Annotated in this window: 57 protein-coding genes and 1 pseudogene (2 of these 58 cut by a window edge); 30 read left to right on the top strand and 28 right to left on the bottom strand. The window is 49.1% G+C overall.

What is annotated here, in order from left to right:
* On the top strand, window positions 1-1699 hold the 3' portion of the coding sequence (gene nrdD, locus GJV52_RS00615) for an anaerobic ribonucleoside-triphosphate reductase (protein ID WP_100562997.1). The gene continues 83 nt to the left of window position 1, outside the view; 1699 of the gene's 1782 nt are visible here — the last part of the coding sequence; the start codon falls outside the window, past its left edge; its stop codon occupies window positions 1697-1699.
* Window positions 1700-1787: 88 nt separating this feature from the next.
* Here nrdD and fumC read toward each other — a convergent pair whose 3' ends face one another.
* The gene (gene fumC, locus GJV52_RS00610; RefSeq protein WP_100562999.1) at window positions 1788-3176 is read right to left on the bottom strand and encodes a class II fumarate hydratase; all 1389 of its coding nucleotides are present in this window, start codon (window positions 3174-3176) and stop codon (window positions 1788-1790) included.
* A gap of 337 nt (window positions 3177-3513) precedes the next feature.
* Between fumC and GJV52_RS00605 the strand changes: the two genes are divergently transcribed.
* The 8 genes and pseudogenes from GJV52_RS00605 (at window position 3514) to GJV52_RS00565 (ending at window position 10326) form a co-directional block, all read left to right on the top strand.
* A complete protein-coding gene (locus GJV52_RS00605; protein ID WP_154143185.1) occupies window positions 3514-4140 on the top strand; it encodes a hypothetical protein in 627 nt (208 codons plus the stop codon).
* A gap of 412 nt (window positions 4141-4552) precedes the next feature.
* Window positions 4553-5926, top strand: a complete 1374-nt coding sequence (locus tag GJV52_RS00595; protein WP_095501802.1) for a diaminobutyrate--2-oxoglutarate transaminase — start codon at window positions 4553-4555, stop codon at window positions 5924-5926.
* Entirely contained in the window at window positions 5926-7458 is a 1533-nt protein-coding gene (locus tag GJV52_RS00590) for a pyridoxal phosphate-dependent decarboxylase family protein (RefSeq protein ID WP_095501801.1), read from the top strand. The genes GJV52_RS00595 and GJV52_RS00590 overlap by 1 nt, the downstream gene beginning before the upstream one ends.
* A gap of 255 nt (window positions 7459-7713) precedes the next feature.
* Entirely contained in the window at window positions 7714-8340 is a 627-nt protein-coding gene (locus GJV52_RS00585; protein WP_095501800.1) for a glutathione S-transferase family protein, read from the top strand.
* Between the two features lie 303 nt (window positions 8341-8643).
* Window positions 8644-8934 carry a ferritin-like domain-containing protein gene (locus tag GJV52_RS13150; RefSeq protein ID WP_095501799.1) on the top strand — a complete coding sequence of 97 codons (291 nt, stop codon included), beginning with the start codon at window positions 8644-8646 and terminating at the stop codon, window positions 8932-8934.
* Window positions 8925-8999 (top strand): annotated as a pseudogene (locus tag GJV52_RS13480) (hypothetical protein); the annotation flags it as partial. The gene GJV52_RS13150 and the pseudogene GJV52_RS13480, both read left to right, overlap by 10 nt.
* 154 nt (window positions 9000-9153) lie before the next feature.
* Window positions 9154-9585, top strand: coding sequence for an organic hydroperoxide resistance protein (locus tag GJV52_RS00570; protein WP_095501797.1), 432 nt, complete (start codon window positions 9154-9156; stop codon window positions 9583-9585).
* Between the two features lie 72 nt (window positions 9586-9657).
* A complete protein-coding gene (locus GJV52_RS00565; RefSeq protein WP_095501796.1) occupies window positions 9658-10326 on the top strand; it encodes a nitroreductase family protein in 669 nt (222 codons plus the stop codon).
* 105 nt (window positions 10327-10431) lie between these two features.
* Here GJV52_RS00565 and phoR read toward each other — a convergent pair whose 3' ends face one another.
* The 6 genes from phoR to pstS all read right to left on the bottom strand — a co-directional run bounded on the left by phoR (window position 10432) and on the right by pstS (window position 16451).
* Window positions 10432-11748, bottom strand: a complete 1317-nt coding sequence (phoR, locus tag GJV52_RS00560) for a phosphate regulon sensor histidine kinase PhoR (RefSeq protein ID WP_095502633.1) — start codon at window positions 11746-11748, stop codon at window positions 10432-10434.
* A complete protein-coding gene (gene phoB, locus GJV52_RS00555) occupies window positions 11741-12436 on the bottom strand; it encodes a phosphate regulon transcriptional regulator PhoB (protein ID WP_095502632.1) in 696 nt (231 codons plus the stop codon). The genes phoR and phoB overlap by 8 nt, the downstream gene beginning before the upstream one ends.
* Before the next feature lie 151 nt (window positions 12437-12587).
* Complete coding sequence (pstB, locus tag GJV52_RS00550; RefSeq protein WP_095502631.1) at window positions 12588-13343, bottom strand: phosphate ABC transporter ATP-binding protein PstB; 756 nt, start codon at window positions 13341-13343, stop codon at window positions 12588-12590.
* Window positions 13344-13398: 55 nt separating this feature from the next.
* Complete coding sequence (pstA, locus tag GJV52_RS00545; RefSeq protein ID WP_100563001.1) at window positions 13399-14241, bottom strand: phosphate ABC transporter permease PstA; 843 nt, start codon at window positions 14239-14241, stop codon at window positions 13399-13401.
* On the bottom strand, window positions 14238-15197 hold the full coding sequence (gene pstC, locus GJV52_RS00540; RefSeq protein WP_100563003.1) for a phosphate ABC transporter permease subunit PstC: 960 nt from the start codon (window positions 15195-15197) through the stop codon (window positions 14238-14240). The genes pstA and pstC overlap by 4 nt, the downstream gene beginning before the upstream one ends.
* Before the next feature lie 120 nt (window positions 15198-15317).
* Window positions 15318-16451, bottom strand: a complete 1134-nt coding sequence (pstS, locus tag GJV52_RS00535) for a phosphate ABC transporter substrate-binding protein PstS (RefSeq protein ID WP_100563005.1) — start codon at window positions 16449-16451, stop codon at window positions 15318-15320.
* Window positions 16452-16711: 260 nt separating this feature from the next.
* Here pstS and rpsF point away from each other — a divergent pair, with 260 nt between their 5' ends.
* The 7 genes from rpsF to GJV52_RS00500 all read left to right on the top strand — a co-directional run bounded on the left by rpsF (window position 16712) and on the right by GJV52_RS00500 (window position 22064).
* Entirely contained in the window at window positions 16712-17083 is a 372-nt protein-coding gene (gene rpsF / locus GJV52_RS00530) for a 30S ribosomal protein S6 (RefSeq protein WP_095502627.1), read from the top strand.
* Window positions 17080-17382 (top strand): primosomal replication protein N, encoded by a 303-nt coding sequence (priB, locus tag GJV52_RS00525; RefSeq protein WP_195690074.1) that lies wholly within the window; start codon window positions 17080-17082, stop codon window positions 17380-17382. Before rpsF ends, priB begins: the two co-directional genes overlap by 4 nt.
* A gap of 6 nt (window positions 17383-17388) precedes the next feature.
* Window positions 17389-17619 (top strand): 30S ribosomal protein S18, encoded by a 231-nt coding sequence (rpsR, locus tag GJV52_RS00520; protein ID WP_054599043.1) that lies wholly within the window; start codon window positions 17389-17391, stop codon window positions 17617-17619.
* A 14-nt stretch (window positions 17620-17633) separates the two neighbouring features.
* Window positions 17634-18086, top strand: a complete 453-nt coding sequence (rplI, locus tag GJV52_RS00515) for a 50S ribosomal protein L9 (RefSeq protein ID WP_095502625.1) — start codon at window positions 17634-17636, stop codon at window positions 18084-18086.
* Between the two features lie 190 nt (window positions 18087-18276).
* Window positions 18277-19362 (top strand): lytic murein transglycosylase B, encoded by a 1086-nt coding sequence (gene mltB / locus GJV52_RS00510; RefSeq protein WP_100563007.1) that lies wholly within the window; start codon window positions 18277-18279, stop codon window positions 19360-19362.
* A 175-nt stretch (window positions 19363-19537) separates the two neighbouring features.
* The gene (gene dnaX, locus GJV52_RS00505) at window positions 19538-21562 is read left to right on the top strand and encodes a DNA polymerase III subunit gamma/tau (protein WP_100563009.1); all 2025 of its coding nucleotides are present in this window, start codon (window positions 19538-19540) and stop codon (window positions 21560-21562) included.
* 166 nt (window positions 21563-21728) lie between these two features.
* A complete protein-coding gene (locus GJV52_RS00500) occupies window positions 21729-22064 on the top strand; it encodes a YbaB/EbfC family nucleoid-associated protein (protein ID WP_095502622.1) in 336 nt (111 codons plus the stop codon).
* 152 nt (window positions 22065-22216) lie between these two features.
* On the opposite strand, the gene GJV52_RS00495 is transcribed toward GJV52_RS00500, so the two are convergent.
* Window positions 22217-23698 (bottom strand): aldehyde dehydrogenase family protein, encoded by a 1482-nt coding sequence (locus GJV52_RS00495; protein WP_095502621.1) that lies wholly within the window; start codon window positions 23696-23698, stop codon window positions 22217-22219.
* Between the two features lie 451 nt (window positions 23699-24149).
* On the opposite strand from GJV52_RS00495, the gene adhP reads away from it, so the two are divergent.
* Window positions 24150-25190: an alcohol dehydrogenase AdhP gene (gene adhP / locus GJV52_RS00490; RefSeq protein WP_195690050.1), complete on the top strand. Its 1041-nt coding sequence runs from the start codon at window positions 24150-24152 to the stop codon at window positions 25188-25190.
* A gap of 317 nt (window positions 25191-25507) precedes the next feature.
* Here adhP and GJV52_RS00485 read toward each other — a convergent pair whose 3' ends face one another.
* The gene (locus GJV52_RS00485) at window positions 25508-26248 is read right to left on the bottom strand and encodes a pseudouridine synthase (protein WP_095502620.1); all 741 of its coding nucleotides are present in this window, start codon (window positions 26246-26248) and stop codon (window positions 25508-25510) included.
* 278 nt (window positions 26249-26526) lie between these two features.
* Between GJV52_RS00485 and GJV52_RS00480 the strand changes: the two genes are divergently transcribed.
* The 3 genes from GJV52_RS00480 (at window position 26527) to GJV52_RS00470 (ending at window position 31687) form a co-directional block, all read left to right on the top strand.
* Window positions 26527-28104, top strand: a complete 1578-nt coding sequence (locus GJV52_RS00480) for an ABC transporter ATP-binding protein/permease (RefSeq protein WP_229436878.1) — start codon at window positions 26527-26529, stop codon at window positions 28102-28104.
* A gap of 396 nt (window positions 28105-28500) precedes the next feature.
* The gene (locus GJV52_RS00475) at window positions 28501-28803 is read left to right on the top strand and encodes a hypothetical protein (protein ID WP_100563011.1); all 303 of its coding nucleotides are present in this window, start codon (window positions 28501-28503) and stop codon (window positions 28801-28803) included.
* Window positions 28804-28921: 118 nt separating this feature from the next.
* Window positions 28922-31687, top strand: coding sequence for a M16 family metallopeptidase (locus tag GJV52_RS00470; protein WP_100563013.1), 2766 nt, complete (start codon window positions 28922-28924; stop codon window positions 31685-31687).
* Window positions 31688-31775: 88 nt separating this feature from the next.
* Here the strand turns inward: GJV52_RS00470 and guaA are convergent, their stop codons facing one another.
* From guaA to GJV52_RS00440, 7 genes are all read right to left on the bottom strand, one after another.
* Complete coding sequence (gene guaA, locus GJV52_RS00465) at window positions 31776-33341, bottom strand: glutamine-hydrolyzing GMP synthase (protein WP_100563015.1); 1566 nt, start codon at window positions 33339-33341, stop codon at window positions 31776-31778.
* A gap of 206 nt (window positions 33342-33547) precedes the next feature.
* Window positions 33548-34417, bottom strand: a complete 870-nt coding sequence (locus tag GJV52_RS00460) for a nucleotide sugar dehydrogenase (RefSeq protein ID WP_255408758.1) — start codon at window positions 34415-34417, stop codon at window positions 33548-33550.
* Window positions 34411-34713 (bottom strand): 3-hydroxyacyl-CoA dehydrogenase NAD-binding domain-containing protein, encoded by a 303-nt coding sequence (locus GJV52_RS13475; RefSeq protein ID WP_255408759.1) that lies wholly within the window; start codon window positions 34711-34713, stop codon window positions 34411-34413. The genes GJV52_RS00460 and GJV52_RS13475 overlap by 7 nt, the downstream gene beginning before the upstream one ends.
* 11 nt (window positions 34714-34724) lie before the next feature.
* Entirely contained in the window at window positions 34725-35168 is a 444-nt protein-coding gene (locus GJV52_RS00455) for a hypothetical protein (protein ID WP_100563017.1), read from the bottom strand.
* A gap of 34 nt (window positions 35169-35202) precedes the next feature.
* A complete protein-coding gene (locus GJV52_RS00450) occupies window positions 35203-36942 on the bottom strand; it encodes a phosphotransferase (protein ID WP_100563019.1) in 1740 nt (579 codons plus the stop codon).
* Window positions 36943-36967: 25 nt separating this feature from the next.
* Window positions 36968-37720: an integrase core domain-containing protein gene (locus tag GJV52_RS00445; RefSeq protein ID WP_229439530.1), complete on the bottom strand. Its 753-nt coding sequence runs from the start codon at window positions 37718-37720 to the stop codon at window positions 36968-36970.
* Window positions 37635-38759, bottom strand: a complete 1125-nt coding sequence (locus tag GJV52_RS00440; RefSeq protein ID WP_229439456.1) for a glycosyltransferase family protein — start codon at window positions 38757-38759, stop codon at window positions 37635-37637. Before GJV52_RS00440 ends, GJV52_RS00445 begins: the two co-directional genes overlap by 86 nt.
* Before the next feature lie 466 nt (window positions 38760-39225).
* Between GJV52_RS00440 and GJV52_RS00435 the strand changes: the two genes are divergently transcribed.
* Window positions 39226-40353 carry a porin gene (locus GJV52_RS00435; RefSeq protein ID WP_095502612.1) on the top strand — a complete coding sequence of 376 codons (1128 nt, stop codon included), beginning with the start codon at window positions 39226-39228 and terminating at the stop codon, window positions 40351-40353.
* Window positions 40354-40586: 233 nt separating this feature from the next.
* On the opposite strand, the gene arsB is transcribed toward GJV52_RS00435, so the two are convergent.
* The 6 genes from arsB to GJV52_RS00405 all read right to left on the bottom strand — a co-directional run bounded on the left by arsB (window position 40587) and on the right by GJV52_RS00405 (window position 43437).
* Window positions 40587-41600, bottom strand: coding sequence for an ACR3 family arsenite efflux transporter (gene arsB, locus GJV52_RS00430; RefSeq protein ID WP_100564309.1), 1014 nt, complete (start codon window positions 41598-41600; stop codon window positions 40587-40589).
* A gap of 63 nt (window positions 41601-41663) precedes the next feature.
* Entirely contained in the window at window positions 41664-42011 is a 348-nt protein-coding gene (locus tag GJV52_RS00425) for a hypothetical protein (protein ID WP_154143183.1), read from the bottom strand.
* 191 nt (window positions 42012-42202) lie between these two features.
* On the bottom strand, window positions 42203-42649 hold the full coding sequence (gene smpB / locus GJV52_RS00420) for an SsrA-binding protein SmpB (RefSeq protein ID WP_100564311.1): 447 nt from the start codon (window positions 42647-42649) through the stop codon (window positions 42203-42205).
* 96 nt (window positions 42650-42745) lie between these two features.
* Window positions 42746-42967, bottom strand: a complete 222-nt coding sequence (locus tag GJV52_RS00415; RefSeq protein ID WP_095502609.1) for a DUF1653 domain-containing protein — start codon at window positions 42965-42967, stop codon at window positions 42746-42748.
* A complete protein-coding gene (locus GJV52_RS00410) occupies window positions 42964-43230 on the bottom strand; it encodes a branched-chain amino acid ABC transporter (protein WP_229439454.1) in 267 nt (88 codons plus the stop codon). Before GJV52_RS00410 ends, GJV52_RS00415 begins: the two co-directional genes overlap by 4 nt.
* Before the next feature lie 3 nt (window positions 43231-43233).
* Complete coding sequence (locus GJV52_RS00405) at window positions 43234-43437, bottom strand: cold-shock protein (RefSeq protein WP_016687461.1); 204 nt, start codon at window positions 43435-43437, stop codon at window positions 43234-43236.
* A 305-nt stretch (window positions 43438-43742) separates the two neighbouring features.
* Here GJV52_RS00405 and clpS point away from each other — a divergent pair, with 305 nt between their 5' ends.
* The 4 genes from clpS to GJV52_RS00385 all read left to right on the top strand — a co-directional run bounded on the left by clpS (window position 43743) and on the right by GJV52_RS00385 (window position 47689).
* Window positions 43743-44054 carry an ATP-dependent Clp protease adapter ClpS gene (gene clpS, locus GJV52_RS00400; protein ID WP_095502607.1) on the top strand — a complete coding sequence of 104 codons (312 nt, stop codon included), beginning with the start codon at window positions 43743-43745 and terminating at the stop codon, window positions 44052-44054.
* Between the two features lie 3 nt (window positions 44055-44057).
* Complete coding sequence (gene clpA, locus GJV52_RS00395) at window positions 44058-46343, top strand: ATP-dependent Clp protease ATP-binding subunit ClpA (RefSeq protein ID WP_095502606.1); 2286 nt, start codon at window positions 44058-44060, stop codon at window positions 46341-46343.
* 385 nt (window positions 46344-46728) lie between these two features.
* A complete protein-coding gene (locus GJV52_RS00390) occupies window positions 46729-47103 on the top strand; it encodes a DUF4189 domain-containing protein (protein ID WP_229439452.1) in 375 nt (124 codons plus the stop codon).
* 100 nt (window positions 47104-47203) lie between these two features.
* Window positions 47204-47689 (top strand): DUF4189 domain-containing protein, encoded by a 486-nt coding sequence (locus GJV52_RS00385; protein ID WP_095502605.1) that lies wholly within the window; start codon window positions 47204-47206, stop codon window positions 47687-47689.
* A gap of 107 nt (window positions 47690-47796) precedes the next feature.
* Here GJV52_RS00385 and GJV52_RS00380 read toward each other — a convergent pair whose 3' ends face one another.
* Entirely contained in the window at window positions 47797-48234 is a 438-nt protein-coding gene (locus tag GJV52_RS00380) for a YiiD C-terminal domain-containing protein (RefSeq protein ID WP_095502604.1), read from the bottom strand.
* Between the two features lie 146 nt (window positions 48235-48380).
* Between GJV52_RS00380 and GJV52_RS00375 the strand changes: the two genes are divergently transcribed.
* Window positions 48381-48770, top strand: coding sequence for a hypothetical protein (locus GJV52_RS00375; RefSeq protein WP_095502603.1), 390 nt, complete (start codon window positions 48381-48383; stop codon window positions 48768-48770).
* A gap of 41 nt (window positions 48771-48811) precedes the next feature.
* On the opposite strand, the gene GJV52_RS00370 is transcribed toward GJV52_RS00375, so the two are convergent.
* The 3 genes from GJV52_RS00370 to GJV52_RS00360 form a co-directional block, all read right to left on the bottom strand.
* Complete coding sequence (locus tag GJV52_RS00370) at window positions 48812-49675, bottom strand: pirin family protein (RefSeq protein ID WP_100564313.1); 864 nt, start codon at window positions 49673-49675, stop codon at window positions 48812-48814.
* 151 nt (window positions 49676-49826) lie between these two features.
* Complete coding sequence (locus GJV52_RS00365) at window positions 49827-50489, bottom strand: NAD(P)H-dependent oxidoreductase (RefSeq protein ID WP_100564315.1); 663 nt, start codon at window positions 50487-50489, stop codon at window positions 49827-49829.
* Window positions 50490-50591: 102 nt separating this feature from the next.
* Window positions 50592-51461 carry a LysR family transcriptional regulator gene (locus tag GJV52_RS00360; RefSeq protein WP_095502600.1) on the bottom strand — a complete coding sequence of 290 codons (870 nt, stop codon included), beginning with the start codon at window positions 51459-51461 and terminating at the stop codon, window positions 50592-50594.
* Window positions 51462-51565: 104 nt separating this feature from the next.
* Between GJV52_RS00360 and GJV52_RS00355 the strand changes: the two genes are divergently transcribed.
* The 3 genes from GJV52_RS00355 to GJV52_RS00345 all read left to right on the top strand — a co-directional run bounded on the left by GJV52_RS00355 (window position 51566) and on the right by GJV52_RS00345 (window position 54033).
* Entirely contained in the window at window positions 51566-52240 is a 675-nt protein-coding gene (locus tag GJV52_RS00355) for a nitroreductase (RefSeq protein WP_095502599.1), read from the top strand.
* A 129-nt stretch (window positions 52241-52369) separates the two neighbouring features.
* Window positions 52370-52783: a MarR family winged helix-turn-helix transcriptional regulator gene (locus GJV52_RS00350; protein WP_095502598.1), complete on the top strand. Its 414-nt coding sequence runs from the start codon at window positions 52370-52372 to the stop codon at window positions 52781-52783.
* A gap of 122 nt (window positions 52784-52905) precedes the next feature.
* Window positions 52906-54033, top strand: coding sequence for an NADH-dependent flavin oxidoreductase (locus GJV52_RS00345; RefSeq protein ID WP_095502597.1), 1128 nt, complete (start codon window positions 52906-52908; stop codon window positions 54031-54033).
* 62 nt (window positions 54034-54095) lie between these two features.
* Here the strand turns inward: GJV52_RS00345 and GJV52_RS00340 are convergent, their stop codons facing one another.
* Both GJV52_RS00340 and GJV52_RS00335 read right to left on the bottom strand, forming a co-directional pair.
* Window positions 54096-55055 (bottom strand): IS30 family transposase, encoded by a 960-nt coding sequence (locus GJV52_RS00340; RefSeq protein WP_154212828.1) that lies wholly within the window; start codon window positions 55053-55055, stop codon window positions 54096-54098.
* A gap of 280 nt (window positions 55056-55335) precedes the next feature.
* The gene (locus tag GJV52_RS00335) at window positions 55336-56223 is read right to left on the bottom strand and encodes a LysR family transcriptional regulator (RefSeq protein ID WP_095503212.1); all 888 of its coding nucleotides are present in this window, start codon (window positions 56221-56223) and stop codon (window positions 55336-55338) included.
* Between the two features lie 248 nt (window positions 56224-56471).
* On the opposite strand from GJV52_RS00335, the gene GJV52_RS00330 reads away from it, so the two are divergent.
* Window positions 56472-57275: the 5' portion of a DUF3360 family protein gene (locus tag GJV52_RS00330; RefSeq protein ID WP_095503202.1), read on the top strand. Its footprint extends 660 nt past the window's final position; 804 of the gene's 1464 nt are visible here — the first part of the coding sequence; it begins with the start codon at window positions 56472-56474; its stop codon lies beyond the right edge, outside the window.

The following is a 57275-nucleotide window of genomic DNA, read 5'->3' as shown; positions in this document are numbered from 1 at the left end:
CTCGAAGATGGACGCGAATGCCAATGTCACGCAGAAAAACATCGCCACGATGGAAGCGGAATTGATGAAAGATTTCTTCGTGCAGATTAACCGCAGTCAGGTGTCACGAAAGATTGCCGAATTGTTCGGGCAGGGCGCAGCCGATGAATACATCCGCCAAATCGAGGCGCACGAAATTTATGTGCATGACGAAACCAGCTTGAAACCATATTGCGTATCGGTGACGCTGTATCCGTTTTTGCTTGATGGTCTGACCAAGCTAGGCGGCGAATCGAAAGCACCCAAGCATTTGGCTTCGTTTTGCGGGTCTTTCGTGAATCTGGTGTTTGCCATCAGTGCACAATTTGCCGGTGCGGTGGCGACGGTGGAGTTTCTGACTTATTTCGATCACTTTGCCCGCCGTGATTTTGGTGACAATTATTTGCAAACCCATGCTGATGAAGTGGCCAATCATCTGCAGCAGGTGGTGTACAGCATCAACCAGCCTGCTGCCGCACGCGGTTATCAAAGTGTGTTTTGGAATATTTCGGTGTATGACCAATATTATTTTGAAGCGATGTTCGGCGATTTTGTGTTCCCCGATTTCAGCAAACCCGATTGGCACAGTGTGGCCAAGCTGCAAAACTTTTTCCTGAAATGGTTTAATCAAGAGCGTACCAAAGCCGTGTTGACGTTCCCTGTCGTTACCGCTGCCATGCTCACCGATGAAGGCAAGTGCAAAGACACGCAGTTTGCCGATGAAATGGCGCAGGAATTGGCAGAAGGCAATTCGTTTTTCGTGTATTTATCGGATAACCCTGATTCGCTGGCTTCGTGCTGCCGCTTACGCAACGCCATCGAAGACCGCACCTTTTCCTACACCTTAGGCGCGGGTGGCGTGGCGACCGGTTCGATTAACGTCATCACCATCAATATGAACCGCTTGGAGCAAGACGGGCGAGATTTGGCGGCGGAAGTGGCGAAAATCCATCAATACCAATATGCCTACCGCAAGTTGATGGAAGAATACCAAGCCGCGGGCATGTTGCCGGTGTATGACGCAGGCTTTATCACGCTGGATAAACAGTTTCTCACCATCGGCATCAACGGCATGGCCGAAGCGGCAGAGTTTCACGGCATCAAGGTCGGTTACAACGAAGACTATGTCGCGTTTGTGCAAGGCCGTCTGAAAACCATTTTTGAAGCCAATCAAGCCGCCAGCAAACATTACGGCGTGAAGTTCAATACCGAATTCGTGCCGGCGGAAAATCTCGGCGTAAAAAACGCCAAATGGGACAAAGCCGACGGCTATCAAGTCAGCCGCGATTGCTACAACTCTTATTTCTATGTGGTGGAAGACGAAGAAATCAACGCCTTGGATAAATTCCTGCTGCACGGCAAAGAAATGGTCGATTGGCTCGACGGTGGCTCCGCCCTGCATTTGAACTTAGACGAAGCCCTGCCGAAAAGCGGCTACCGATCGCTGCTTGATATTGCCGCACAAACCGGCTGCAACTATTTCTGCGTCAACGTGCGCATCACCATCTGCAACGAATGCGGCCACATTGACAAACGCACCTTACACGCCTGCAGCAACTGCGGTTCGCACAACATCGACTACGGCACACGCGTCATCGGCTATCTCAAACGCGTATCGGCCTTCAGCAGCGGTCGCCGGAAAGAGCATGCTTTAAGGCATTATCACCGCCAAGCGGCGTAATGTTGACTAAAACAAAGGTCTCAGGCCGTCTGAAAGTAAATATTTCAGACGGCCTGAGACCTTTGTTTTAAAAATGATTCAAAGTTTCTTAACGCGGATGCACCATATCGGCAGGCACGACCAATTCGTCAAATTCTTCGCCGCTCAATAAGCCCAGTTCAATGGCGGTTTCGCGCAGTGAGCTGTCATTTTTATACGCGGTTTTGGCGACTTTGGCGGCGTTTTCATAGCCGATTTTGCGGTTTAAGGCGGTAACCAGCATCAATGAGTGGTGCAGGAAATAGTCGATTTTTTCCGGTACCGGCTCGATGCCGACGGCACAATGCTCGTTGAAGCTGTTGCAGGCATCGCCCAGTAGGCGGATGGATTGCAGCAGGTTGTAGCCGATGACGGGCATGTACACGTTCAATTCAAAATTGCCCGATGCGCCTGCCATGCCGATGGTGACATCGTTGCCGAATACTTGGCAGCACACCATGGTCAGCGCTTCGCATTGGGTCGGGTTGACTTTGCCCGGCATGATGGACGAACCCGGCTCGTTTTCCGGAATTTTGATTTCGCCCAAGCCACAGCGCGGGCCGGAAGCCAGCCAGCGGATATCGTTGGCGATTTTGTTTAAGCTCGCGGCCAAGGTTTTCAGTGCGCCCGAAGCGTACACGGCGGCATCGCGTCCGGCCAAGGCTTCAAATTTGTTCGGCGCGGTAACAAACGGCAAGCCGGATAATTCGGCCAGTTTGGCGGCTGATTTTTCGGCATATTCAGGGTGACTGTTTAAGCCGGTGCCAACCGCAGTGCCGCCCAACGGCAATTCATAAAGCCCTTGCAAGGCATCGTTCAGACGGCCTAAACCGTGGTCGAGTTGGGAAACGTAGCCGGAGAATTCCTGACCCAAAGTCAGCGGCGTGGCATCCTGCAAGTGGGTACGGCCGATTTTGACAATCGGTTCAAACGCTTTGGCTTTGGCATCGAGTGTGTCGCGTAGGGCTTTGACTGCCGGAATCAGCAGACGGTTGATTTCGATAGCGGCGGCAACGTGAATCGCGGTTGGGAAGCTGTCGTTGGTCGATTGCGCGTGGTTGACGTGGTCGTTGGGGTGAACAGGCTGATAGGCCGCCAAGCCGCTGCCCGCGATTTCATTGGCGCGGTTGGCGATGACTTCATTCATGTTCATGTTAGATTGCGTACCCGAGCCGGTCTGCCACACCACCAGCGGGAATTGGTCGTCGAGTTTGCCGTTCAATACATCATCCGCTGCCTGTGTAATTAAATTGCCTTGCTCGGCTTTGATGCGACCCAAAGACACATTGGTCGCGGCGGCGGCTTTTTTAACCAATGCCATGGCATAGATTAACGGCTGAGGCAGGGTTTCGCCGCCGATTTTGAAATTGTCGCGGCTGCGCTGGGTTTGCGCACCCCAGTAGGCTTCAGACGGCACTTCAACATCGCCCATGGTGTCGTGTTCGGTACGGGTAGTCATGATTTCTCCTGTCTTAATTTAAAATGCGAACCATTCGCATAAAGTCATTATAGCCAGTCATGCTTGTTGTGAAAAGGCCGTCTGAAAACAATTTATTTTTAGAATGATTGAACTATTTTTTTTGAACTTGGTCTCTAGTTGATACAGCCAAACCGCCGGCAAATATTTGTCGGCGGTTTGTTGTATATCAATAAAGTTGATAGACCATGATATGCCTTTCTATAGCAGGCATTATTGGTGGTGAAAAAACAATAAAAAAGCGGATTAACCGGTAATCATCCCACTGTTATATGGTTGTCGGTGAGTTTGGAAACTTGGAACTTATATAATGACAACAATGACAACCATTAGCCGGGAGCGGGAAAGCAGATTGCTTGACCGTGTGTTATGGACGCTTTGCAGCAGCAATATTTTGGTGTGTATATTGAGCTTCTGTTTGCAACTGATTGCGCCTGAAGACGGAGGACAGGATTTAGAAAGCAAGCTACTGTTTAGATTGCATCGTTTTTTCGGTGTCAATGTTGAATCAAGCTTTGCTACTTGGTACAACGGCAGTTTGTGGTTTTGTGTTGCGGTGGCTTCAGTATTGATTGCGTTTCTGGGTAAGGATGATCGGTTTTTACGCCGCGGCGGTGTGTTTTTAGCATTGGTTGCAGCCGCAGCTTCTTTAGATGAAATTGCCCAAATGCATGAAAGCACAGCGATATTGGGCCAATTGGTAATGGGTTCTGCACAGGAAAATATGCCTATTTACGCGCATTTTTTATGGGTGGTACCGGGTTTGATTGTGAGTGCGCTGATTGGTTTATCATTGCTCAAGTTTATCCGTCGTCTGCCTGTAAGAGCCACACGCGGCATTATCGCAGGCGGTGTGATTTTTTTGCGGGAGCGCTGGGCATGGAAACACTTTCCGGATTGTGGAGCTTTCGCTACGGCGAAGAGGCTTATTATCAACTTTTGGTAACATTTGAAGAAGGCATGGAAATGACGGGTATTTCTGTTGCGCTGGTGTCTTTGCTTTCCGTGATTCATTTTCAGCCACAGCAAAAAGGCGTTAGCATGACACTTCAACAAAAGTTGGAGTAAATACTAAAAAAATACTTTCCTTTTTTTGTAAAAGGTGTATCATTGCGCCCACTTGCCAGTACGCTACGGGTCGGTTTTGCCGATTCCGGGCGTTTTTTCTTTTTAGTACCTACCGATTCAACCCATGGTCATAATCGGCGGCATACTATTCGAGACCGCGTACTGCATGGGGTGCGCAGCTTTTGGCTGTTAGCACCCATTGTGGGGGTTTTATCAAACGGTAAAACCTGTTCTTTAGGGCATTTTTATCTTTCCTGCCCGATAACCCTTATCCGAGATGGTAATCAGATATGAGCGTTACGCCTGTAAATCCTATTTCCAATGCCAGTAATGAGCATTACTTAACCCGTCAAAACGAGATGGAATCCAATGTCCGCAGCTATCCGCGCAAATTGCCGTTGGCAATTGCCAAAGCACAAGGCTGTTGGGTGACTGATGTTGAAGGCAATGATTATTTAGACTGCTTGGCCGGAGCCGGCACCTTGGCCTTGGGGCACAATCATCCTGCCGTGATTCAAAGCATTCAAGACACATTGGCCAGCGGTTTGCCCTTGCATACCTTAGACATCACCACGCCGTTGAAAGACGCGTTTTCCGAAGCTTTGTTGGCACATTTCCCCGGCGGCAAAGAAAATTATCGCCTGCAATTTTGCGGCCCGACCGGTGCCGATGCCACCGAAGCAGCGGTAAAACTGGCCAAAACCTTTACCGGACGCGGCAATGTCATCAGCTTTTCCGGCGGCTACCACGGTATGACCCAAGGCTCGTTGGCCTTAACCGGCAATTTGAGCGCGAAAAATGCGGTGCAAAACCTGATGCCGGGCGTGCAGTTTTTGCCGTATCCGCATGAATACCGTTGCCCGCTGGGTATTGGCGGTGAAGCCGGTGTCGATGCGCTGACTTATTATTTTGAAAACTTCATCGAAGACGTGGAAAGCGGCGCGGTGAAACCGGCTGCGGTGATTCTGGAAGCGATTCAGGGTGAAGGCGGTGTGGTGGTTGCGCCAACCAAATGGCTGAAAAAAATCCGCGAAGTGACCGCCAAACACGGCATTTTGATGATTGTGGACGAAGTGCAGGCCGGTTTCTGCCGTTCGGGCAAAATGTTTGCCTTCCAACATGCCGAGATTGAACCGGATGTGGTGGTGATGTCGAAAGCGGTTGGTGGCAGCTTGCCGTTGGCTGTGTTGGCGATTAAAAAAGAATTTGATGCTTGGCAGCCGGCCGGTCACACCGGTACTTTCCGCGGCAACCAATTGGCAATGGCCACCGGCTATGCTTCGCTGGAAGTGATGAAAACGCAAAACTTGGCGCAAAACGCGCAAACGCAGGGTGATTTCATTCAAGCCGAGTTGAACAAAATGGCACAAGAATTTCCATGTATCGGCAACGTGCGCGGTCGCGGTTTGATGATCGGCATTGAAATTGTCGATGAGCGTCTGCCTGCCGACCACATAGGTTCGCTGCCGGCCGATGCCGAGTTGGCAGCAGAAATTCAAAAAGCCTGCTTTGCCAATAAATTATTGCTGGAACGCGGCGGCCGCAACGGCACAGTCGTGCGCATCTTGGCTCCGCTGATTATCAGTCGCGAAGAGAGCGAAGAATTTTTGCGCCGCTTCCGCCAATCATTGGCTGACGCGCTGAAGAAAGTGCGGGGCGCATAATGGCAGATTTTGCACAACACCAACGCGCATTGCTGTGTAATCATCCGCAATCAGTTGCCGATTATCAGGCGGCAATGAATGATGCGGTGCAAGCGGTGGCAGCGTGGTTAAACGAAGACAAAATGTACACCGGCGGCAGCATTCGCCAATTGCGTGAAAAAGTATCGTTTAGGCCGTCTGAAAACGGTTTGGGCTTGAATGATGCCTTGCAACGCGCGGTAGAACTATTTTTAAACAACAGCTTAAAGGTACATCATCCGCATTCTTTGGCGCATTTGCATTGCCCGACCTTAGTCGCGAGCCAAGTGGCGGAAGTGTTGATTAACGCCACCAACCAATCAATGGATTCATGGGATCAAAGCCCGGCGGCTTCATTGATGGAAGTGCAGATGATCGACTGGCTGCGCCAAAAGCTCGGCTACGGCAAAGGCACGGCGGGTGTGTTTACCTCCGGCGGTACGCAATCCAATCTGATGGGCGTATTGCTGGCACGCGATGCCTGCATTGCCAAACACTGGCAAACTTCAGACGGCCTCGAATGGAGCGTGCAACGCGATGGCTTGCCGCCCGATGCGCTACAAAAAGTGAAAGTGGTTTGCTCGGAAAACGCGCATTTTTCGGTACAGAAAAACATGGCGATGATGGGCATGGGCTTCCAGTCGGTGGTCACTGTGCCGACCAACCGCTATGGCCAAATCGATACCGCTGCATTGGCGCAAACGCTCGACCGTTTGACAGACGAGGGCAAAATCATTGCCTGCGTGGTCGCCACTGCGGGCACCACCGATGCCGGTGCGATTGACGATTTGAAAGCCGTACGCGCCGAAGCCGACCGCCACGGCGCGTGGGTGCACATCGATGCGGCATGGGGTGGTGCTTTGCTGCTGTCGAATGAGTTCCGCCATATGATTGACGGCATTGAGTTGGCTGATTCGGTGACGCTTGATTTTCACAAACACTTTTTCCAAAGCATTTCCTGCGGTGCGTTTTTGCTGAAAAACGAAGCAGATTTCCGCTTTATTCATTACGAAGCCGAATATCTGAATTCTGCTTACGATGCCGAACACGGTGTGCCGAATTTGGTGTCGAAATCGCTGCAAACCACACGCCGCTTCGATGCCTTGAAATTGTGGCTCACCATCGAAGCTTTGGGCGAAACGCTGTACGGTTCGATTATCGACAACGGCATTAAGCTGGCAAAAGAAGTCGAGCAGCACATCAACGCCACCGACGAATTGGAAATGACACTTGCGCCGCAGTTTGCCTCAATTTTGTTCCGCGTTAATCCGCAAGGCTATCCGGCTGAACACATCGACAGCCTGAATCAAAACGTGGCCGACGAATTGTTCGCACGTGGGGAAGCCAATATCGGTGTCACCAAAGTCGGCGGTGTGCAATCATTGAAAATGACCCTGCTCAGCCCGATTGCCACGCTGGAGAACGTGAAAAAGCTGTTGGCACAAGTGCAGCAAGAAGCTGAACGCATTAAAGATGCGATTGAGGCGGGCAGCTACACGCCGCCGATTGATTAATGCTTTGATATAAGTAATCAAGCCCAAAGGCCGTCTGAAACAAATCCTGTTTCAGACGGCTTTTTTTTGTGAAGTGAGTTATTTCGGGTGCCGCGTTAAATTTGACCTATGTTAAACGACTATTGTATTTTTTAAAATTATATTGTTCAAAATATAAAATGCGCGTATGATGGTTTTCATCGTATTAAAAGCTGGTTGAGCTTGAAGAAATATTGTTTCCCTGTAAATCATTGATGACAATTTGGAGTAATTACCATGATTAAACTGCATTACTTAAACAACTCTTGTTCGCACCGTATTGCGTGGTTGTTGGAAGAATTGGGTGTGGATTACGATGTGGCGGTGTATTACCGCTTGCCGGAGACCAATCTTGCACCGGATGAATTGAAAGCGCTGCATCCTTTGGGCAAGGCGCCGGTGTTGCAAGATGGTGCGCTGACCTTGGCTGAGGGTAATGCGATGATTTTGCATTTGCTTGACCGCTATGATGACGAGCGCCGCTTTATGCCGGCTGCAAAAAGCGATGAGTATTCGCAATTTGCTTATTGGTTAAGCGTGGCGGCTTCGATGTTTTCTGCCAATTTATTGGGCATGATGTCGAAGAAATTTGATTTCGGTGCCTACAATGATTACGCGGCAGGGCAGGTGGCTTTGTATTTTAATCATGTTGAGCAAACACTTAACGGCAAAACATGGATTACCGGCGAGCAGCTGACCGGCGCAGATTTTGCCTTGAGTTTTCCGCTGCAATGGGGTTTGGGGCAGGCGAATCCGACCGATTACCCGAATATTGTGCGCTATGTGCAGCAAATCGAATCGCGTCCGGCTTATCAGCGCGTGGCAGAAAAAACCGGCTGTGAATTGTGCTTAAACCAATTCTGATTTAAATTTTCAGACGGCCTGAAATAAATAGGAAGCTGTAGTAACCTATTGACTTTATTTGAATTCGACAGTGGTGTATTGCTTTAGAATGACTTTGTTGTTGCGTAAATAATCAGGCCGTCTGATTTTTCTGTTGGGCAGTGAGCCCGATTAAATTTAGGTTGGGTGGTGCAGGTTTGGTTTAATCACAGCATGGATATTCGATGAGTAATTACCTACTGAATTAAAAATTTTACAAAATTACATTGTACACAATTTAATTGTTAGATATAATGTTTCAATGTCTAAGTTTGGAGCAAGCAAATGAATAAAATCCACGATTTATTAAATGAGATGTTGGCGGTTTATTGGTCAGCAAGTATTCAGCACCGTAGTCATGTGGCGGTGATTGATGCGGAAGGGGCAAGCTTGATGGCGACTGAGATGGAAAGCAAAATTGCTGATGAGCCGGAAACGATTATCAAGCTGCAAAATCGCCTGCTTGATTTGGGTGGCCAAATTCGTTTTACCATCAAGCAACCCAATATTGGCAGTAATTTACGCGAAGCTTTGGAAAATGATTATGAGCTGCAAAAAATGCGCGTATTGGTTTAAATCAATGGGCAGAAACAGCAAGCAACGAACACGATGCCACCACGCGCATCTTAATTGAAGAAATTTTGGCAGACGAAGAAGAGCATTTGTCTTGGTTGGAGCAAGAATTGAATTTGCTGGAAAAACTGGGCGAGCCGCTTTATTTGTCGAAAAGAATGTAATTTAAGTTTTGATTTTATTTTTGATTTTCCCAACTTATTAAATTGAAAGGAACGTAACATGAAAATTTTCTACCACACTTCAGCCACAGCTACCGGCGGCCGCGATGGTCACACTCAAGTTGATGACGGTTCAATCGGTTTCGATTTGGTCAGCTTTCAAAACGAAAGCGGCAAAACCGGCACCAATCCTGAGCAGCTTTTCGCCATGGGCTATGCGGCTTGTTTCGACAGCGCGATGAACCACGTTGCGCCGACTTTGGGTCTCAAACCAACTAAATCCAGTACTACCGTGGGTGTGGGCATCGGTCAAAAAGCCGGTGGCGCATTCTCTTTGGATTTGGATATCACCATCACCGTAGAAGGTTTGAGCGTAGAAGAAGCAAAAACACTGATCCAAAAAGCACACGAAGTCTGCCCATACTCAAATGCGACCCGCGGCAATGTGGACGTACGCTTGCATGTGAATGTGGTACAAACATTTGATTTGTAAAATCAAGCAAGAGGCCGTCTGAAATTTCAGACGGCCTTTTATCTTGATAATCAATCGGAAAAGGATATGAAAATGTTAGATTTTTCAACAACAGCCCAAACACGCAAATCCATTCGTGAATATCTGCCTGAACCATTGAGCCAAGCAGAGCTGGACGCGGTATTAAAAGATGCGCTGCGTGCCCCGTCTGCCGTGAACGCACAACCTTGGTTGGTGCATATTGTTTCGGGTGAGGAGCTGAAACGTTTGTCCGACAAGCTGGTTGAAGGATTCCGAACCGGTAATCTTGCGCCTGATTTTGTTTATGATCAGCACGCTTTTACTGGGGTGTATGAAGACCGCATGCGCGATTCTTACCAACGTCTGTATGACGCATACGGCATTTTGCGTGAAGACAAAGCAGGGCGTAAAAGTTTTGCCGAAGAAAATGCCCGCTTTTATGGCGCACCGCATGCCGCTTTCTTCTTTATGCCCGATATTACCGACAACGTGTTTACCGCATTGGATGTGGGCATGCTGGCGCAAAATTTTATGTTGTCGCTGACTGCACGCGGTTTCGGTAGTGTGCCGCAAATCGCGTTGATCTACAGCCCTGATGTGGTTCGCCAAGAATTGAATGTGCCTGATAACTACAAACTGGTGTTGGGCATGTCGTTTGGCAGACCCAAACCGGATTCTACTGCCAAGAGCTATATCCAACCGCGTGCCCCGCAAAGTGAAACAGTGGTATTTCATTCATAAGTTTTTGCAAATGTTTTGGATTTATGAGCGGTGATATAACTGGTTCACATTTATTTAAAATCAAAGGCCGTCTGAAATTTCAGACGGCCTTTGCTTTATGCAAACCTACAATTTAATGTCAATCGGCATTTCAGCTGCCAATTCAAACAATACGGAAAACGTGCTGCCTTCGCCCAATGCACTTTCCACTTCGATTTTGGTGTCGTGCGCGGCCAAGGCATGTTTGGCGATGGCGAGCCCTAAGCCGGTGCCGCCGCTTTGGCGCGAGCGGCTGGTGTCAACACGGTAGAAGCGTTCGGTCAGACGCGGAATGTGTTCGGGGGCGATGCCGGGGCCGGTGTCACTGACGCTGAAGCGGACATGGTGTTCGCCTTCGGGTTTCAGGCTGATGTGTACTTTGCCGCCTTCGGGTGTGTAGCGCACGGCGTTGAACGCGAGATTGCTTAAGGCGCTGTACAACACAGGCTGAATGCCGCGAATGCTTAATTCCGGTTCGATGTCTTCGGTGATGTGGTGGCGGCCGTCTGAAAAGGTTTTGGTGCTTTCAAACAATTGTCGGCTCAGCAGGCTTAGGCTGATCAGCTCTTTGTTTTGCTCTTGGTGGTGCTGGCTTTCAAGCTTGGATAGGGTGAGCAAATCGTTGAGCAAATCGAGCATGCGGCTACCTTCTTTTTGCATCAGGCTGATGAATTGCTGGCGCTGCTCATCGGGAATATCGGGCATATCGCGCATGGTTTCCAAAAAGCCGTTGATGACGGTTAGCGGCGTGCGCAATTCGTGTGATACGTTAGCCACAAAGCTGGTGTGGCTGGCTTGCACCTGCTCGACGGTGCTGACGTCTTGGCTGATGAGCATTTGGGTGTTTTTTTCAAATGGGCAGCGGGTAATTAGCAGCGTGCGCGGAATCGGGTGATTTTGCGGCACGGCCAAGCGGATTTGTACCTGCTCGGTTTGTTCCATAAAGGCATGAAACTCGGGCAGGCGGATGAGGTTGAGCAAAATGCCGTTGCGGTCACGCTCGCGGTTGAGGTTGAAATGGGTGGCGGAAAGGCGGTTTTGCCATTCGATGCGCATGTCTTTATCCAAAATCATCACGCCGGTGGGCAGGGCTTCGGCAGCGCGGTTGAAACGCATCAAGGCATTTTTCAGTTTGCGCTTTTGCTTGCGGCGGTTGCGGCTTTGCTTGAGCAGGGTGGAAAACACTTCGTCCCAAATGCCGCTGGCAAAGGGAATGGATTCCGGCTCGGGATTTTTCAGCCAGTCGAGCAGTTTGTACATCTGGCGGATGTGCAGCAAACTGATGAAGCTGAGCGTGGCAAAGGCGACAATAAACGCGCCGGACACGCCCCAAAAGGCCAGTCCGGCGGCTGCGGCAAACAAAATGCCGAGTATGGAAGGAATCAGGTAAACGAGATTATTCATTGTTGTTGCCGAAACGGTAGCCGCCGCCGCGGACGGTTTGCACTAAATGTGACAGTTGGGCTTTTTCCAAGCCTTGACGCAAACGGCGGATGTGCACGTCAACGGTGCGCTCTTCAATAAAAACGTGATCGCCCCAAATCATGTCGAGCAATTGGCTGCGGCTGTAGAGGCGGTTGGGGTGTGCCATGAAAAAGTGTAAGATTTTGAATTCGCTTGGGTTGAGTTGCAATTCAATGCCTTCGGTGGTGCTAACTTTGCGGTTTTCTGCATCCAAGCGGATGCCGAAAATTTCTAAAACCTGTTTGCTTTTTTGCGGTGCCATGCGGCGTAGCAGGGCGTTGATGCGGGCGATGAGTTCGCGCGGTGAGAAAGGTTTTGTGATGTAGTCGTCGGCGCCGATGTTCAGGCCCAGCTCTTTGTCGCTTTCCTCGCTGCGGGCAGTGAGCATGATGATGGGCAGGTTTTGCGTGCGGGTCTGGCCGCGCAATTGTTGAATGTATTCGACGCCGGACACGTCGGGCAGCATATAGTCCATCAAGATAAGATCGGGCAATTCGTTTTTCAAAAGCTTCTCGGCATCGCTGACGCGCTCGGCGGTGGCCACGCGGTAACCGGCGGCTTCGAGATTGAAACGAATCAAGGTGGCAATCGCAGGCTCGTCTTCTACAATCAGGATATAGGCGGACATGTTTTTCTCTCTTTGTTGGGTTGCGTTTGACTTTCAGACGGCCTTGCAATCGGTTTGAAACACCATACGCAACATGGTTTTCATCAGGCCGTCTGAAAGGTATGGCTTCGGTTTCAGACGGCCTATTATTAAAGCGTTAAGCCATTCAAGTTTAACCGAATTTACCGGTAATATAGTCTTCGGTTTCTTTTTTGCTCGGCTTGGTGAAGATGGTTTTGGTGTCGCCCACTTCGACCAATTCGCCCAAATACATATACGCCGTGATGTCGGACACACGCGCGGCCTGCTGCATATTGTGGGTCACGATGGCGATGGTGTAATCGTGTTTGAGTTCGGTCACCAATTCTTCAATATAGGCGGTCGAAATCGGGTCGAGCGCGGAAGTGGGTTCATCCAGCAGCAAAACTTCGGGCTTGGTGGCAATCGCGCGGGCAATGCACAAACGCTGCTGCTGGCCGCCGGATAATGAATTGCCGCTTTGCTTGAGCTTGTCTTTCACTTCGCCCCACAGAGCCGATTTGTTTAATGCCCATTCTACACGGTCGTCCAATTCGCTGCGACTGAGTTTTTCATACAGTTTTACGCCGAAAGCGATGTTGTCGTAAATCGACATCGGAAACGGCGTTGGCTTTTGGAAAACCATGCCGACTTTGGCACGCAGCAGGTTCAAATCGACGTTTTTATCGAAAATGTTGCGGCCGTCGAGCAAAACTTCACCTTCGCCGCGGTTGCCCGGATACAGGTCGTGCATGCGGTTGAGTGCGCGCAGCAGGGTGGATTTGCCGCAGCCCGATGGGCCGATGAAGGCGGTGACTTGTTTTTCCGGAATTTCTAAATTGATGTTTTTCAACGCATGGAACGAGCCATAGTAGAAGTTGAAATCTTTTGTCACGATTTTGGCGGTCATTTTGTTTCCTTAATAGGATGAATGGTGTGGAGGGCGTATCGCCGGTCGGCTGACCTTATGATTTTTTCGCCGCCCCTAAATAGCGTGCCAGAATGTTGGCGACTAATACCGTTACGGCAATCAGCAAGGCCGCAGCCCAAGCCAGTTGGTGCCAGTCTTTATACGGGCTCATGGCAAATTGGTAGATGACGTTGGGCAAGTTGGCAATCGGCTGATTCATGTTGGTGCTGAAAAACTGGTTGTTCATTGCGGTAAACAGCAGCGGGGCGGTTTCGCCGGTGATGCGGGCAAAAGCCAAGATAATGCCGGTCAATACGCCTGCTTTGGCGGATTTTAAGGTCACCATCGTTACCAGCTTCCATTTCGGCGCACCGAGTGCAAAGGCCGCTTCGCGCAGGCTGTTTGGCACCAGCTTCAGCATGTTTTCGGTGGTGCGAACCACGACCGGAATCACCAATAACGACAGCGCCAACGAGCCAGCCCAGCCGGAAAAGTGGCCTTGTTTCACAACAACCAATTCATAGATAAACAAACCGATCACAATCGATGGTGCCGACAGCAAAATATCGTTCATAAAACGCGTGGCTTGTGCCAGCTTGCTGTTTTGGCCAAATTCCGCCAAATAAATGCCGCACATCAGGCCGATGGGTGTGCCGACCAACAGGCCAAACAAGGTGATCATAAAGCTGCCCAAAATGGCGTTGCGCAAACCGCCTTCCATGCCCGGCGGCGGGGTGTCGAGCGTAAACAGCGTGCCCGACAAACCGCTGAAGCCGTTGCTCAATAAGGTGTAGAAAATCCACGCCAGCCAAAATAAGCCGAATGCCATGGTGACGTAGGCCACGCCCAGATAAAAGCGGTTTTGCCACAAGCGGCGTTGGTAAATGCTGTTGCTCATGATTTTTTCCCTTCAGATTGCTGCATTCTGAGCAATAAGATTTTGGCGAAACACAGCACCACAAAAGTGATGAAAAACAGAATCAAGCCCAAGTAGAGCAGTGAGGATAAGTGCAGCGGGTCAACCGCTTCGGCAAATTCGTTTGCCAGTGCGGAAGTAATCGATACGCCGGAATTGAACAGGCTCGGGCTGATGTTGAAAGTATTGCCAATCACGAAGGTCACCGCCATGGTTTCGCCCAAAGCGCGACCCAAGCCCAAAATAATGCCGCCGATAACACCGGCTTTGGTGTAAGGCAAGACCACGTTGCGGATGACTTCCCATTGTGTGCTGCCCAAGCCGTAAGCCGCTTCTTTCAAAGGCTGCGGCGTGATTTCAAACACATCGCGCATCACGGAAGCAATAAATGGAATAATCATAATCGCCAAAATCAGCGAAGCGGTGAAAATGCCGATACCCATCGGCGCGCCTTGAAACAGCGAACCAATCACCGGAATCGCACCGAAATATTCAATGAAAAACGGCTGAAAGTGCTCAGCAAAGAAGGGCGCAAACACAAACAAACCCCACATACCGTAAATAATCGAAGGAATACCGGCCAATAATTCCACGCAAATGCCCAAAGGCTTACGCAGCCAAACCGGACAGAGTTCGGTCAAAAACACCGCAATACCGAAGCTCACCGGTACGGCAATCAGCAAGGCTAAGCCGGATGTCACAATCGTGCCGTAAATCGGTGCCAGTGCGCCATATTCGCTGGCCACGGCATCCCAGTTGGAAGAAGTAAAAAAGCCGAAACCGAATTTTTCAATACTCGGCATCGCGCCCAAAATCAGCGAGAGCAGAATCCCGCCCAAACTGGCCAAAACCAGTATGGCAAAAAAACGCGTCGAGCCGACAAACAGCGCATCAAGCTGCTGCTGGCGTTTGAGTTTCTGTGCGGAAGAGGTTTGCATGAGTGTGCCTTTTATAGATTTAATGAGGCCGGATACGCAGGGTGTGATGTAAAGAGGCCGTCTGAAAAAATGTATTGGCTAAAGAATACATTTTTGCTTTCAGACGGCCTGATTCATACATTATTTAGTGAAAACCGCCTGACCGTTTTCATCTTGGATGTTGGCCCATTCTTGACGTACCAAGTCTTTCACTTCGGCAGGCAACGGCACATAATCCAGTTTTTGAGCCGCTTCGTCACCGCTGGTGTAGGCCCAATCAAAGAATGCCAAAGCTGCTTTTGCTTTCGTCGCATCCGCATTTTTCTTGTGCATCAAAATGAATGTTGCCGCCGCCAAAGGCCACGCGTTGGCATCAGGCTGGTTGGTCAACACCAAGCTGAAGCCTTTTACGCTCTTCCAATCCACTTTAGAAGCCGCAGCGAAAGTTTCTTGCGAAGGCTGCACGAAATTACCGGCCGCGTTTTTCAATTGGATGTGCGACATATTGTTTTGTTTGGCATAGGCATACTCAACATAACCAATAGAGTTGGCCACGCGTGATACATAGTTCGCCACACCTTCGTTGCCTTTACCGGCTACGCCGCTGGCAGCCGTCGGCCATTTCACGGTATTGGCCGCGCCGACTTGGTCTTTCCAGCCGCTAGATACTTGGCTCAAGTAAGTGGTGAAAATGAAGCTGGTGCCCGAGCCGTCTGAACGGAATACGGTGGTAATATTCGCGTCAGGCAGTTTCACATCAGCGTTTAATTCTTGGATTTTCGGGTCGTTCCATTTGGTGATGGTGCCCAAGTAGATTTCGGCCAACAATTCACCGGTTAATTTCAATTGACCGGCTGCTACGCCTTCAACATTTACCACAGGCACCACGCCGCCAATTACGGTAGGGAATTGAACCAAACCTTCTTGTTCCAATTTTTCCGCATCCAAAGGTGAGTCGCTGGCGCCGAAATCAACGGTTTTCGCGGTAATTTGTTTCACACCGCCGGAAGAACCGATTGATTGGTAGTTGATGCGGTTGCCGCTTGCTTGTTGGAAAGCATTTGCCCATTGCACATAAACAGGTTGTGGGAATGATGCGCCGGCACCGGTCACATCCAAGCCCACCGGCTGCTGCTGGCCGTCAGCCGCTTTAGGCGCTTCATTTGTTGTTGCCGCCGCACCGGCTTTAGGTGCTTCAGGTGCTTTGGATTCGCCGCCACAAGCAGCCAATGCCAAAACAGTTGCGATACTTACCACGAAAGCAGATTTTTTCATTTTAGGTGTCCTTGTTAGGAGGGTTGTTTGGATAACGCGGCAAGTTTATCCAGCAAGTATTACAACTTCATGACAAATTCAAGGAAATGTTACAAACTGTTACATCATTCTGAAATGATACAAATCCGCCACGACGCAGCATTTAAAATCATCAATAGCTTGTGTACTCAATCCATAAACGTTATAATCGAACGTTTTCCAACCTTGCCTTTTACTTTTCGCATGGTAGAAGGCTGTTTATGAATCCATAAGGAGATAACATGCGTCATTACGAGATCGTGTTTATCGTTCATCCTGATCAAAGCGAGCAAGTGCCTGCGATGGTTGAACGTTACAAAGCCATGATTACCGAAGCCAACGGTACCATTCACCGTTTGGAAGATTGGGGTCGTCGTCAATTGGCTTACCCAATCAACAAAATTCACAAAGCACACTATGTTTTGATGAACGTAGAAACCACACCTGAAGTTGTGGCTGAGCTGGAAACTGCTTTCCGCTTCAATGATGCTGTATTGCGTCATCTGACCATCAAAACCAAAAACGCTGTTACCGAGCCATCTGTCATGATGGGCGGCGAGAAAACCAAAAACTTGCTGAACGGTGCGGCTGAAGAAGTTGCAGCAGCCGAATAAGATTGAATAATCTTATCCGCCTTACCGCCCGGCTCGCCGAAATCGGCACGCTGAGGTACACGCCGGCAGGCATTCCTGTATTGGATATTGTGCTCAAGCATGAATCATGGCAGGAAGAAAACGGACAACAATGTCTGGTCAAATTCGACATGCCCGCGCGGATTTTAGGTAAGCAAGCTGAAGAATGGCAGTATCGGCAAGGCATGATGGTTGAAGCAGAAGGCTTTTTAGCGCAACGCAGTCAACGCTTCCCGCGACCGATACTCCGCATACAGAACATTAAAGAATATAAAGGTTAAACGACAATGGCTCGTCAATCATTCAAACGTAGAAAATTCTGCCGTTTCACGGCTGAAAAAATCCAAGAAGTTGATTACAAACAAGTTGACTTGTTGAAAGACTTCATTTCTGAAAACGGCAAAATCATCCCTGCCCGCATCACCGGTACTAAAGCACACTACCAACGTCAATTGGCGGTTGCTGTGAAACGCGCACGTTTCCTGGCTCTGTTGCCTTACACCGATCAACACAAATAATTGGAGCTTAGAACATGCAAATTATTCTGTTAGAAAAAATCGGCGGCTTGGGTAATCTGGGCGACATCGTGACCGTGAAAAACGGCTATGCCCGTAACTTCCTGATTCCAACCGGTAAAGCCAAACGCGCTACCGAAGCCAACATGAAAGAATTCGAAGCACGTCGTGCCGAATTGGAAGCCAAACAAGCCGAAATCTTGGCTGATGCTAAAGCGCGTCAAGAAAAATTGGACGGTCAAACTGTTACCATCGCTCAAAAAGCCGGTGTTGACGGTCGTCTGTTCGGTTCTGTAACCAATGCCGACATCGCTGAAGCCATCGTTGCTTCAGGCGTTGAAGCTGCTAAAGCCAACGTACGTTTGCCAGAAGGCCCATTGAAAGCCGTTGGCGAATACGAAGTTGAAGTGGCTCTGCACACTGACGCTGTTGCGAAAATCAATGTTGTGGTGGTTCCTGCTGCCGAATAATCATTGATGAATCGTGATTGATTAAAAAGGCCGTCTGAAATTCAGACGGCCTTTTTTTATGGGTTTTATAAAGGCATTATTTTCAGATGGCCTGAGATAAATCCAAATATTCCACGTTTAATCTCAAAGGGTTTATCTAAGCGCTTAATTTTGTTACACTCAAGCCCTTTCTCACATTTACGGATATCCCATGAAAAAGTCTCTTGTATTCCTTTCCGTTGCCGTTATCGCGGCATTGGCTGCGTGCAGCACATCGAACAAGCCGAGCATCACCCGCGATGCGCAAGCAGTGAAACCGGTGAAGCAAGCCGAGAAGCGTCCGACTTTCGATGCTGCTGCCGAATCAGTGGCGAGCAGCGGTTTCAATGCCAATCCGAATGTGCAGAATTTTATCCGTTACGAAGCCGCTAAAGGCCGCTTGAGCGCTGCCGAATTGCAAAATTTCTTTGATGGTGTGGTGTACAAAGGCAACATCATCAATATTGTGTACCGCCCGGGCACATCGCGCCCATGGTATGAATTCCGCACCGGTAATTCGGGCGCGGCTAAATTCAACAATGGCCGCCAATTCTATGCCGACAACCGCGCAGTGATTGACGATGTGGCGCGCAAATACGGCGTACCGGCTGAGTTGATTGTGGCGATTATCGGCATTGAAACCAATTACGGCCGCAACACAGGCAGTTTCCGTGTGGCCGATGCCTTGAGCACGTTGGCGTTTGATTATCCGCGCCGTGCTGAGTTTTTCCAAAACGAATTGAGCGAATTACTGCTGATGGCGAAAGAAGAAAACCGCGATGTATTCAGCTTTAAAGGCAGCTACGCCGGTGCGATGGGTATGCCGCAATTTATGCCGTCGAGCTTCCGCAAGTGGGCGGTGGATTACGATGGTGACGGCCGCCGTGATATTTGGAACAACATCGGCGATGTGGCCGCATCGGTGGCCAATTACATGAAACAACACGGCTGGCAGACCGGCGGCAAAATGGTGGTGCCTGTGCGCCTGAACATCACGCCACACTTGCAGGCGATTATCGATGAGAAAACCGCGCTTACCCGCACCGTGGCTGATTTCAAAGCCTTGGGGGTGATGCCGCAAACGCCGGTAGCCGACCATGAAAAAGCAGTGTTGTATCGTTTGGAAACCAGCCCGGGTGTGTACGAATATTATTTGGGCTTGAATAATTTCTACAGCGTTTGGAAATACAACAACAGCCGCATGTATGTGACCGCCGTGCGCGATATTGCCAATGCCGTTGGCGCTGCCGGTTTGTAATCTCACTTACGCCAAAACCACTTTGTTGCCGCAACAAAGTGGTTTTGTTTATGGCGGCAAACAATGCATTTGCACGTTTATGCGCCAAAAATGTTAAAATGCATCATCTTTCAATAGGCCGTCTGAAAGAATAGATTGTTCAGGCGGCCTGATTATTATGAAGTAGAGAAAAGACATGGCTTATCAAGTGCTTGCCCGTAAATGGCGTCCGAAAACATTTGCCGATTTAGTCGGTCAAGAACACGTTGTCAAAGCATTGCGCAACGCTTTGGACGAAGGCCGTCTGCACCATGCCTATCTCTTGACCGGTACGCGCGGTGTCGGCAAAACCACTATTGCGCGTATTTTGGCCAAAAGCCTCAACTGCGAGCATGCCGACCACGGCGAACCGTGTGGCGTGTGCCAAAGCTGCACGCAAATTGATGCCGGCCGCTATGTCGATTTGCTGGAAATCGATGCCGCCTCAAATACCGGTATCGACAATATCCGCGAAGTATTGGAAAACGCGCAATACGCGCCGACTGCAGGCAAATACAAAGTTTATATTATCGATGAAGTGCATATGCTGTCGAAAAGCGCGTTCAACGCCATGCTGAAAACGCTGGAAGAGCCGCCTGAGCATGTGAAATTCATTTTGGCGACTACCGATCCGCATAAAGTGCCGATTACCGTGTTGAGCCGCTGCTTGCAGTTTGTATTGCGCAACATGACCACGCAGCAAGTGGCCGACCACTTGGCGCATGTGTTGGACAGTGAAACCATTCCTTACGAAGCCACTGCTTTGCAACTACTGGGCAGGGCGGCGGCAGGCTCGATGCGCGATGCCTTGAGTTTGCTTGATCAGGCGATTGCAATGGGTTCGGGTAAAGTGGCCGAACACGATGTGCGCCAGATGATTGGTGCGGTGGATAAACGCTACCTGTATGAATTGCTGCAAAGTGTAGTCAATCAAGATGGTCAAGCCTTGCTCAACAAGGCGCAAGAAATGGCCGCCCGCGCAATTGGTTTCGACAGCGCATTGAGCGAACTGGCAATGCTGTTGCAACGTTTGGCGCTGATTCAGGCCGTGCCCTCTGCCGTGGGCAATGACGACCCCGAGCGCGAAGCCTTGCTGCAATTGAGCCAAGCCATGAGCGGCGAGCAGATTCAGCTGTATTACCAATGCGCGATTCACGGCAAACAGGATTTGAGTTTGGCACCCGATGAATACGCCGGATTTGTGATGACTTTGCTGCGTATGCTGGCGTTTGCGCCTTTGGCCGCTCAAGCGCATGGCGTGAATGATGTGGTTGAACACACGCAATTGCAGGAAGTGGAACATAAGGAAACCGCTGCAAAAAAGCCGCTGACGATTCCGACGCCGTCTGAAAATCAACCCAATATTCAGACGGCATCAACTGCTGCGATCATGCCGTCTGAAAAAGAACCGCAAGCAAAAGACATTCCGCCGTGGGAGGAGCAGCCGGAAAATGAAACGGCAGAAACCGAGCCGTTTCAGACGGCCTCTGTTTCAAATGAGCTGCCTGCTGTTGCAGAAGAAACTCAGCCGCAACACATTGAAACGGAAAGCATTCCGATTCAACACTCAGCAGAAATTCAGACGGCCTCTGACGAATCTTATCAGCCGTCTGAACCCGATGAAGAAGACATGCCGCCGCCTTATTTCGGCGAAGATTCGTATGATTTTGCGGTAGAACCGGATACGCTGCCTGTGCCGCCGATTGCGGATGAAAGCGCTGAAACTGATGATGAGGAAGAGGACGAGCCGCAATTTATCGCCGTGCCTGATTTCCAGCCGGAAAATTGGGCATTGTTGGTACAGCGTTTTGCGAAAAAGCTTGGTGCCGCGCAAATGTTGGCGCAGCATGCCGCTTGGGTGAATTACAATCCTGATACGCATTTGATGACCTTGTCGCTCACCAGCGAAGCCAAAGCCACCACCAACAAAGAGCGTTTGGACAAAATCCAAAACGTGTTGGCCGCAGCTTATAATTTGCCGCTGAAGCTGCAAACCCAGCCGTGGCAAGATGATCAAGGTTGGGAAACGCCGACCATGCGCCGCCGGCGTTTGCAGCAAGAAGGGCGGCAACAGGCACAGGATTTGTTGGATGCCGATCCGACCGCGCAGCAGATTTTGCAAACCTTTGAAGCGCAATGGCTGCCGGATACGCTGGAATTAAAGCAAACCAACGAATCTTGATACTAAGGAATCAATACTTGAATCAGGCCGTCTGAAACCGATTGTCGGAAATATACGTTCAGACGGCCTTGAATCCTATTTCATCATTAGCCCGTGCAAGCAGGGGCAAAACCTGATAGGATTCGCCTTGAATAATTTTCTCATACACGCAAATTAGGAGCATACGATGTTCGGAAAAGCCGGATTAGGAGGGCTGATGAAGCAAGCCCAACAAATGCAGGAAAACATGAAAAAAGCCCAAGCCAAATTGGCTGAAACCGAAGTGAGTGGCGAAGCGGGCAACGGTTTGGTGAAAGTAACCATGACTTGTGCGCATGTGGTACGCAAACTCGACATCAGCGAAGACTTGATTAAAGAAGCGGCTGATGACAAAGAAATGTTGGAAGATTTGATTTTGGCCGCAGTAAACGATGCGTCTGCCAAAGCCGAAGAAACCAGCAACAAAACCATGGGCGCGTTTACCCAAGGTTTGCCGGCCGGTATGGGTGATTTTTTCCGTTAATCGGCCAAAGGGTTTGCTCAAAAATAACAAAACCGCTGTTTTGCTTAGGCAGAAACAGCGGTTTTGTTATTGATGAGTTTAAAGAGCGAAATGATAAAAGGCCGTCTGAAAGATTATCTTTCAGACGGTCTCATTCAATCAATCATGGAAAATCAATACATGCCTTCGCGCTCTTCGCGGGTAGAAATGTAGATGTTTTTCACTTGAGTGTAAGCAGCCAACATCATTTTGTGGGTTTCACGGCCGATACCGGAAGTTTTGTAGCCGCCAAACGGTGCGTGTGCAGGCAGGCGGTTGTAGCAGTTTACCCAGACGCGGCCGGTTTCCAAGGCGCGTGATACGCGCAAGCAACGGTTGATGTCTTTACTCCAAACACCGCCGCCCAAGCCGTATTCTGAATCATTGGCCATTTTGATGACTTCTTCTTCAGTTTTGAACTTGATGACAGTCGCTACCGGGCCGAAGATTTCTTCTTGGGCAACGCGGGCATCGTTGTCTTTGGCTTCGATCAAAGTTGGCTCCAAGAATGCGCCGCCGGCCAAATCGCCTTCGGCTTTTTTACCGCCGGTAATGATGCGGCAGCCTTCTTGTTCACCGATTTTCACATATTTCAAAATGGTTTCCAATTGGCCGGCGTTGACTTGCGCGCCCATTTGGGTATCGTCTTCCCAAGGCAGACCGACTTTGACTTTCTTGAATTCTTCTGCCAAAGCTTCAACGAATTTGTCGTAAATACCTTCTTGCACGAAAATACGCGAACCGGCACAGCACACTTGGCCTTGGTTGAATAAAATACCTTTTTGCGCACCTTCAAGCGCTTTGTCAAACGGCATGTCGTCGAAGAAAATGTTGGCTGATTTACCGCCCAATTCCAAAGTGGCCGGAATCAACATTTCTGCAGCTGCGATACCGATGCGGCGGCCGACTTCGGTCGAGCCGGTAAAGGCCAGCTTGTTGAAGCCTTTGTGATGCAGCATGTATTCGCCGGATTTCGAACCTTTACCGGTGATCACGTTGAACACGCCTTTTGGCAACACATCATTCACTTTTTGCGCGAAAGACAGCAGGCTCAGTGAAGTGCTGGAAGAAGGGTGCAATACGATGGTACAACCGGCCGCCAATGCAGGCGCGATTTTCCAAGCAGCCATCAAGAATGGGAAGTTCCACGGAATGATTTGACCAACTACGCCGATTGGCTCGCGCAAAATCAGCGACAAATCTTCTTCGTCCAATTGGGTGGCCGTGCCTTCTTCGCCGCGAATCACACCGGCAAAGTAGCGGAAATGATCGGAAGCCAACGGAATGTCGGCAGCACGGGTCTCGCGGATTGGTTTGCCGTTATCGAGGGTTTCTTGCAGGGCGAACAATTCGGCGTTTTCATCAATGATGTCGGCGATTTTGTTCAAGATTGCGGCGCGTTCGGTAACGGTGGTTTTTTTCCAGGTTTTGAATGCTTCTTGGGCGGCGGCAACGGCGGCATCTACGTCAGCATCGCTGGCATCAACGAATTTAGCCAATTCTTCGCCATTGGCCGGGTTAGTGGAAGTCAATAATTTACCTTCGCTTCCCTTGGTCCATTCGCCGTTGATTAATAAGCCGTATTCTTTGTCAAAAACGTTTAAATCTTTTGCCATGTTGCTGTCTCCTGTATTTTTTAGCAGTTGTAGTTGACTGTAAGCGAAACGCTTAAGGGCTAGCATAGTATTTTTTGCTATTGAGTTCAAGCGTTAAAAATGCAAAGAAATATGAATTAACAAAGCGAAAGAATGCGGAAGAAAATCAATTAATTCAATAAAATCAATTGGTCAGGGATTGAGGCCGTATGAAAAAATAAATTTTATTTAAATATAATCAGTTGCTTGTTCGATTGGAAAATACATCAATAAATATGTTATGTTATAACAAATTTTAATAAATTCAATACGATGCAGCTTGACGGAACTAATTTTGAAGTACATACTTAAATCGTGATGTAACGAGCGAAATCATCATGTGTATGGTTTGTTCATGTATGATTGAATGCGTGCATCCCGTTATTGCAATGAAATACCATTCTATCAGTTAAGCCAAACAAGGAGTGTTACTATGAAAATGCGTGCAGTGGTAGTGAATCAAGCTGTTGAAGGTGATGTAGAAGTTGTAGAGCGCGACATCCGCGAATTGGAAGCGGGCGAAGCTTTGGTAGAAATTGAATATTGCGGTGTGTGTCATACTGACTTGCACGTTGCTGCGGGTGATTACGGCGAAAAACCGGGTCGTGTTTTGGGTCACGAAGGCATCGGTAAAGTCAGCAAAGTAGCTGATGACGTAAAAAGCTTGAAAGTCGGCGACCGTGTGAGTATCGCGTGGCTGTTTGAAAGCTGTGGTTCTTGTGAATATTGTAATACCGGCCGTGAAACTTTGTGCCGTACTGTATTGAATGCCGGTTATACTGCAGATGGCGGCATGGCGACACACTGTATCGTTACTGCCGATTACGCGGTGAAAGTGCCGGATGGTTTGGATCCTGCGCAAGCCAGCTCGATTACTTGCGCCGGTGTGACCACTTATAAAGGTGTGAAAGTATCGAATGTGCGTCCGGGTCAATGGATTGCCGTATATGGTGCTGGCGGCTTGGGTAACTTGGGTGTGCAATACGCGAAAAAAGTATTTGGCGCGCATGTGATTGCCATCGATATTAATGATGACAAACTGGAATTTGCCAAAGAAAGCGGCGCTGATTTGGTGATTAATCCGCAAAAAGAAGACGCAGCCAAAGTGATTCAAGAAAAAGTCGGTGGCGCGCATGCCGCGATTGTGACGGCCGTTTCTTCCGCTGCATTTAATTCTGCCGTCAATGCCGTGCGTGCCGGTGGCCGCGTGGTGGCTATCGGTTTGCCACCAGAGTCTATGGATTTGTCGATTCCGCGCTTGGTATTAGACGGTATCGAAGTAGTCGGCTCTTTGGTGGGTACGCGCCAAGATTTGGCTGAAGCCTTCCAATTCGGTGCCGAAGGTTTGGTGGTACCAAAAGTACAATTGCGTGATTTGGATGAAGCGCCTGCGATTTTCCAAGAAATGCGTGAAGGTAAAATTACCGGCCGCATGGTAATTGACATGAAATGCGCTTGCGGTCACGAGCATTAATCTGACTTATTTATGAAGATTAAAAGTCGTCTGAATTGTTTTCAGACGGCTTTTTTGTTGGGGAATGAATAGAATCAGGCCGAGATCTTTGCGAGACTAGTCAATTTTTAGAAATCTTTAAACCGTCATTCCCGCGTAGGCGGGAATCTAGGACTATCGGATTCAGAAATATTAACTATATCAGCAGTTTGACGTACTGGATTCCCGCCTACGCGGGAATGACGAGCATAGTTTTCTTGGTTTAAATTGAGTTTTACAAAGGTATCAGGCCGTCTGAAATATTCAATATTTCAGACGGCCTGATTCATGTCATTGAATCAAAACGATTCATTGGCTTTCAAATAGCGCCATTTACCCGGCGGCAGTTTGCCCAATTTCACTTTGCCCATGCGGATACGTTTCAAACCGACCACGCGTAAACCCACCAGCTCGCACATACGGCGGATTTGGCGTTTCTTACCTTGTTTCAAAATAAAGCGCAGTTGGTCTTCATTTTGCCATTCTACTTTTGCTGGGCGCAGCTTTTCACCATCCAAGCTCAAGCCGTGGTTGAGTAAGGCCAAGCCTTTGTCATCCAGCTTGCCACGTACACGCACTAAATATTCTTTTTCGCTGTTGCTGGTTTCACCGATTAGTTGCTTGGCGATGCGGCCATCTTGTGTCAACACCAGCAAACCCACCGAATCAATATCCAAACGTCCGGCAGGGGCGAGGCCGAATTTGTGTTTCTCGCTAAACGCAATGCGGCTGTCGTCACCTTCCCATTGATTTTCGGCAGTAATCAATTCAGCCGCTGCTTTATAGCCTTTTTCCGCTTGCGCGCTGACATAACCCACCGGCTTATTCAGCAAAATCGTCACACGGTTTGCCTGCTGCTCATGCGCCAGTTTGTTTAAATCAATGCGGTCGCTTTCGGTCACTTTTTGGCCGAGCACGGCGGTTTGGCCGTTGACTTTGACCCAGCCTTGTTCGATGTAGCTGTCGGCTTCGCGGCGCGAGCAGAGACCGAGTTGCGCCATGCGTTTCGACAGGCGCATGGGTTCGTTGGTGGATTCCATGGTCTTTCACTTTAAAAAATATTGCCGAATTATAGCATTAACGTGCTTTCCACGCTGCGTGAGAAACAGCGTTTCAGACGGCCTATCAAATAATATGCCGTCTGAAAAATTACATCAAACAACAAATTTTAAGCGTGTATAATCCGCGGTTAATATTCATTTTTATCTACAAGTTTTATAGCAATAATATGTTGACGATTCTCAAACAATTCTATTAGTTTCTCAAAGATTACTGGTTTCGCAAAGACAATCTGCTTTCGTGGCTGATTCTGATTGTTTTGGTTGCACTCGGGTTTGGTGTGGTGGAAATCAATGTCCGTATTAATGAGTGGAGCAAGTCTTTTTACGATACCTTAGAAGCCTTTAAAGCAAAAGAACTCTATGTTTTAATTCAAGAATATTTGGTTTATGTAGCGATTTTTGTGGTGGCTGCTGTCTATCGGGCGTGGCTGCGTAAGCTATTGATTATCCGCTGGCGCACACATTTGACCGAGCGTTTACTGGCCAATTGGTTGCACAAGCGCGCTTATTACCGCATTGCTTTGAAGCAGACCACTGACAACCCCGACCAGCGTATTGCCGAAGACGTGAATATTTTTGTGTCGCGCACGATTGAGCTGTTCATTTCTTTGCTAACTAATTTAGCGCAGCTTTATTCATTTATTGCGATTTTGTGGCGGCTATCCGGCACGCACACTTTTCATATTATGGGGCACAACATCACGGTAACCGGCTATCTGGTTTGGATTGCAGTGGTGTATGCCTTATTGGGCAGTATGTTCACGCAAATCATCGGCCGTAAATTGCATGCACTGAATTACCGTCAACAAAAATTTGAAGCTGATTTCCGTGCTTCGCTGGTGCGTAAAAATGATCATGCCGAGCAAATTGCGCTGTATCACGGTGAGGCGCGTGAACACACAACCTTACGGCAGGAGTTTAACGAAATCATCAACAATTGGCGCGCTTTGATGAACCGCGAGCGTAATCTTGGTTTCTTTACCACCGGTTACGACCGTTTTCCCTTAATGCTGCCGGTGTTGGCAAGTGTGCCGCTGTTTATGGCCAAAGCCATTACGTTAGGTGGCTTGATGCAGATTCGCAGCGCTTTCTCGGCGGTGTTTAATTCATTGAGCTGGTTTGTGTTTGCCTACACCATTCTGCCGGAATGGAGCGCAACGGTGCAGCGTTTGTACCAATTCCGTGAAAACATCTTAAAAGAGCAGGCCAACGATAAAACACCGCCTCAAGCTGACTCCCTTGCCATCAATGGTTTGAATATTTACACCCCAAGCGGTGAACCGATTTTGTGTAATGTAGCAGCCAATGTCAGCACGCAAAAATGGACGCAATTGGCCGGTGAAAGCGGTTTGGGTAAATCAACACTGTTGCGCACCATTGGTGGTTTATGGGCAGATTATGACGGTAACTGGCAGGCGCCGAAGGGCAGTAGTTTGTTGTTGCCGCAGCGTACTTATTTGGGCAGCGGTACCTTGGCTGATATCATCAGCTATCCGTCGCACCAACGCCATGATGACCCTGTTTATCAGCAGTTGCTTGTTGATGTCGGTTTGGAAAAATGGCAAAACCATCTGCACATTGCGCAAAATTGGGCGCAGACCTTATCTGTAGGCGAACAGCAGCGCATTGCCATTGCCCGCGCTTTACTCACGCAGCCGGATTATCTGTATTTGGATGAGAACACATCGGCGCTGGATATGAAGTCGGCGCGCCACTTGCTGAATTTGCTTAAAGCACGGTTGCCGCATACCACAGTAGTGATTGTGAGCCATCAGCCGGAATTAACGGATATGTATGACGAAGTATTGGATTTGACGCCGTTTAAAGCGGCTTAATGTAAGTAAAAGGTCTCAGGCCGTCTGAAAATGTTGATTGTAAGCATTTTCAGACGGCCTTTTGAGTTGAGAACCTGTTTGCACTTGATTAAGAAGTAATATATTGAAATGTAAATCAAATATAAATTATTTAACAAAAATGCAACATATTATTATCTCAAATATTTATATTTAATTGATAAGCAATTCACTAATAGTAAAATTGCATGAATTATTAGCTCAAATATTTTTGATTTTTGAAAGTAATTACCCTGTTTAATCAGTAGGGTAAATATTTTTTTGAGTTAGAGAATAATAAGAACCATTATCTATTTTCAGCGAGCTTGGATGGATATTAGGGTCAAGGCCGTCTGAAAGATTTTTTACATTTTATAGCCTAAAAAAAGAGATTGAAACATGAAACCCAACGCAATCATGCTGGCCTTGCTGCCGGTTTTTGCTGCTTCAAATGGTTATGCTGCGGATGAAGTCCAGCAGGCAGAGCAGCAGGCCAATTTGAATGAAATTGTGGTTTACGGTACGTTTGCCCAAGAAAAAGGCACGCAGCGTGTGACCCAAAAAGACATTCAAAACCGCGTAACCGGCAATGGAACCATCAGCGAAGTATTGAAAAACAACCTGAATGTTCAGTTTAGTAATCCCAATCATACCAGTAACACTGCAAACTGCCCCAAACTAAATCAAAGGCCGTCTGAATGATTGCTTGGCTTTTCAGACGGCCTTTATTGCATTGAGATTGATTTATTAATCTATTAAAAACATAACGTTCAGACAATTCAGCCGAATATAGGCCGTCTGAAATTTAAGAAAAGCAACCATGAATTCCCTTATTCCTCAAATCATTCTCACCGCAGCACTTTCAACCGCTGCATTTTCCGTTTGTACCGCCAATACCTATTCCACAGGCCGTCTGAATAATGGCTTGGTTTATCATGTATTGAATGTGCCGTCTGAACCCGGTCGCATTGATGTACGCATTCAAGTGGGCGTGGGCGCCAGCGATGAAAACGGCACCAGCGAAATCGGTGTGGCGCATATGGTCGAGCATATGGTATTCCGCAGCGCACCCGAATTTCCCAATGGGATAGGCGATACTTTGATTGCACAAGGCTGGCGGCGCGGTGCGAATTTCAATGCCATGACCAATTACGAGCGAACGCTGTATATGTTCAGCCCCAATCAGGGTGTGAAGCAATTGGATGATACGCTTCACGCCTTATCGGCCATGATGTCGCCGCATGAATTTTCTGCCGAAGATTGGCAAAAAGAGCAGCAGGTGATTGAAGCCGAATGGCGCAACGGTTTGGGTGTGAACGAGCGGATGAACCGCCGCCGCAATGAAGTCAACCGCAGCGGCAGCCGCCAAGCACGTTTTGCCATTATCGGCACACAAGAAAGCATACGCAACACGCCGGTAGAAGTGTTGCAGGCATTTCATCAGCGTTGGTATGTGCCGAACAATATGCAGGTTATGATTTCCGGTGACATCACGCCGAAGCAGGCGCGAGCTGCATTGGAAAAACATTTTGGCCATCTGAAAGCAGGGGCATTGCCTGACCGCAGTGGTGATTATTACGAGCCGAAATTGCAAAAAGGCTTTCACATCGACCAACTGCAAGACCGTGACAGCGGTGGCAGCTTTGTGGCGCTGCTGTTCCGCCAAAACGACCGGCCATCACGCAATTATGCTACCGACAACGGCATCCGCGAGCGCTATATCGACCGCTTTGCCAGCCGAATCTTGGCGCAGCGTGTGAAAAATGAGATTCACGATTTACCCAAAGCCGTCAGTACCATCACCGCCCGCAAAGCCGACATTGGCCGCGAAACGGTTGCGGTGGGCTTTGTCGCTTCAGTCGCACCCGACGGCCATCAGCAAGGCTTGACCGAAATCCTGAAACTTCGCGAGCGCATCCTGCGTGCGCCGGTGACGCAAGCCGAATTTGATGAATATAAGGCAACGTTGCAAAGTGCCATCGAACGGGCGAAAAAGAAAACCACTCTGCCTGAAGCCTTTGGTGATGCGATTCAAACGGTCAGCGAAAATGCCTTTGCCGGTAAGCCCGTTCGTACGCAGGCAGAAAATGCCGCTTTAGCAGCAAAAGTATTGCCGACCATTGCGCCTGCCGACATCAGCGCACGTTTACAGCAATGGCTGAATGCCGACGATAAATCGGTGCAAATCCAAGCACCGAGCCTGACTGAAATCAAAAGTTTTCCCAATGCCGCGCAAATTCAGGCTGAAGCAGATAAATGGCAGCAAGCCGATTTGCCTAAATTGCGTGCCAAAGTCGAATATGGCAAAGGTGTGTTTATTGCCAAACCGATTGACGGAAAAATTGTTGCCGAACAATATGATAAAAAACTCAATATCACGCGTTGGACATTGCAAAACGGCGATAAAGTGGTGGTGTTAAATCATCCTATCGCCGATGGCGAAACCTATTTGCGCGCATTGAGCGAAAACGGCTTCATGAGCCCGAATCTGAATCCGTGGCAATCGCAGCTGGCACAGCAAATCGTGTGGCAGTCGGCACCGCAAGGTTGGCGCAGCGAGCAGCTTGATGATTGGAAAAAACAGCACAAACTCAGCTTAAGCATGAGCATGAAAGCAAATGAAACCAAGTTGGAAGGCAGTGCGCCGGATAAGGCAGCAGAAAATCTGTTCCGTCTGTATCACGCTTATGTGGCCACGCCGCAAGTAAGTGAGGATTACCGCGATGCCATCATACCGATGATTCGCCGCATTCCGATGGAGCAAACATCCAGCCGTGCGGCTAAAGACAAAGCACTGACCGATATCCGCTTTGGCGGCAAAGCATATGCCTCGCCGGGCCAAGCTGATTTGGAAGCAACCGAAGAGACCGAAATTTTGGCGCAATGGCAGATTTTAAGCCGGGCGCCGATGACGTATTATCTGCTGAGTGAGCAGAAACCGAGCCAACTGAAACCCTTGGTGGCAAAATATTTGGCCGCCATCGAGCGCAGGCCGTCTGAAAAGCCGCAACCTTATTTGGCCTTGAGCGGGCAAAAAGTTGAGCGTAAAGCAGTGAATCCGGTTAAGCAGCGCAGTGATGTAGCCGCATGGTTGTTTACCCCGTACACATGGTCGCCGCAAACCGCTGCGCAGATTTCGATTTTACGCACGCTGGCTTATGAGCAGCTTAAAGCCCAATTGCGCGACAAGGCTTTGGGTGTGTATAGCTTAAAATTTGAAACCTCACTCAATCCAGATAACGACCGCGTGGAAAGTGAATTACGGTTTGCGACCACTGCTGAAAAAGCAGATGAATTATGGCAACTTGGTGAAGCGACTTTGGCTAAATTGCCGCACACCATTATTGAAAAACAAATCGCACCCTTACGCCGCAATTTTATCCAACAGGAAAAAGGCCGTCTGAAACGAGCTGAAACGTGGTTGAACCGATTGGTTTTGAGCGAACAGCATTTAGGGGACGCACGTTATTTGCAGCAAATGCATCATTTGGCAGATGAATTAACAGCTGAAAAATTGCAGCAAACCGCGCATCTGGTGTGGAATCCGCAAAACCGCCGTGTGCTGATTGCCGATCCGGTTGAGTGATTGGGAAAGATAAAGGCCGTCTGAAAGCATTCGCTGTGAATGTTTTCAGACGGCCTATTTAATATTTGATGATTAAAAAATCAAATGCTTATTCCCATTCGATTGTGGCGGGCGGTTTGCCGCTTACGTCGTACACCACGCGGTTGATGCCTTTGACTTCGTTGATGATGCGGTTGGATACGCGGCCGAGCAGTGAGTATGGCAGCTCTGCCCAATGTGCGGTCATGAAGTCGCTGGTAACCACAGCGCGCAAGGCCACGACGTAATCGTAGGTGCGGCCGTCGCCCATTACGCCCACGGATTTGACCGGCAGGAACACGGCGAAGGCTTGGCTGGTGAGGTCGTACCATGATGTGCCGTTTTCATCGGTGGTGTTGCGCAATTCTTGGATGAAGATGTCGTCAGCTTGGCGCAGCAAGTCGGCGTATTCTTTTTTCACTTCGCCCAAAATACGCACGCCCAAGCCCGGGCCCGGGAATGGGTGGCGGTACACCATTTCGCGTGGCAGACCGAGCGCAACGCCCAGTTCGCGTACTTCGTCTTTAAACAAATCGCGCAATGGCTCCAGCAATTTGAGTTTCATGTTTTCCGGCAAGCCGCCGACATTGTGGTGCGATTTGATGGCGTGGGCTTTTTTGGTTTTTGCGCTGGCGCTTTCAATCACATCAGGGTAAATGGTGCCTTGTGCCAACCATTTGGCATTGGTGAGTTTTTTCTCTTCGGCATCAAAGACTTCAATAAATTCACCGCCGATGATTTTGCGTTTTTTCTCAGGGTCGGTTTCGCCGGCGAGTTTGGCCATGAATTGGTTTTCGGCATCAACGTGAATCACGCGCACGCCTAAGTTGCGGGCGAACATGTCCATCACGTTTTTGCCTTCGTTCAGGCGCAGCAGGCCGTGATCGACGAAGACGCAGGTGAGTTGGTCACCGATGGCACGGTGAATCAGTGCGGCGGCTACCGATGAATCGACACCGCCGGACAGGCCCAAAATCACTTCGTCGCTACCGACTTGCTCGCGGATTTTGGCCACGGCTTCTTCGATGTAGTTTGGCATGGTCCAGCTAGGTTGCGCGCCGCAGATGTCGAGCACGAAGCGGTTAATCAGCGCACGGCCTTGCTTGGTGTGGGTGACTTCCGGGTGGAATTGAATGCCGTAGAATTGTTTCTCGGCGTTTTCCATCATGGCAATCGGGCAAGACGGAGTATCGCCGATCACGGCAAAACCTTCCGGTAATTTAGATACTTTGTCGCCGTGACTCATCCACACGTCAAGCGTGTTGGGCTGGCCGTCGAAAATGTCGCGGGTCAGTTCGCTGTCGATGGTTTTCACTTGCGCGTAACCGAATTCGCGTTGGTTGCCCGGAGATACTTCGCCGCCCAAGTGGTGCGCCATAAACTGCATGCCGTAGCAAATGCCCAATACCGGCACACCCAAATCAAACAGGCCGGTGTCGGCTTGGTAGTCGGATTCGTACACGGAATTAGGGCCGCCTGAAAGAATAATGCCTTTCGGATTAAAGGCTTTGATGTCTTCCAATGACATGTCGAACGAATGCAGCTCGCAGTAAACATGGGCTTCGCGCACGCGGCGGGCGATGAGCTGGGTGACTTGTGAACCGAAGTCGAGAATCAGGATTTTGTCTTGGGTCATGATGTTGGGCTTTGTGGAATGAAAAGAGAATGCGGCGCAATAAAAGGCCGTCTGAAAAATGGCGATATTGTACCAGTTTCAGACGGCCTTTGCATAAGCAAATCGATGGTGAATAGATGAATTGCAATACGGTTTGAAAACTTTTCAGACGGCCTTGATGAGATGAAATAGGCCGTCTGAAAGTAATTTAGATTCAAGTGCCTGCTTTATAAATCGCTGCCTTTCAAATCACGTGTGTACACTTTGTCGGCGACATTTTCCAAGTTTTCATGCAGGCGGTTGGCCAAGATGATGTCGGCGCGTTTTTTGAATTCGTCTAAATCCTGCACCACTTCTGAGCCGAAGAAATCGCTGTCGTGGTATTCGGGTTCGTACACAATCACCGGTACGCCGTGTTCTTTGATGCGTTTCATCACACCTTGAATGCTGGAGCTGCGGAAATTGTCGGAACCGGATTTCATCGTCAGGCGGTAAATGCCGACGGTGGACGGTTGGTGGCGCAATACGTCTTCGGCAATGAAGCCTTTGCGTGTGCGGTTAGATTCGACAATCGCTGTAATCAGGTTTTGCGGAATGTTTTGGTAATTGGCCAGCAATTGTTTGGTGTCTTTCGGCAAACAGTAGCCGCCGTAGCCGAACGATGGATTATTGTAATGCGTGCCGATGCGCGGGTCGGCAGATACGCCGTCGATGATGTCGGCGGTGTTGAGGTCGAAGGTGGCGGCAAACGAATCCAGTTCGTTGAAAAAGGCCACGCGCAAAGCCAAGTAAGTATTGGAAAACAGCTTAATCGATTCGGCTTCGGTCGGATTAGTCAAAATAATGGGCGTATCCGGCTTCAGGCTGCAATCGCGCAAGGCTTCGGCAAATTTTTGCGCTGCTTCGCCGGTGTCGCCCATAACGATGCGCGACGGGTAAAGATTGTCGTATAAGGCTTTGCTTTCACGCAAAAATTCTGGTGAGAAAATGATGCGGTCAGTTTGGAACTGCGCGCGCATTTTGTTGACAAAGCCAACCGGAATGGTGGATTTGATGATGTGGCCGTGGCTGTTGGCTGCCAAAGCGGTGGTCAACACGGATTCGACCGAGCCGGTATCGAAATAGTCGGTTTCGGGATTGTAGTCGGTGGGGGGGCGACCACGATGTAATCGGCATCGGCATATACGGCAGACGCATCGGTGGTGGCGTGCAGCGTGAGCGTGCGTTCGGCCAAATATACGCTGATTTCATCGTCTTGAATCGGCGAGATTTTCTGGTTAATCAAATCCACGCGCTCTTGGTTGACATCCAAAAGCGTGACGTTGTGTTGTTGAGCAAATAAAACGGCGTTGGATAGGCCGACATAGCCTGCGCCGACAACGGTAATTTTCATGGTATTTCTCGTTATGGTTGTTTGAGGTGGGTATTCAGGCGGCTTTCACACAGCAGCAGCTCGGTGGTATGGCTGCGTTCGTCGAACAAAGTGCTGATGCGGATATGGCGCGCCAATGTTAATGTTGTATATGCTTCCACGGTGTTTGCGACTTGTGGGTTGTAGGTTAGAAATTGCCGTCTGAACGCGCTTTCGTGGGCGCACAATGCATCGGTTTTGCCATAGCGGCGCAAGGCCAGCTCTTGAATATGGGCAAGATAATTGCCGGCATCCAATGCGCCATCGCCGCGGCAGGCCAAATCTAAATCCAGCAGCACCATGCGGCCGGGTGTGCCGTAGGGCTCGAGGATTTGGTCTTGGTAAAAATCGCGGTGTAAGGTTTCAGACGGCCTTTCGGGCAGCGAATCAATCAATGCTTTGCACTGCGTGGCAACTTTGGCAATGCGTTCGGCCAAATGCGGCAGCTTGGTTTACGCTTCGGTTAAGGCTTTATTGAGCCCCCCATTCGTCTGCCGGTTGCCAGCAAGGCAAATCCAAATCGTTACCCACACCGCTTTGATGCAAGGCAACCAAGGCATTGGCAGCGGCTCTGCCTAAAAAGGCCAAGCGGCGGTTTTCCTGATACAGCAGCGCGCTGATGGTTTGGCCGTCGATGCGGCTTTGAAACCAAGTGTTTAATTCAGGCAATAAGCCCAACACTTCCGACACACCGGTTTCAGACGGCCTGTTAAAGCCTTTTTGCCACAAGGCTTGTTGAATGCGTGGCGAGCGTTTGTCCAAGCCTTTGGTGCGGTATTTGCCGATAAAACGCCGATTGCCGTGTTGTTTAGGCAAGGCGTATTCCACCAAAGCGCGGCGGCCGAGTTTGTGATGGCGCAAACTGGCAGAAGCAAGGTGTTCTGCGGCACCGATAATGCCGGCTTGTTGCAGCAGCGGCTGCATTTTTGCGGTATCGAGCAAATCGGCGATGATTGTGTCTTGCACCGAATCGTTGGCGAGCGCAGGGGCAGGCGCAGAAACGGTCTGCTCCGCATCCAGCAGGGCTTGTGCGCGTTGCTGGATTTGCAGGATGTATTGATCCCAATGCGGACTGCGTTTACGAAACGGCTCGGCGGCCAAGCGCAAGAGTGCCGACGCGGTAAACAGGCGCAAGCCGGCTTCATCGATTTCTTGTTTTTTGCGATAACTGTGCAATAGGCCGTCTGAAAGGCGGTTGGCTTCATGGCGTGTTACCGAACCTTCAATCAGCTGCAATTCCAATCGGGCAATGAAGCTTGCCAAATCCAATAGCGGATGGCCTTGCGCAGAACGATCCCAGTCGAGAATGTGCAGCTTGATTTCGCCGCTTTTTCTGGTGCGGCGAATCACTTGGTCGAGCGAAAAATCACCGTGGATTAACGTGGCTTGTTCCGGTAAATGGGTCAGGCCGCAGGTAATACGGTTTTGCAGCGTTTCAAACCAATCGATGCATTCGGGCAGAATGTGGCGGAAGGTATTGGCTACGCCGTTCACCGAGCGGATTTTGTCAGCCAGCGTATAGCGGGTAGGGTGTTGATAGCTGGTGCTGTGGATGCGCGCCAGCTTTTTACCTAATTCCGCAATAAGCTGATCATCAGGCGCATGGCCTTCTTCCGGACACAAGCTGTCGCCTTTCTGCCAGCGAGTGGCTAAGGTGCAACTGGTGCCGTCGGCGCCGGTCAACACCACACCGCCGTGTGAGACGCCGAAGGCATTACCAATCAACATTTTGCTGAATTCGTCAGGTGTGCTGCTGCGCAAGATGGCCACAGGCACATCGCCGTAGCTGACTTTGGCCACTAAGCGGCACTCGGGTTTGTAGCGCAGAATATTGACTTTGGGTTTCCCTGTTTCAAAAGCAGGCAGCGAGCAGGCTTTGAGCATGCGACGTAGGGCGCTGCTGGAAACCAACCAATCCATTTTGCCGATGGGGCGGTCGTGTATCGGGTGTAGTAGCATGATGCAAAATTCAGGCAACGCTACTGGCGCATAAGCGCCGCCTTTTTTCACCGGCTTTTGGCGGGAAGGTTTGTTCCATGATTCTTCGAAACGCTTGGGCGTCAGGGCCTTGGCGTAATAATGCACACAAGAGCCGTCGCCCAATTCAATATACAAAGTGCTTGCGCAGCTATTGCCGGGTTTGTAACGCAGATATTGAATCTCTACTTTGACGGCATGCTGGAAAGGCTCAAGAGTTTTGAGCTTTTCCAATCCGTGTAGGAAATCATCGCGTTGTTTACACCACAGGTTGAGAAAAATAAGCCTGCAAGACCTCAAACGGCGTATCGCCGTTCAAACTGCGGTGCGGCTTCACAGTGTTATAGAAATTAACAAAGCGGCACAACTCCTTTCGCCGGTGTTCCGGACTGTCAAACAACTGTTTCTCATGCCACATCTCCATCAGGGTGCGGATAACCCGTTCCGCCTTACCGTTGGTCTGCGGACGGGCAACCCGGGTAAACTTTTGACCAATCCCGTTCTCATAACAGGCTACACCGAAAGCATGGTTGGCTGAGCCTTTATATTCCGTACCGTTGTCGGAGTAAACGCACTCAATCAGGTATGGGCAGGGATCAATCAGGTGTTCGGTCAGAAACTTGGCGGCACTGTCTGCGGTTTTATCCGGCAAAATGGCGGCGTATAGCTCCCTTGAGAAATCGTCAATGGCGACAAACAGGTAATCCCGCTTATCGGTGGCTTTCTGCCCTTTGAGCAGCGGCAGCCGTTTGGTATCGAGATGTACCAGCTCTCCGGGATAGGATTTATTGTAGCGTTTGGCCTGCCTTTTGAGTTTTTCCTGAATGCCGCGTTCTACCTTGGCCAGGCGTTTCATTCCGTACTTTGCCTGTTTGAAACGGTTGTTGGTACTGGTTTGGGGTTTGAGCAGTCTGCCTCTTGCGGCTTTAAGTGCGCGGTAAATGGTGACGCGGCTGACTTGGTAGCGGCGTGCCAGGGAGGTGACGCTTTCCTTTTCCTGCGTGTAGGCCAGCCAAATGGCTTGGCGGTGGTGCGGGGTGAGACGGGTGTTTTTGTGCATGTTCATGTTTTAGTATTCTCCTGGAAATACTGTAAACAACGCTACTAGTTTCTACACAGATTTCGGTGGTGGTGTTGTAGCCGCCCATCGAAATAATGCATTCCGCTTCACGCATGATTTTCAAAGGCTCAGGCACAAAATCGACCACTTTGATGTCTTGCAGCGGCCGCTCTTTGGCCATGGCATGCAGTTGGACGCGTTGCTCTTCTGGCATCAATGCGCCGGTAATCAACAGCCCGCGCCAATTTGCAGGCAGGGTAGATTGCATAAAGGCATGCGCCACTTCAAAACCATCTTGCCCGCCGCCCAGAGCGCACAAAGCAAACGGGCTTTCGATTTCAGAAGCACCGACGCGCAGGCCGCGAACTTCCATGCGGCGGCTTTGATCGAGATAACCGACATAACGCAGTTTGTCGACAATATCGGGCGCAATTTGGTATTCATCGGCGAAGTTGTAGAGATTCGGGTCGCCATACACCCAAATACTGGAAAAATACAGACGGATGATTTCGATGTTTTGCAGCTTTTTCCATTGAGCGCGTACGGCTTCCGGTTCATCAATGATGTCGCGCACGCCCAATACGATGTGCGTGCCGCGGCTGGCCAGCTCGGGGAGAATGTTGTCCAGCTCGTTCATCGCACCGCGTGGCACGTTGTCCACCACCATGATGTCGGGTTTGAAGGCTTCTAAAGTTGCGTGAATGATGTTTTTGCGGATATGGGTCAGACGCTTGACGCTTTTGCCCAGCGAGCGTGGAATGTATTCACCCTTCACCGTTTTGAAATAAGTCGGCAGGGTCACACTATCGGCGTCTTTAGGCAGCTTGAATGCGCCGGATTCGCGTACGCCGGAAATTAATAAAACTTCGGCATCGGGATACGCTTCCAAGGCAGATTGCGCCAGCAGAATATTGCGGCGGATGTGTCCTAAGCCCATTGTGTCGTGTGAATAAAAGGCTATGCGGGGGGAGGTTTTACGGTCTCTTGCCATGTTGAATCATTACTTCAGTTGTGGGGTAAAATTGCCGGCAAATGCGCCGGCAGTATGGTGAAATGCTTGAAAAGGGCGCTAATGTAGCATTAACGGCAAATATCGACCATTTCGATAATTTACGGATTGGTTTGTTTTTCTTAACATTTATGCTATTGCGAGCAACTTGATATTGGCACAGGGCAGCAATCAAAACATGGCTGGCATTAGTCAAACCAGCGTTGCGTATATGGTTTGCATAAACTTTATTGCGCTCGGCATTGTTAAAAGAAAGTAAGACGTAAATATAATTTTTCTTTTCTTAGCAAAACTAAAAATAAAACAGGAAATGATTAAGGTAAATCGTTAAATTAACTACAGGTATTGTTTATTTGTTTAAGTTTGGGTATTTCTTTGTCAATAAAACACAGATAGGCTTGCGGCAATTTAACCAGATAGCCAACCTATTTTTAAAGGAATCTCAACCATGAATAAAACGGCACTGACGTTTTTATTATCTGCCGCCATCGCTTTACCGGCCGGCGCGGCAACGGTATTCGAAAGCGATGAAACCGGCACCAAAATCGATTTTGTCGGCTCTGCTCGTATCAAATGGGAAACCACAGCCGATAAAGAAACCGATGTTCGCAAAGGCGAGGTCACCAAAGAAAGTAAAAATCATCCGATTACCAACAATGGCTCACGTTTCGGCTTTAAAGCCAAACAGTCGCTGGGTCATGACGATCTTTATGCTTTAGGCCGTGTGGAATGGCGCTTCCGCGGTAAAGACAGTAACGGTGTCGACCGCCCATCTAACCATGATTTTGACCATATCTACACCCGCCAACTATACGGCGGAATCGGTCATAAACGCTATGGTGAACTGACATACGGTAATCAAACAGTGATTACTGATGATGTGAAGCAAACCGACTTGGCCAACACTTTGAGCCTAAGTGATGGCTTGTTGGCATCAGGTGCGCGCCGCTCAGTTCAATATAAATATGAAAACAAAGAGCAAGGCATTAAAACCGGCGTATTTTATGGTGGCCGTAGCCCGCGTGGTAATGATGGCTTGAGTGAAACACGTAAAGATATTATTGGTGCCGGCTTGGTGAAAACATTTGAAGTCAATGATGGTGACGAATGGAATGTTGGTTTAGGTGCAACTCGCGAGCACTATCGCCAAGAAGAGCCGGTAGACTATGTTCGCACCGCTTATGCGTTCGGTACGGCGTACACATTTGACGACACCACCGTTGGTATCGACATCGAACGTCGTATTCGCAAAGATGAAGAAGAAGCGGGCTATAAACGCACCAATAATGAAATCCGCACGGCGATTTACCACAAATTAACCAGTGATTGGCGCGCTTACGGTATGTATGCTTACAAGACTGAAAAACGTGACCAAGTGTCTTCTTCTGACCGCAAAGAGAAACAGCATCAGTTTATGGTCGGCACGGAATATTATCTGATTCCAAAAGGCGAATTGATTGATGTGAAGACATTTGCCGAAGTGCAAACCACACGTTCTAAGCAATATCGCAATGGTGAATTACGCAGCAAAGAACGCAATTACACCACCGTAGTCGGTTTGCGTGCTTCTTGGTAAATCCTGTTTGATGGGACAAATAGAAAGGCCGTCTGAAATGTTCAGACGGCCTTTGTCGTAAATAGGCAGCAAATATATTGCTTGAGACCGTTGCAAAATCCCTATCTTTGGTACATTTCTTCGTTGTGCGCTGCTCGAAAGCTTGCCTATCTTCATGATATGTCTGCGCTTTCTGTGCTGCTACAACTTTGAACTGTACTCAAATCTAGGGTTTTGCAAACGTCTCTGCTTGATTAGGCTGCTGGTGATCGATTGCGGCGGTTAATCCAGGCCACTAACGACAGCATCACCGGCACTTCTACCAACACGCCGACCACGGTGGCCAATGCGGCGCCGGAGTGCAGGCCGAATAAAGAGATGGCAACCGCAACAGCCAATTCAAAGAACTTGCTGGTGCCAATCAGGCAAGCGGGGGCGGCGATTTCATGCGGCAGGTTCAGGCGCTTGGCAACCCAATGACCGAGAAAGAAAATGCCGTAGGTTTGCACCAGCAACGGAATGGCAATCAGCACAATGATAAACGGCTGGCTTAAGATGGTTTGCGCTTGAAAAGCAAACAACAGCACCACAGTCAGTAATAAGCCGAAAATCGAAAAAGGCTTAAGTTTGGCGGTGAACGAGCCAACTGAAAGGCGTTTTCCCAGCAGTATTTTACGCGTGATTAATCCGGCCAAAAGCGGCAGTAATACATATAAAATCGTGCTGTACACCAAGGTTTGCCAAGGAATGCTGATGTCGCTCACGCCCAATAAAAATCCGGCAATCGGTGCGAAGGCAAAAATCATGATGATGTCGTTGACCGAGACTTGCACCAGCGTGTAATTCGGATCGCCTTTAACCAATTGCGACCACACAAAAACCATCGCTGTGCAGGGCGCGACACCGAGCAAAATCATGCCGGCGATGTATTCTTGTGCCGACTGCGGATCAACCCAAGGCGCAAACAGCCAGCGGAAAAACAGCCAGCCGATAAGCGCCATGGTAAATGGTTTCACCAGCCAATTGACCACGACCGTCATCAGCAGACCTTTCGGTTTTTGCCCGGCATCTTTGATGGCCGACCAATCGATTTGAATCATCATCGGATAAATCATCAGCCAAATCAACACGGCGACGGGTAAGTTGATGTGCGCCACTTCCATTAAGGCAATGTATTGTATGGCTTGCGGAAAGAGGGTGCCGATGATGACGCCGGCGACAATGGCGAGCGCCACCCAAATACTGAGAAATCGTTCGAAAATACCCATGTTTATCTAAAAATCATTAGTGGTTAGCAAAGAAAAAGGTCGAGTGATTCTCGGCCTTTCGGTTTAGTGTGACAAACGGTCGGGATGCTTGGGCATTTTATACGGAATCATGCTGCTGCGCGAGAGCAACAACAGGCAGCCCAGCACCATCATGCCTAAGGCAATTAGTGGCGAATAGGCAAACCAGTATTCAGTGCGCAAATAAATGGCTGCACCAATATACATCAAAATCGGGCCGGAAATAATCGATTGCTTGTTGATGCCATCCATGATCATCACGGCCAATCCGGCTACACCTAAGCCGATGGCAATCAGGGTGGCGGTGGCGGGCAGGATGCCGGTGGTTTTTAAAAACCAAACCGCGCCAAACAGAATTAAAAACAAAGGCAGGGCAAGTGAGGCTTGTCGCATGGTGTTTTCCTTCGCAGGATAATGAGTTTTCAGACGGCATTATTATTGTGGCAGAAGCGCATCTTGAAAAGCGGATAAAGTGCAATCTTGCGTGTTTTTGAGAAAGGATTGAGGCGGAATATGTAAAACGCTATCCGCTGCAAATATTTCAGACGGCCTTGAAATGATGTTCAAAGGCCGTCTGAAAAATATTAACGCGTTACTTTCATCAAACGCTGTTTTTCACGCTTCCAATCGGCTTCTTTCAGGCTTTGGCGTTTGTCGTGTTGTTTTTTACCTTTAGCCAAGCCGATTTCCATTTTGATGCGGCCGCGGTTGTAATGCAGATTGAGCGGCACAATGGTGTAACCGGCGCGTTCGGTTTTGCCGATAAGCTTGTTAATCTCGGCTTGATTGAGCAGTAATTTACGCGGACGCACCGGATCGGGTTTGACGTGGGTCGAAGCGGTCGGCAAGGCAGTGACGTGGCAGCCAACCAGATAAAACGCGTCTTTTTTCCAGTAGATATAGCTTTCTTTGAGCTGCACACGACCAGCGCGGATGGCTTTTACTTCCCATCCTTCCAGCACCAAGCCGGCTTCGATTTGGTCTTCAATAAAGTAATCGTGAAAGGCTTTTTTATTATTGGCAATACTCATAATGCTGATTCTTGATAGGTTTTCAGACGGCCTATTTTATCAGGCCGTCTGAAAAAGGGAAATAATAGGTCAAAGGCTTTGAGGCCGTCTGAAAATTTAAAACGCTTTCACGAGGGCAAAACGTGCCACCGTTTCGCCGTTGAATTCAACGGTTTCGGCAAACATGGCGGCAGGGCGCACCCATAAACCGAATTCGCCGTATAAAGCGCGGTAAACCACCAATTCTTCTTCGGTTTCGCTGTGGTGGGCAAGGCCGGTGACTTCGTACAGATTGCCTTTGTAATGGCGGTAAATGCCTGCAGGAATAGAATGTTTCATGATTGGATATGGCCCTGGTAAAAAAGGTTGATGTTGGCGATGTCTTGGGTGTGCTGCGGTTTTAAATCGATTTTTAAATCCGCCAGCTTGATTAACAGGCGGTCTTCTGCTTCTGCAACAGCACAGGAAACTTCGCCTTGGCTGCGAAAATGTGCAATTAACTCATCGAGTTGCTTTAATGCACGTTGATAATCGTCCATGTCGTACCCACAATAAAAAATGGCGGGAAATCCCGCCATCACATTACGGCTGACGCCGCGCACTCATTAAGCAGCTTGAATGTTAGCAGCTTGTTTGCCTTTAGGGCCGGTGGTCACTTCGAAAGACACGCGTTGGCCTTCTTTCAGGGTTTTGAAACCATCCATGTTGATCGCAGAGAAGTGAGCGAACAAATCTTCGCCACCTTCATCTGGAGTGATGAAACCAAAACCTTTAGCGTCGTTGAACCATTTTACGATACCGGTTGCCATTGAGAACTTCCTATACTTAAAAATTTAACAAAAACAGCAAATAAGGCAATACGTCAAACCAAAAAGTTTCAAGTTTCTCCCTAAAAACAATATGCTTCTTCGAGTGCCGACTCTGCTTAACCGTCTTTTTACATTCGTTAATGTCTGTAGTCAAGTAATGTTTGGGAAAAAGCCAAAAATTTATTAAAATAGTACAAAATACAACAGAAATGACCCGTTTTTTATTTATTAAGCATAGATTTGCGCATGGTGCGTGATATTGTGCTAAGCCCAGTTTAAAAACGGTTTTGGAGCCATATATATACATGAGCAATAGCCATACTCATCACGAATCGGAAACATTAATAAATGACCGACAAACCCAGCCGCCGAAACGTTACGGCGTTTTCCTGTTAAACGACGATTACACGACCATGGATTTTGTGGTGGCGGTGTTGACTGAAATTTTCATGTTGAGCGAGGAACAAGCCGTCGCGGTGATGCTGCTGGTTCATCATGAGGGCAAGGGCTTGTGTGGCACATACACACGCGACATTGCCCAAACCAAACAGCAGCAAGTCATGCAGCGAGCCAAGGCAGAAGGCCATCCGCTGCAATGTATCGTTGAGGAGGTTTAATCCATGCTGTCATCAGAATTAGAACGCATTTTGCAAGTGCTTTATACCGAAGCACGCGGCGAACACTATGAATTCATCAGCCTAGAGCATTTATTGCTGGTGTTGATTGATGAAAACGAAGCTGTCAGAAACACGCTGGCCGAGTGTGGCGCCGATTTAAAATTATTGTCCGACCAGCTCACCGACAGTGTGACCGAAAACACGCCGCAGATTCCCGAGCATTTGTTGGACAACACCGAAACGCAACCGACTTTAGGCTTTCAGCGCGTGATCCAACGTGCCATGGTGCACACCCAATCGGCAGGCAAAAGCGAAGTTTCGCCGCTGGACTTGCTGGTGGCGCTCATGAGCGAGAGCGACAGCCATGCCGTGTATTTCCTGAAACTGCAATCCGTGAGCCGTTTTGAAATTTTGCGCAGCATTGCGCATGGCGGTTTGAATGCCGCCGCGCAAGAATCTTTAGACGGCCAAGATGCCGAAGCAGGCGAGCAGGGAGAAGAAAAAGGTAATCCGTTGGCCAAATACTGCGTGAATTTGAATGACGAAGTGAATGCCGGCCGCATCGATCCGCTCATCGGCCGCAAACATGAAATGGAACGCTTGGTGCAGATTTTGTGCCGCCGCCGCAAAAACAATCCTTTGCTGGTGGGCGAAGCCGGTGTCGGCAAAACCGCCTTGGCAGAAGGTTTGGCGCATCAGATTGTCAACGGCAACGTGCCGGAAACGCTGCAAAATGCCGTGGTGTATTCACTGGACATGGGCGCATTGCTGGCCGGTACCAAATACCGCGGCGACTTTGAAGCGCGCGTGAAAGCCGTGTTAAAACAATTGGAAAAAGTTGAACACGCCATTTTGTTTATCGATGAAATTCACACCATTATCGGCGCGGGCAGCACCAGCGGCGGTACGATGGATGCGTCCAACCTGCTCAAACCGGCATTGGCCAAAGGCCTGTTGCGTTGCATTGGTGCGACCACTTACGACGAATACCGTACCATTTTCGACAAAGACCATGCCTTGAGCCGCCGTTTCCAAAAAATCGATATTGTCGAGCCGACCGTGGACGAAACCGTGCAAATCCTGCGCGGCTTGAAACCGATGTTTGAAAGCTTCCACCAAGTGCGCTACACCCAAGGCGCGTTGGAAGCCGCTGCCGAGCTTTCCGCACGCTACATCAACGAGCGTTTTCTGCCGGACAAAGCCATCGATGTGATGGACGAAGCCGGTGCGGCGCAACGTATTCTGCCGAAATCCAAGCAGAAAAAAGTCATCGGCAAAGCGCAAATTGAATCGGTGATTGCCAAAGTTGCCCGCATTCCGGAGAAAACGGTGTCGCATGATGACAAACAAGTGCTGCAATTCTTGGCGCGTGATTTGAAAAACATGGTTTACGGCCAAGACGATGCCATCGAAGCCTTGGTCGCTGCCGTGAAAATGTCGCGCTCCGGTTTGGGCTTGCCTGACAAACCGATTGGCAGCTTCCTGTTTTCCGGCCCGACAGGTGTGGGCAAAACCGAAGTCGCCCGTCAATTGGCCTTCTCGCTGGGTGTGCCGCTGCAACGCTTTGATATGTCGGAATACATGGAACGCCATGCCGTGTCGCGCTTAATCGGTGCGCCGCCGGGCTATGTCGGCTTTGATCAAGGCGGCTTGCTGACTGAAGCCGTGAATAAGCAACCGCATTGCGTGCTGCTGTTGGACGAAATTGAAAAAGCGCATCCCGATATTTTCAACGTGTTGCTGCAAGTGATGGACGCCGGTCGCTTGACCGACAACAACGGCAAAAGCGCCGATTTCCGCAACGTCATTCTGATTATGACCACCAATGCCGGTGCCGAAAGCTTGAGCCGTCCGACCTTCGGCTTTACCAGCAAACGTGAGCGTGGTGATGAAATGCAGGCCATCAACAAGATGTTTACGCCTGAATTCCGCAACCGCTTGGATGCGATTATTCCATTTGCGCCGTTGTCTGAACCGATTATCATCAAAGTGGTGGACAAATTCCTGCTGCAATTGGAGCATCAGCTGCTCGACAAAAAGGTCGAAGCCGAATTCACACCGGCATTGCGCCGATACTTGGCTGAAAAAGGATTTGATCCGCAAATGGGCGCGCGCCCGATGCACCGCCTGATTCAGGAAAAAATCCGCAAAGCCTTGGCTGATGAGTTGCTATTTGGCAAATTGGCAGATGGCGGCTACGTCAAAATCGACTGGAACCGCGAGAAAGGTGAAGTAGTGTTGAAGTTTCAAAAAGGTGCAGCCAAGAAAAAAACGCAAGAGGCCGTCTGAAAAAGATTGCTGAGCGGGATTGAAAAGCGGTGAATACTCAGGCCGTCTGAAACAGGGATAATCCGTTTCAGACGGCCTGAGACCTTTGTAAAATCCCCATCTTTGGCACTTTTCTTCGTTATGCGCTGCTCGAAAGCTTGCCTATCTTCATGATATGTCTGCGCTTTCTGTGCTGATATAACTTCGAACTGTATTCAAACCTGGGTTTTTGCAAAGGTCTGACTCTTTCATTATATAATTTAAGCTTAGGCAAATATTGTTGATTAATATGATGAAAATCTTGTTTTCCCTATTTATTTTTTCATGCACACCATTGCTTTATGCTACGGATACTCATGGTTATATTGCATTTTGGCAACACCCCGAGCAAACAGAAATTGTGACCGTGACCAAAACCACTGCGGAGAATGCAAGCGCGGAAGAAGCAAAAGCAGAATTAGATGCATTTTGCCAAGCGCAAGACCGTTTGTGGAATGTGAATACGCAAACAGCAAGCGGTTGCCGGAGCGTGACCGCATTGAATAACTCTTGTGCGGCAGCAGCATGGCCGCGTGCGCAAGGATTATTGAAACATGAAAATGTAGTGGTGGCGCAAAATCCGGCGTTTAGTAAGGTGGCGGCACAGGCTTTGCAACAATGCCGTCTGAAATACGGCAGCGAAGGCGAATGTGCGCTTGAAACCGTATTTTGCACATCTTCAGATGCTTATGCTAAGAAAGGGCGCTTGGCTGAAATGTTGCATAAATTCAAGTTAAAATAAATGAAAATGGTTTGAAAATACATCATCTGAGCCCATAATCACTTTCAAACTGATATTTGTTTTATAATTAAATCTGAATTTAAAATCATCGAGAATCACCATGAAGAAAATTCTCTCAGCATTGCTATTGAGCAGCTTGGCTGCTACTGCTGCGGCAGCCGATACCTACGGCTATTTGGCTTTTTGGCAAAATCCAAGCGACAGCAGCGATGTGTTGCATATCAAAACCACACGCGAAAACCTGAACCAGCTTGATGCCAGCAACGAATTGGCTGCTTATTGTCGTGGACAGGATGCGTTGGCCGGTGTCCAAAAAGATCAAGCTACCGGCTGCCAATCGGTGATGCCTTTGCAAAATACCTGTGTTGCCGTGGCTTATCCGCGTGCGCATAACCGCATGACCACCGAGAATGTGGTGGTCATCAGTTCGCCTTTGTTTAAAAACATCCACCAAACAGCGATTACCCAATGCAGCAAGAAATTCGGCACCGAAGGGCAATGCGCTATTGAAGCTTCATATTGCACGTCAAGCGATTATTACGGCGGTGCGATGAAAACTTTATGGAGCAGAATCAAGTCTTTGTAATCCATAAAATCATTTAGGCCGTCTGAAATCTTTAAGATTTCAGACGGCCTAAATTATTTGAAATAGAGATTAAGCAAGAAAGCGTTTAAATAAGGGGAAAATCCTTTTTAATCCTTCAACGCCACAAATTTACCGACAAACACCGCAGCCAGCTCGCCTTCTGAGAATACGTCAATTTCCAATACCACTTTGCTTTTGCCGCGTTTGGCAAACATATCATTCATGTGCTGCCAGCTTTCGGCGGCAACGGGGCGGGTTTGGATGGTTAAATCGCCGCGGGCAGGGCGCAGGTATTGGGTTTCGCCTTGTTGAATCACGATATTACCGGCCGCTTCGGGCAGATGGCTGTGTACCAATGCCCAGCCGCAGGTGGTCGCACCTAAGGCGATGGAGCCGCCGAATGCGGTGTTTTTATGGTTGCGGTTGGGGATGTGTGGCATGGTGAGGACGACATGTTCGCGATCGGCTTCCTGCACTTGAATCTGAAGCGCGGCGGTGGCGGGGATGTGGGTGTGCAAAAATGCTTGTAATAATTGTGATGTCATGATTGGATTGCCTTACGGTTTGGTATAGAATTTCATGATTAATTAGATTGAAAGATTCAATCTTTAAATAGGTCGCCTGATAACGGAATGTGATGATGTTTCAAATGACGGCGGACATAAAATAAAACAAGCTTCGGAGTCAAATAATGCGGACTTTTTTCGGCGTGTGTTTGTTGGTCATCGGCGGCTGGGTGTTGACGCTTTTGGATATGTTGCTGTTTTTTGATATTTTGGCAGAAATCCGTGGCATGTTGTTTGGCATTTTGGCTTTGTCTGCGCTGGTGTTGATTGGTTTGGGCGTGTTGGCGATGAAGGCGCGGCGTTATTATGTGCTGGGTATGACGCTGTTGCTGTCGTCTTTGGTGATGTGGGCAACGGTTATCGGTTTTGGCATGATTGATTCACACCCGCACTGGAGCCGCTATCTTCCGACGGATTTTACCGAATCATTCAGCAATCTTTCGCTGGCGTTTGCGTGGCTGCTGTTGAAAACCGTGGTCGGATTCGGCTTAGTGTGGCGCTATCGTAAAGCCTAATATTTTCAAGGCCGTCTGAATCGTTCAGACGGCCTTGTTGACTAATCAAGCAAACCAAATTCACCGGCTTTAAACGCGCGGATTTTTTCCAAGATTCCTTCGCGCGTGTTCATCACAAACGGGCCGTAGCCGACCACCGGCTCATCAATCGGCACACCACCGAATAAGGCCAGCTTCACATCTTCGTCTTGTGCCTGCAAAGTGATTTTGCCGCTTTCGATTTCAAATGTCACCAATTCGGTCGGCTTAACCATGCGCCCATTCACCGACACATTGCCACGCAAGCTTACCAGCATCACGTTGTGATTGGCGGGTAAGTCAAATTCGGCACAGCCTTGGGCGGGCAGGTCAATCGTCCATAAATTGATTTCGCTGAACGTACGCGCCGCGCCTTTTACGCCGTTGAGTTCGCCCGCAATCACGTTCACTTTGGCATCGTCTTGCGGTACCACCGGAATCTTTTCCTTAGGTAAGGCTTGGTATTCGGGGGCAACTTCTTTAAACTCGCGCGGCAGGTTGACCCAAAACTGCAATTCTTCCAGCACACCGCCGCGTTCGCTGAAATCTTTGCTGTGAAATTCTTCGTGCACAATACCGTGGCCGGCGGTCATCCATTGCACATCGCCTTCGCGGATAATGCCGCCGCCGCCCGAGCTGTCGCGGTGTGCCACTTCGCCTTGCAGCGCGACGGTGACGGTTTCAAAACCGGCATGCGGATGGCTGCCCACGCCGCGCGGTGCACCGAAGTTGGGAGAAAATTCGGTGGGCACGCCGTAATCGAGCATAAGAAACGGGCTGGTCTGTTTGCTGACTTCGTCCATGTGGGAAAACAGCGGCGACACGTGAAAACCATCGCCCACCCAATGTTTCGGCGGCGCTTGGTAGATTTGTCGAATGGTGCGCATGGTGTTCCTTGGTTTTATTTAAATGATAAAGTGATTATAAGGGCTATTTTAAAGAAAACAATCCGGTTATACGAAACGATTGCTTTCTTTAAAAGAAACAAAAGGCCCTCTGAAACCAATTGTTTCAGACGGCCTTAAATAAATATTTGGATTATTTCACCCAAGTCACCAATTCATCGAGCGGACGGCGGAATTTGTGGGTAATCTCTTTGGCGCGGTAGCCAAATGTACACGCCACGGAAACGCCCCATTCTTCGGGATCAAACAGGCCTTCTTCAACCAAAATACGGTTGACTTCCTTATAATCCAAGCCTTCTACCAGACAAGAATCAATGCCGATTAAGGCCGCGCCGGTCATCATATTGGCCAAGGCGATGTAGGTTTGTTTGCCGGTCCAGTCAAACAGGGCGCGTTCGCTGCCGTAGATTTCAATGTCGTGTTTTTGGAAATTTTCATAAATGGCCACGCTTTTGGCCATTTGCTCATCGGTCAGGCCGCGTTTTTCCAAACCGGCGCGCAGGAAATCGGAATCATAAGTGGCGTTTTTCTTCGCCAAATACACCACCAAATGGCTGCATGCATCCAATTGTCGCGCCATGCCCCAGCTGAAGGGCTTGAGTTTTTCACGCAATTCGGGGTTTTGAATCACCAGAAATTTCCACGGTTCAGAGCCGACCGAGCTTGGCGACAAACGAGCAAGCTTCAACAGATAATTAAAATCTTCATCGCTGATTTTGCGCTCGGGATCGTAATAGCGGCAGGCGGAGCGGAAGGTGAAAGCGTCTAATACTTGTTCTTTAGTGATACCAAACATATTGATTCCTTTACGGGTTTGGAAGTTGAGAAAATTGTTTTCATATTATAGACCTATCTAGGCCGTCTGAAAAAGCATCTCAAAAAGATTGTTGTGTAAAGTTCAGACGGCCTCAAGCTGCTGCCCGACAAATTCCACAAACGCCCGCACAATGCTGGAAGGATAGCGGTGCGCCGCGTAAATCATCGAAATGTCGTAGCGCGGGAAATCCACATCAGCCAAAACTTCCACCAAACCATGCTGCGCGATCAACCGATTGGCCGAATAATCCGCCAAATGGCATACCGCTTTGCCCACGATGGCCATATATTCCAAGGCTGAGCTTTCATTGCAGGCAAACACATAAGGCACAAAATGCACCTGTTTGCCCACCATCACTTTAAGCGTGTTTTCGCCATTGCGCGCCCAACCGGCTACGGGCAAAGCGGCCAATTCGGTCAAATTTTGCGGTGTACCGAATTTGGCCAATAAATCTGGGTGCGCCACCCACTTGGCGCCGACTGACAATACTTTTTTGGCAATAAAATTGTCGCCGTGCAATTCGCCCATGCGGAAAGCCACGTCAATGCCGTCTGCCGTCATATCCAGCACGCGGTCAGTCATGGTGCAATGCACTTGAATCAACGGAAACTGCGCTTGAAATGCCGCGATCCAAGCCAGCACCGGCGTGCAATCGGGTGGGGCGGAAATGCGCAATAAACCTTTCAGACGGCCTTGTTCGGCAAACAAGACTTGCTCGGCGTTAACCAAATTATCCATGCTGACATACACCTGCTCATACAGCCGTTGCCCCGCCATGGTCGGCTTCACGCCTGATTTGAAGCGGTCAAACAATTGGATATTCAGTGATTTTTCTAGCTCGCTGATTTGGCGGCTGATGGTGGCAATTGGTACGCCTAATTTTTCTGAGGTTTTCGACAAGCTGCCGTCTTGCACAACGGCAACGAATAAACGTAGGGCATTGAGATTCATAAAATTTCCGTTTATGGAAGGTAGGTTTCCATTTTAGTGGCTTCTTATTTTGTTTTCAACAAAATAAACTGAACGCCATTGCATTGTTCAATCAAGAGAACGCCATGTTAGATTTTGAAACCACCGTCAAAACCCGTCAGTCTATCCGTAAATTTTTGCCGACCGAGATGACCGAAGCGGAAATCAAACAAATTCTTGCTGATGCGCAAAATGCGCCATCTGCCTGCAATACCCAGCCTTGGTTGGTGCATATTGCTTCGGGCGAAACCTTGCAGCGCTTGCATAAAATCATCGGCGAGCGATTCCGCGAGGGCAAATTCAGCCCGGATTTTGAGTTTGATCAAAGCAAATTTACCGGCATTTATGAGCCACGCTGGCGTAATCAATATGCGCACGTGTTCACGACCAGCTTCGGTGTGCCGCGTGAAGACAAAGCCGGCCGCCAGCCGGTGATCGAGCAAAACATCACCGGCTACGGCGCGGCGCACATGGCGTTTTTGTTTATGCCGAGCGTGGATAATCATGATGTCAACATCGCTGCCGACATGGGCATGTATTCGCAAACCTTTTTACTGTCGCTGACCGCGCGTGGCTTTGGCGGCATTCCGATGTTGTTTTTAGGTTTGTTTGCCGATGATATCCGCCGTGAATTGGGCGTATCCGATGAATATAAATTGCTGCACGGCATTGCCTTCGGTTATCCGGATTGGGAAGCGCAACAAAACAAAACCCATTTAGGCCGCGTGCCGATTGAAGAGAGCGCAGTATTGCATTGGTAAGCGTTAGGCAGGCCGTCTGAAACGTTCAGACGGCCTTTATCATGGTCGCTATGGTTATCTTTAGAAAATTAAATTTTGAACAATATAATGATGTGATAGAATTGTCTTTATTTCATCTAGATAACTGCCATGTACGAGCAACTCAAGCTTTCAAACCAATTGTGTTTTCCGCTTTATGCCTTATCCAAAGAAATCACCCGCCGCTATACGCCTTTTCTGCAAGCGCTGGATTTGACCTATCCGCAATATCTGGTCATGCTGGTGTTGTGGGAACACGGCGAACAAAGCGTGGGCGAGTTGGGCGAAAAGCTGCATCTCGACAGCGGCACACTCACGCCACTGCTCAAACGTTTGCAAGCCAAAGAATTGGTCGAGCGCACGCGCAGCATTGAAGACGAACGCAGCGTCATCATTCGCCTGACCAACAGCGGCAGAGCCTTAGAGCATCAAGCAGTAGAGATTCCCGGAAAAATGGGCACATGCCTGAATTTATCGGCTGACGAAATTGCATTGTTGCGCAAAATTGCGACGCAATCTGTGTAACCATCGAAATCAACTATCTAATCATGGCAAACCATGATTTTGGTTTTATTATTAAATTGTAAAAAATATAATTTTACAAAATTATTAAATTGGCACTCAATCAACGTAGCACAGAGGTATTTATGACTGATTTATTCACCCCTTACCCCTTAAACAACGGCGTAACCATCAAAAACCGATTAGTAGTCGCGCCGATGACGCATTTTGCATCCAATTCTGACGGCACATTGGGCGAGCAGGAAGAGCGATTTGTCGGCAACCGCGCCGGCGACATCGGCATGTTTATCACTGCCGCAACCTTGGTGGCGAAAAACGGCAAAGCGTTTGCCGGCCAGCCTGAAGCCATTGACGAACGTCATCTGGCAGGCTTGAAACAGCTTGCGCAAACCTTGCAAAATCAAGGTGCCAAAGCGATTTTGCAAATTCATCACGGCGGTAAAGAAGCAGTCAAAGACTTGCTCGACGGCCAAGCATTGATTGCGCCGTCCGACCATGAGCCAAGCGGTGCCAAAGCAGCGACGGAAGATGAAGTTTTATCGTTGATTCAAGCATTTGCCAATGCCACAGAATTGGCTATTTTGGCCGGATTTGACGGCGTGGAAATTCATGGTGCCAACGGCTATTTGATTCAGCAGTTTTTCTCGGGCGAATTCAATAAACGCGACGATGCTTGGGGAGGCAGCCTTGAAAAACGCTTAAAATTCCCATTGGCGGTGGTCAATGCCGTGGTAAATGTGCGTGAAAAAAATCAAAAGCCCGACTTCATCATCGGCTACCGTTTTTCACCGGAAGAGCCGGGCGAACACGGCTTGACCATGGCGGATACCTTCGCCCTGATTGATGCATTGTGCAACAAGCCCTTGCAATATCTGCATATTTCACTGTGGGAATTCAGCAAAAAAGCCCGCCGTGGCGCAGACACCAATCTCACCCGCATGGAGCTGGTTCACCGCCAAATCGCCGGCCGCCTACCTTTAATCGGCGTGGGCAACTTGCTCAGCGGCCAGCAAATCCGTGAAGCCTATGCCACAGGTTTTGCCGAATTTATCGCCTTGGGTAAAGCCGTGATGATGAATCCAAATATTGGCACGCTGCTGAAAAACGGCCAAGATGATCAAATTGTCAGCACGCTTGACCCGCAAAAAGCCGACCATTACGGCATCCCAGATATGCTGTGGGGCTTCTGCCAGCAAGGCGGCCAATGGCTGCCGCCTGTTCAAGGACAAGATTGGCAACCGGTGGATTTATAAATAGATTTTTGAATTCAATGTTTAAATAAAAGGCCCTTACATTCGCATTTCAAGTGCAACGCTCAAATGCCATTGGCAAGGGCTGCTGAAAACAGATCACCCGGTGTCTCATAGTCCAATGTCTTTCTCGGTCGGCGGTTAAGGGCCTCCTCAACCGCTTTAATCTTTTTAGCCCCCAGTTTCCTAAAATCCGTCCCCTTTGGGAAGTATTGTCTGATCAGCTCGTTGGTATTCTCCACCAAGCCTTTTTCCCAAGAATGGTATGGACGGCAGAAGTAAGTTTCCGCACCCAGGGCTTTGGCAAAGGTTTTATGTCGGTAAAACTCTTTACCGTTATCCAAAGTAATCGTTTGAATGATATCTTTAAACGGCTTCAATGCCCGAATCACTACCCGGGCTACATCTTCTGCTTTGAAATTGCTGATTTTGCGGATAACGACAAATTTGGTTTTTCTTTCAACAGCAACCACCAGTCCGCTTTTTTGGTCTTTACCGACAATGGTGTCCATCTCGAAATCGCCGACCCGCTCTTTTTGATCGACAATGGCAGGTCTGTGTTCAATGTCGGTTCTGTCCGGTACGCTGCCTTTTGTCCATGCACCGCTGCCGTATTTTCTGCGGTAGGGTTTGGAAACGATACGCAGATGGGTGTACAGGTCGCCGCCGTTTTGACGGTCTTTGGCGAGATAGCGGTAAAGGGTGCTGTGGTGCAGTTTGATGTGTTGATGTTTCAGCAGGTAGCCGCAGACTTGTTCGGGGCTGTATTTTTGGGTAATCAGTTTGTTAACAGTCTGTTTGACGGCAGTAGTCAGTTTGGTTGGCTTTTTGTTTTTCTTTTTAACTTCGCTTTGCTGTTGTGCTTTTCGGTAACAGTAGGTTCCGTTGACGGAATGCCGTCTGATTTCCCGACTGACGGTGGCGGGATGACAACCGATGTTCTGTGCGATTTGGTTTAGGGGTAGGTTGCGGTAATGTCTGGAAATGTAGTATCTTTGGTGTGAGGTCAGTTGTGTGTAGGCCATATTGCAATCTTTCTTGTCAGGAAAGGCAGTATACTACCGCATACCGGCCTTTTCTGTTATTGGAAATTGCACTTGTTAGGCGAATGTAAGGGCCTTTAAAAGTCAGCAAACATAAAACGCCGTCATTCCCGCGTAGGCGGGAATCCATTTTTGAGTATGGCAAATTATTGAATAAAATAGGTTTCCTGAATTCTGAGATAGATTCCCGCCTGCACGGGAATGACGGCAGTTTGGGTTTTATTGATGATTCATCAGTCTTGCAAAGGTCTCAGGCCGCGTTTTAATTCGGCTTAATCTGCCAAATTTCTTCTACACTTTGTTTCAACAGTTGCAAATCGGGGTTGTCTTCATATTCGCTGGCGTAAATAAAATGCATCGGCATGGTTTGGCGGTATTCTTCCAACACCGACAGCGGACGGCCATCGCGAATAGCGGCATCGGCTTTGTTGCTCGGCACCATCGCCACACCTATGCCGTTAATCACCAAATCCAAAATGGCTTGTGGATAATCACATAAGATTTGGCGCTTTGGCGACAGGCGGTTGGCGCGCCAGAATTGTTGCAGGTGCTTGCTGCTGCCGGATACGCCCGACATTTCGATCCAAGTGTAATTTTCCAGGCTTTTCGGGTTGGCGCGAATGGCGGCTTCTTCGCCTTGCGGGCAAATCAGCGAGTAAGACAGGTTTTGCAGAAACAGGCTGCAAATGCCGCGCTGGTTGATGTTGCCCAAGAAAAAGCCGCCGTGCAGCGTTTTATTTTGAATGCGTGAGAGAATTTCGCCGCTCATGCCGTATTGGATGTGCAGGCGGGTATTGGGTGCGTTTTGGTTGATGAGGGCGGTCAGGTTGGCGAGTTTGGTGGAATCAATCGGGTGGATGATGCCGAGCTGGGTTTCTTCGGTGAAATCTTGCGCCAATGTTTTGGCAAATTGCTCGAGCTTGTGCTTGTGTTGCAGCAGGGCTTCGGCTTCAGGCAGGAACACTTCACCGGCGCGAGTAAGCGTCATGCCGTTACTGGTACGGTTGAAAAGCGGGGTGCCTAAATCATTTTCAATGGCTTTGATTTGGGCAGAAACGGCAGGTTGCGAGAGAAAAAGACGTTCGGCCGCTTGGGTCAGGTTGCCTTGATGCGCGACGGTCACAAAGGATTTTAATTGGTTGATGTCCATTTTTCGGCTTGATTTTGTTTTCTTATAATCGATTTTTAACATAATTTTGCCTTTTCTGAAAGTCAAAACAGGCTATCAAATCAAGGCTTTCAGTAAACATCATCAATAAATCGGATAGCAGCTATCAGAAAATAAGATTTGTTTCATTGTTCAGACGGCCTTTTAATAGGCAGCGGTTTGCTGTTGGAGGAGAATGAAATACGGCAAACCGTGACACACGAATTTATAAAAAAAATAGGAAGTAAATAATGGACACGCAAGAAAAAAGCTATGCCGAGCTGCATCAACCGAGCTCGGCCTTCGAATCGCGCGATGCGTATTTGAACCATGAATTGCAAATCATGCAGCCTAAGCGCTGGCGGCCGAATCTGCCGTTTCGCGATTACCGCTTTGAGTGGGAGGACATGATTCCGGCGATTGCGGCGACCATCGGTAAAGTGGTGATGGTGGGTGCAGTGGCCGCGGCTTTCGCAGGCCCTTTGGGTTTGCCGGAAGATTTCATTTTGGAAAACGTGCGCTATGAATTGTTGATTGCGGCGGCGTTTATTTTGATTTTGTCGGGCTTTTTGCTGCCCGGTGCCAACTTACCCGGCACCCACGGCCCTTTGATTCCACTGATTCCGATTGTGGTGGCGGCAGGTGGTCATCCCTTGGCTTTCGGTATTTCGATTGCAATATTGGGCTTGCTGATGGCGATATTCAAAGGCGGCTCGCTGATGGCCAAGCTCACGAGTAACGGTGTGTGCGGCGGTTTACTTCTGTATCTCGGTTTTATCGGCACCACGGGGCAGGTGAAAAAGCTCTTTGATTGGGCGGGCACCTTTGGCAAACCGCATATTGCCTTTATCGTGATTATGGGCACGATTCTGATGTATGCCTTGTTGGAGCATTGGAAAAAACGCTGGCTGGCGGTGCCGCTCGGTTGCGTGTTGGCCGGTTTTACAGCATTTATCTTGGGCGCGCCGTTTGCTTTTGAAACCGAACCGGGTTTGCCACCAATGAGTCCTGCTTACTGGTGGGGTGAAAACAGCGGCTGGATGCTGGGCTTGCCG

The organism is Neisseria brasiliensis, from assembly GCF_009671065.1.
Taxonomy (GTDB): Bacteria; Pseudomonadota; Gammaproteobacteria; order Burkholderiales; family Neisseriaceae; genus Neisseria; species Neisseria brasiliensis.
Note: the sequence above shows the minus strand (reverse complement) of the source record. Positions and strands in the feature narration are given on the sequence as shown.

Bases quoted from the DNA above. Each gene is read 5' to 3' on its own strand.
- fumC (WP_100562999.1), bottom strand. From the start codon at position 3,176: ATGACTACCCGTACCGAACACGACACCATGGGCGATGTTGAAGTGCCG.
- GJV52_RS00605 (WP_154143185.1), top strand. From the start codon at position 3,514: ATGACAACCATTAGCCGGGAGCGGGAAAGCAGATTGCTTGACCGTGTG.
- GJV52_RS00595 (WP_095501802.1), top strand. From the start codon at position 4,553: ATGAGCGTTACGCCTGTAAATCCTATTTCCAATGCCAGTAATGAGCAT.
- GJV52_RS00590 (WP_095501801.1), top strand. From the start codon at position 5,926: ATGGCAGATTTTGCACAACACCAACGCGCATTGCTGTGTAATCATCCG.
- GJV52_RS00585 (WP_095501800.1), top strand. From the start codon at position 7,714: ATGATTAAACTGCATTACTTAAACAACTCTTGTTCGCACCGTATTGCG.
- GJV52_RS13150 (WP_095501799.1), top strand. From the start codon at position 8,644: ATGAATAAAATCCACGATTTATTAAATGAGATGTTGGCGGTTTATTGG.
- GJV52_RS00570 (WP_095501797.1), top strand. From the start codon at position 9,154: ATGAAAATTTTCTACCACACTTCAGCCACAGCTACCGGCGGCCGCGAT.
- GJV52_RS00565 (WP_095501796.1), top strand. From the start codon at position 9,658: ATGTTAGATTTTTCAACAACAGCCCAAACACGCAAATCCATTCGTGAA.
- phoR (WP_095502633.1), bottom strand. From the start codon at position 11,748: ATGAATAATCTCGTTTACCTGATTCCTTCCATACTCGGCATTTTGTTT.
- phoB (WP_095502632.1), bottom strand. From the start codon at position 12,436: ATGTCCGCCTATATCCTGATTGTAGAAGACGAGCCTGCGATTGCCACC.
- pstB (WP_095502631.1), bottom strand. From the start codon at position 13,343: ATGACCGCCAAAATCGTGACAAAAGATTTCAACTTCTACTATGGCTCG.
- pstA (WP_100563001.1), bottom strand. From the start codon at position 14,241: ATGAGCAACAGCATTTACCAACGCCGCTTGTGGCAAAACCGCTTTTAT.
- pstC (WP_100563003.1), bottom strand. From the start codon at position 15,197: ATGCAAACCTCTTCCGCACAGAAACTCAAACGCCAGCAGCAGCTTGAT.
- pstS (WP_100563005.1), bottom strand. From the start codon at position 16,451: ATGAAAAAATCTGCTTTCGTGGTAAGTATCGCAACTGTTTTGGCATTG.
- rpsF (WP_095502627.1), top strand. From the start codon at position 16,712: ATGCGTCATTACGAGATCGTGTTTATCGTTCATCCTGATCAAAGCGAG.
- rpsR (WP_054599043.1), top strand. From the start codon at position 17,389: ATGGCTCGTCAATCATTCAAACGTAGAAAATTCTGCCGTTTCACGGCT.
- rplI (WP_095502625.1), top strand. From the start codon at position 17,634: ATGCAAATTATTCTGTTAGAAAAAATCGGCGGCTTGGGTAATCTGGGC.
- mltB (WP_100563007.1), top strand. From the start codon at position 18,277: ATGAAAAAGTCTCTTGTATTCCTTTCCGTTGCCGTTATCGCGGCATTG.
- dnaX (WP_100563009.1), top strand. From the start codon at position 19,538: ATGGCTTATCAAGTGCTTGCCCGTAAATGGCGTCCGAAAACATTTGCC.
- GJV52_RS00500 (WP_095502622.1), top strand. From the start codon at position 21,729: ATGTTCGGAAAAGCCGGATTAGGAGGGCTGATGAAGCAAGCCCAACAA.
- GJV52_RS00495 (WP_095502621.1), bottom strand. From the start codon at position 23,698: ATGGCAAAAGATTTAAACGTTTTTGACAAAGAATACGGCTTATTAATC.
- adhP (WP_195690050.1), top strand. From the start codon at position 24,150: ATGAAAATGCGTGCAGTGGTAGTGAATCAAGCTGTTGAAGGTGATGTA.
- GJV52_RS00485 (WP_095502620.1), bottom strand. From the start codon at position 26,248: ATGGAATCCACCAACGAACCCATGCGCCTGTCGAAACGCATGGCGCAA.
- GJV52_RS00475 (WP_100563011.1), top strand. From the start codon at position 28,501: ATGAAACCCAACGCAATCATGCTGGCCTTGCTGCCGGTTTTTGCTGCT.
- GJV52_RS00470 (WP_100563013.1), top strand. From the start codon at position 28,922: ATGAATTCCCTTATTCCTCAAATCATTCTCACCGCAGCACTTTCAACC.
- guaA (WP_100563015.1), bottom strand. From the start codon at position 33,341: ATGACCCAAGACAAAATCCTGATTCTCGACTTCGGTTCACAAGTCACC.
- GJV52_RS13475 (WP_255408759.1), bottom strand. From the start codon at position 34,713: ATGAAAATTACCGTTGTCGGCGCAGGCTATGTCGGCCTATCCAACGCC.
- GJV52_RS00440 (WP_229439456.1), bottom strand. From the start codon at position 38,759: ATGGCAAGAGACCGTAAAACCTCCCCCCGCATAGCCTTTTATTCACAC.
- GJV52_RS00435 (WP_095502612.1), top strand. From the start codon at position 39,226: ATGAATAAAACGGCACTGACGTTTTTATTATCTGCCGCCATCGCTTTA.
- arsB (WP_100564309.1), bottom strand. From the start codon at position 41,600: ATGGGTATTTTCGAACGATTTCTCAGTATTTGGGTGGCGCTCGCCATT.
- GJV52_RS00425 (WP_154143183.1), bottom strand. From the start codon at position 42,011: ATGCGACAAGCCTCACTTGCCCTGCCTTTGTTTTTAATTCTGTTTGGC.
- smpB (WP_100564311.1), bottom strand. From the start codon at position 42,649: ATGAGTATTGCCAATAATAAAAAAGCCTTTCACGATTACTTTATTGAA.
- GJV52_RS00415 (WP_095502609.1), bottom strand. From the start codon at position 42,967: ATGAAACATTCTATTCCTGCAGGCATTTACCGCCATTACAAAGGCAAT.
- GJV52_RS00405 (WP_016687461.1), bottom strand. From the start codon at position 43,437: ATGGCAACCGGTATCGTAAAATGGTTCAACGACGCTAAAGGTTTTGGT.
- clpS (WP_095502607.1), top strand. From the start codon at position 43,743: ATGAGCAATAGCCATACTCATCACGAATCGGAAACATTAATAAATGAC.
- clpA (WP_095502606.1), top strand. From the start codon at position 44,058: ATGCTGTCATCAGAATTAGAACGCATTTTGCAAGTGCTTTATACCGAA.
- GJV52_RS00385 (WP_095502605.1), top strand. From the start codon at position 47,204: ATGAAGAAAATTCTCTCAGCATTGCTATTGAGCAGCTTGGCTGCTACT.
- GJV52_RS00380 (WP_095502604.1), bottom strand. From the start codon at position 48,234: ATGACATCACAATTATTACAAGCATTTTTGCACACCCACATCCCCGCC.
- GJV52_RS00375 (WP_095502603.1), top strand. From the start codon at position 48,381: ATGCGGACTTTTTTCGGCGTGTGTTTGTTGGTCATCGGCGGCTGGGTG.
- GJV52_RS00370 (WP_100564313.1), bottom strand. From the start codon at position 49,675: ATGCGCACCATTCGACAAATCTACCAAGCGCCGCCGAAACATTGGGTG.
- GJV52_RS00365 (WP_100564315.1), bottom strand. From the start codon at position 50,489: ATGTTTGGTATCACTAAAGAACAAGTATTAGACGCTTTCACCTTCCGC.
- GJV52_RS00360 (WP_095502600.1), bottom strand. From the start codon at position 51,461: ATGAATCTCAATGCCCTACGTTTATTCGTTGCCGTTGTGCAAGACGGC.
- GJV52_RS00355 (WP_095502599.1), top strand. From the start codon at position 51,566: ATGTTAGATTTTGAAACCACCGTCAAAACCCGTCAGTCTATCCGTAAA.
- GJV52_RS00350 (WP_095502598.1), top strand. From the start codon at position 52,370: ATGTACGAGCAACTCAAGCTTTCAAACCAATTGTGTTTTCCGCTTTAT.
- GJV52_RS00345 (WP_095502597.1), top strand. From the start codon at position 52,906: ATGACTGATTTATTCACCCCTTACCCCTTAAACAACGGCGTAACCATC.
- GJV52_RS00340 (WP_154212828.1), bottom strand. From the start codon at position 55,055: ATGGCCTACACACAACTGACCTCACACCAAAGATACTACATTTCCAGA.
- GJV52_RS00335 (WP_095503212.1), bottom strand. From the start codon at position 56,223: ATGGACATCAACCAATTAAAATCCTTTGTGACCGTCGCGCATCAAGGC.